This window comes from Ruegeria sp. AN11 (assembly GCF_056536005.1).
On the sequence record NZ_JBQFJD010000001.1, the window covers coordinates 620780 to 676813 of the forward strand.

53 protein-coding genes (2 of these 53 only partly in view) are annotated in these 56034 nt (G+C 58.7%); 25 read left to right on the forward strand and 28 right to left on the reverse strand.

Annotated features, from left to right (window positions below):
* Positions 1 to 453, reverse strand: partial view of an Lrp/AsnC family transcriptional regulator gene (locus ACR3EQ_RS03050; RefSeq protein WP_170616139.1) — the 5' portion only. The gene continues 3 nt to the left of window position 1, outside the view; 453 of the gene's 456 nt are visible here — the first part of the coding sequence; it begins with the start codon at positions 451 to 453; the stop codon falls past the left edge of the window.
* A 146-nt stretch (positions 454 to 599) separates the two neighbouring features.
* On the opposite strand from ACR3EQ_RS03050, the gene hppD reads away from it, so the two are divergent.
* Positions 600 to 1697 carry a 4-hydroxyphenylpyruvate dioxygenase gene (hppD, locus tag ACR3EQ_RS03055; protein WP_170616142.1) on the forward strand — a complete coding sequence of 366 codons (1098 nt, stop codon included), beginning with the start codon at positions 600 to 602 and terminating at the stop codon, positions 1695 to 1697.
* A gap of 66 nt (positions 1698 to 1763) precedes the next feature.
* Here the strand turns inward: hppD and ACR3EQ_RS03060 are convergent, their stop codons facing one another.
* Positions 1764 to 3737, reverse strand: a complete 1974-nt coding sequence (locus ACR3EQ_RS03060) for a hypothetical protein (RefSeq protein ID WP_480489691.1) — start codon at positions 3735 to 3737, stop codon at positions 1764 to 1766.
* Positions 3738 to 3900: 163 nt separating this feature from the next.
* Between ACR3EQ_RS03060 and ACR3EQ_RS03065 the strand changes: the two genes are divergently transcribed.
* Positions 3901 to 4596 carry an SIMPL domain-containing protein gene (locus ACR3EQ_RS03065; protein ID WP_170616146.1) on the forward strand — a complete coding sequence of 232 codons (696 nt, stop codon included), beginning with the start codon at positions 3901 to 3903 and terminating at the stop codon, positions 4594 to 4596.
* A gap of 2 nt (positions 4597 to 4598) precedes the next feature.
* Here ACR3EQ_RS03065 and ACR3EQ_RS03070 read toward each other — a convergent pair whose 3' ends face one another.
* The 3 genes from ACR3EQ_RS03070 to ACR3EQ_RS03080 all read right to left on the reverse strand — a co-directional run bounded on the left by ACR3EQ_RS03070 (position 4599) and on the right by ACR3EQ_RS03080 (position 7676).
* Complete coding sequence (locus ACR3EQ_RS03070; protein WP_480489692.1) at positions 4599 to 5312, reverse strand: GNAT family N-acetyltransferase; 714 nt, start codon at positions 5310 to 5312, stop codon at positions 4599 to 4601.
* 3 nt (positions 5313 to 5315) lie between these two features.
* Positions 5316 to 6608, reverse strand: coding sequence for an O-acetylhomoserine aminocarboxypropyltransferase/cysteine synthase family protein (locus tag ACR3EQ_RS03075; RefSeq protein WP_170616150.1), 1293 nt, complete (start codon positions 6606 to 6608; stop codon positions 5316 to 5318).
* A 72-nt stretch (positions 6609 to 6680) separates the two neighbouring features.
* Positions 6681 to 7676 (reverse strand): hypothetical protein, encoded by a 996-nt coding sequence (locus tag ACR3EQ_RS03080; protein ID WP_170616381.1) that lies wholly within the window; start codon positions 7674 to 7676, stop codon positions 6681 to 6683.
* A 474-nt stretch (positions 7677 to 8150) separates the two neighbouring features.
* On the opposite strand from ACR3EQ_RS03080, the gene ACR3EQ_RS03085 reads away from it, so the two are divergent.
* Genes ACR3EQ_RS03085 through preA form a run of 3 tightly spaced genes read left to right on the forward strand, consistent with a single transcriptional unit; the run spans position 8151 to position 11689 of the window.
* Complete coding sequence (locus tag ACR3EQ_RS03085; RefSeq protein ID WP_170616152.1) at positions 8151 to 9485, forward strand: NAD(P)-dependent oxidoreductase; 1335 nt, start codon at positions 8151 to 8153, stop codon at positions 9483 to 9485.
* 45 nt (positions 9486 to 9530) lie between these two features.
* The gene (locus ACR3EQ_RS03090; protein WP_480489693.1) at positions 9531 to 10367 is read left to right on the forward strand and encodes a class I SAM-dependent methyltransferase; all 837 of its coding nucleotides are present in this window, start codon (positions 9531 to 9533) and stop codon (positions 10365 to 10367) included.
* A gap of 17 nt (positions 10368 to 10384) precedes the next feature.
* Positions 10385 to 11689, forward strand: a complete 1305-nt coding sequence (gene preA / locus ACR3EQ_RS03095) for an NAD-dependent dihydropyrimidine dehydrogenase subunit PreA (RefSeq protein ID WP_170616156.1) — start codon at positions 10385 to 10387, stop codon at positions 11687 to 11689.
* 240 nt (positions 11690 to 11929) lie between these two features.
* Here the strand turns inward: preA and ACR3EQ_RS03100 are convergent, their stop codons facing one another.
* Complete coding sequence (locus tag ACR3EQ_RS03100) at positions 11930 to 12538, reverse strand: TetR family transcriptional regulator C-terminal domain-containing protein (RefSeq protein WP_170616158.1); 609 nt, start codon at positions 12536 to 12538, stop codon at positions 11930 to 11932.
* A gap of 170 nt (positions 12539 to 12708) precedes the next feature.
* Between ACR3EQ_RS03100 and ACR3EQ_RS03105 the strand changes: the two genes are divergently transcribed.
* From ACR3EQ_RS03105 to ACR3EQ_RS03155, 11 genes are all read left to right on the forward strand, one after another.
* The gene (locus ACR3EQ_RS03105; protein WP_170616160.1) at positions 12709 to 13959 is read left to right on the forward strand and encodes a Zn-dependent hydrolase; all 1251 of its coding nucleotides are present in this window, start codon (positions 12709 to 12711) and stop codon (positions 13957 to 13959) included.
* 92 nt (positions 13960 to 14051) lie between these two features.
* Positions 14052 to 15506 (forward strand): dihydropyrimidinase, encoded by a 1455-nt coding sequence (gene hydA / locus ACR3EQ_RS03110; protein ID WP_170616162.1) that lies wholly within the window; start codon positions 14052 to 14054, stop codon positions 15504 to 15506.
* A gap of 139 nt (positions 15507 to 15645) precedes the next feature.
* On the forward strand, positions 15646 to 15867 hold the full coding sequence (locus ACR3EQ_RS03115) for a hypothetical protein (RefSeq protein ID WP_170619039.1): 222 nt from the start codon (positions 15646 to 15648) through the stop codon (positions 15865 to 15867).
* Between the two features lie 10 nt (positions 15868 to 15877).
* On the forward strand, positions 15878 to 16669 hold the full coding sequence (locus ACR3EQ_RS03120; RefSeq protein WP_170616166.1) for an ABC transporter ATP-binding protein: 792 nt from the start codon (positions 15878 to 15880) through the stop codon (positions 16667 to 16669).
* Positions 16669 to 17100, forward strand: coding sequence for a GNAT family N-acetyltransferase (locus ACR3EQ_RS03125; protein ID WP_170616168.1), 432 nt, complete (start codon positions 16669 to 16671; stop codon positions 17098 to 17100). The genes ACR3EQ_RS03120 and ACR3EQ_RS03125 overlap by 1 nt, the downstream gene beginning before the upstream one ends.
* Positions 17097 to 18014: an ABC transporter permease gene (locus tag ACR3EQ_RS03130; RefSeq protein ID WP_480489694.1), complete on the forward strand. Its 918-nt coding sequence runs from the start codon at positions 17097 to 17099 to the stop codon at positions 18012 to 18014. The genes ACR3EQ_RS03125 and ACR3EQ_RS03130 overlap by 4 nt, the downstream gene beginning before the upstream one ends.
* Positions 18011 to 18856, forward strand: a complete 846-nt coding sequence (locus ACR3EQ_RS03135; protein WP_170616172.1) for an ABC transporter permease — start codon at positions 18011 to 18013, stop codon at positions 18854 to 18856. The genes ACR3EQ_RS03130 and ACR3EQ_RS03135 overlap by 4 nt, the downstream gene beginning before the upstream one ends.
* A 62-nt stretch (positions 18857 to 18918) precedes the next feature.
* Positions 18919 to 19914, forward strand: a complete 996-nt coding sequence (locus ACR3EQ_RS03140) for an ABC transporter substrate-binding protein (protein WP_170616174.1) — start codon at positions 18919 to 18921, stop codon at positions 19912 to 19914.
* Positions 19915 to 20070: 156 nt separating this feature from the next.
* Positions 20071 to 20784 (forward strand): ABC transporter permease, encoded by a 714-nt coding sequence (locus tag ACR3EQ_RS03145; protein WP_170616176.1) that lies wholly within the window; start codon positions 20071 to 20073, stop codon positions 20782 to 20784.
* Complete coding sequence (locus ACR3EQ_RS03150) at positions 20777 to 21511, forward strand: ATP-binding cassette domain-containing protein (RefSeq protein WP_480489695.1); 735 nt, start codon at positions 20777 to 20779, stop codon at positions 21509 to 21511. The genes ACR3EQ_RS03145 and ACR3EQ_RS03150 overlap by 8 nt, the downstream gene beginning before the upstream one ends.
* A 19-nt stretch (positions 21512 to 21530) precedes the next feature.
* Complete coding sequence (locus ACR3EQ_RS03155; RefSeq protein WP_480489696.1) at positions 21531 to 22346, forward strand: ABC transporter substrate-binding protein; 816 nt, start codon at positions 21531 to 21533, stop codon at positions 22344 to 22346.
* Between the two features lie 10 nt (positions 22347 to 22356).
* On the opposite strand, the gene ACR3EQ_RS03160 is transcribed toward ACR3EQ_RS03155, so the two are convergent.
* The 10 genes from ACR3EQ_RS03160 to ACR3EQ_RS03205 form a co-directional block, all read right to left on the reverse strand.
* Positions 22357 to 23229, reverse strand: coding sequence for a substrate-binding domain-containing protein (locus ACR3EQ_RS03160; RefSeq protein ID WP_480489697.1), 873 nt, complete (start codon positions 23227 to 23229; stop codon positions 22357 to 22359).
* A complete protein-coding gene (locus ACR3EQ_RS03165; protein WP_321253456.1) occupies positions 23230 to 23355 on the reverse strand; it encodes a hypothetical protein in 126 nt (41 codons plus the stop codon).
* Positions 23356 to 23368: 13 nt separating this feature from the next.
* Complete coding sequence (locus tag ACR3EQ_RS03170; RefSeq protein ID WP_170806185.1) at positions 23369 to 24628, reverse strand: c-type cytochrome; 1260 nt, start codon at positions 24626 to 24628, stop codon at positions 23369 to 23371.
* Positions 24629 to 25834, reverse strand: coding sequence for a formate dehydrogenase subunit gamma (locus ACR3EQ_RS03175; RefSeq protein ID WP_480489698.1), 1206 nt, complete (start codon positions 25832 to 25834; stop codon positions 24629 to 24631).
* A 73-nt stretch (positions 25835 to 25907) separates the two neighbouring features.
* Entirely contained in the window at positions 25908 to 26501 is a 594-nt protein-coding gene (gene fdh3B, locus ACR3EQ_RS03180; RefSeq protein ID WP_058273836.1) for a formate dehydrogenase FDH3 subunit beta, read from the reverse strand.
* Positions 26502 to 26512: 11 nt separating this feature from the next.
* On the reverse strand, positions 26513 to 29407 hold the full coding sequence (locus ACR3EQ_RS03185; RefSeq protein WP_170616188.1) for a formate dehydrogenase subunit alpha: 2895 nt from the start codon (positions 29405 to 29407) through the stop codon (positions 26513 to 26515).
* A 130-nt stretch (positions 29408 to 29537) separates the two neighbouring features.
* On the reverse strand, positions 29538 to 29726 hold the full coding sequence (locus ACR3EQ_RS03190; RefSeq protein WP_170616190.1) for a ubiquinol-cytochrome c reductase iron-sulfur subunit N-terminal domain-containing protein: 189 nt from the start codon (positions 29724 to 29726) through the stop codon (positions 29538 to 29540).
* Positions 29727 to 29786: 60 nt separating this feature from the next.
* On the reverse strand, positions 29787 to 30398 hold the full coding sequence (locus tag ACR3EQ_RS03195) for a TorD/DmsD family molecular chaperone (RefSeq protein WP_480489699.1): 612 nt from the start codon (positions 30396 to 30398) through the stop codon (positions 29787 to 29789).
* A gap of 4 nt (positions 30399 to 30402) precedes the next feature.
* Positions 30403 to 30984: a DUF3306 domain-containing protein gene (locus ACR3EQ_RS03200; protein WP_170616194.1), complete on the reverse strand. Its 582-nt coding sequence runs from the start codon at positions 30982 to 30984 to the stop codon at positions 30403 to 30405.
* The gene (locus tag ACR3EQ_RS03205; protein ID WP_170616196.1) at positions 30981 to 31535 is read right to left on the reverse strand and encodes a DUF3305 domain-containing protein; all 555 of its coding nucleotides are present in this window, start codon (positions 31533 to 31535) and stop codon (positions 30981 to 30983) included. Before ACR3EQ_RS03205 ends, ACR3EQ_RS03200 begins: the two co-directional genes overlap by 4 nt.
* 269 nt (positions 31536 to 31804) lie before the next feature.
* Between ACR3EQ_RS03205 and ACR3EQ_RS03210 the strand changes: the two genes are divergently transcribed.
* Positions 31805 to 33760, forward strand: coding sequence for a 4Fe-4S binding protein (locus ACR3EQ_RS03210; RefSeq protein WP_170616198.1), 1956 nt, complete (start codon positions 31805 to 31807; stop codon positions 33758 to 33760).
* Here the strand turns inward: ACR3EQ_RS03210 and ACR3EQ_RS03215 are convergent.
* The gene (locus tag ACR3EQ_RS03215) at positions 33754 to 34482 is read right to left on the reverse strand and encodes a hypothetical protein (RefSeq protein WP_480489700.1); all 729 of its coding nucleotides are present in this window, start codon (positions 34480 to 34482) and stop codon (positions 33754 to 33756) included. The two genes, ACR3EQ_RS03210 and ACR3EQ_RS03215, sit on opposite strands and share 7 nt — an antisense overlap.
* A gap of 112 nt (positions 34483 to 34594) precedes the next feature.
* Between ACR3EQ_RS03215 and ACR3EQ_RS03220 the strand changes: the two genes are divergently transcribed.
* Genes ACR3EQ_RS03220 through ACR3EQ_RS03230 form a run of 3 tightly spaced genes read left to right on the forward strand, consistent with a single transcriptional unit; the run spans position 34595 to position 36827 of the window.
* On the forward strand, positions 34595 to 35656 hold the full coding sequence (locus ACR3EQ_RS03220; protein ID WP_480489701.1) for an Mrp/NBP35 family ATP-binding protein: 1062 nt from the start codon (positions 34595 to 34597) through the stop codon (positions 35654 to 35656).
* Positions 35653 to 36348 (forward strand): biotin/lipoate--protein ligase family protein, encoded by a 696-nt coding sequence (locus tag ACR3EQ_RS03225; protein WP_480489702.1) that lies wholly within the window; start codon positions 35653 to 35655, stop codon positions 36346 to 36348. The genes ACR3EQ_RS03220 and ACR3EQ_RS03225 overlap by 4 nt, the downstream gene beginning before the upstream one ends.
* Positions 36348 to 36827, forward strand: coding sequence for a DUF6505 family protein (locus tag ACR3EQ_RS03230; protein ID WP_321253428.1), 480 nt, complete (start codon positions 36348 to 36350; stop codon positions 36825 to 36827). The genes ACR3EQ_RS03225 and ACR3EQ_RS03230 overlap by 1 nt, the downstream gene beginning before the upstream one ends.
* 3 nt (positions 36828 to 36830) lie before the next feature.
* On the opposite strand, the gene ACR3EQ_RS03235 is transcribed toward ACR3EQ_RS03230, so the two are convergent.
* The 8 genes from ACR3EQ_RS03235 to acs all read right to left on the reverse strand — a co-directional run bounded on the left by ACR3EQ_RS03235 (position 36831) and on the right by acs (position 46295).
* Positions 36831 to 37331: a flavin reductase family protein gene (locus tag ACR3EQ_RS03235; RefSeq protein WP_480489703.1), complete on the reverse strand. Its 501-nt coding sequence runs from the start codon at positions 37329 to 37331 to the stop codon at positions 36831 to 36833.
* Positions 37332 to 37419: 88 nt separating this feature from the next.
* Entirely contained in the window at positions 37420 to 38832 is a 1413-nt protein-coding gene (locus ACR3EQ_RS03240; RefSeq protein WP_170676717.1) for an exonuclease domain-containing protein, read from the reverse strand.
* A gap of 2 nt (positions 38833 to 38834) precedes the next feature.
* Positions 38835 to 39353 (reverse strand): hypothetical protein, encoded by a 519-nt coding sequence (locus ACR3EQ_RS03245; protein WP_170616212.1) that lies wholly within the window; start codon positions 39351 to 39353, stop codon positions 38835 to 38837.
* 93 nt (positions 39354 to 39446) lie between these two features.
* Complete coding sequence (locus ACR3EQ_RS03250; RefSeq protein WP_480489704.1) at positions 39447 to 41270, reverse strand: DUF294 nucleotidyltransferase-like domain-containing protein; 1824 nt, start codon at positions 41268 to 41270, stop codon at positions 39447 to 39449.
* A 108-nt stretch (positions 41271 to 41378) separates the two neighbouring features.
* Positions 41379 to 43163 carry a sodium:solute symporter family protein gene (locus tag ACR3EQ_RS03255; RefSeq protein ID WP_170616216.1) on the reverse strand — a complete coding sequence of 595 codons (1785 nt, stop codon included), beginning with the start codon at positions 43161 to 43163 and terminating at the stop codon, positions 41379 to 41381.
* A gap of 5 nt (positions 43164 to 43168) precedes the next feature.
* Positions 43169 to 43453 (reverse strand): DUF4212 domain-containing protein, encoded by a 285-nt coding sequence (locus ACR3EQ_RS03260; protein WP_170348424.1) that lies wholly within the window; start codon positions 43451 to 43453, stop codon positions 43169 to 43171.
* A 186-nt stretch (positions 43454 to 43639) separates the two neighbouring features.
* Entirely contained in the window at positions 43640 to 44323 is a 684-nt protein-coding gene (locus tag ACR3EQ_RS03265; protein WP_170616221.1) for an adenylate kinase, read from the reverse strand.
* 7 nt (positions 44324 to 44330) lie between these two features.
* Entirely contained in the window at positions 44331 to 46295 is a 1965-nt protein-coding gene (gene acs, locus ACR3EQ_RS03270) for an acetate--CoA ligase (protein ID WP_170616223.1), read from the reverse strand.
* Positions 46296 to 46722: 427 nt separating this feature from the next.
* Here acs and ACR3EQ_RS03275 point away from each other — a divergent pair, with 427 nt between their 5' ends.
* The 3 genes from ACR3EQ_RS03275 to ACR3EQ_RS03285 are packed head-to-tail and all read left to right on the forward strand — an operon-like array spanning position 46723 to position 49835.
* Positions 46723 to 47739: a C4-dicarboxylate TRAP transporter substrate-binding protein gene (locus ACR3EQ_RS03275; RefSeq protein ID WP_170616225.1), complete on the forward strand. Its 1017-nt coding sequence runs from the start codon at positions 46723 to 46725 to the stop codon at positions 47737 to 47739.
* 59 nt (positions 47740 to 47798) lie between these two features.
* Positions 47799 to 48428 (forward strand): TRAP transporter small permease, encoded by a 630-nt coding sequence (locus tag ACR3EQ_RS03280; protein ID WP_170616227.1) that lies wholly within the window; start codon positions 47799 to 47801, stop codon positions 48426 to 48428.
* A gap of 3 nt (positions 48429 to 48431) precedes the next feature.
* Complete coding sequence (locus ACR3EQ_RS03285; RefSeq protein WP_170616230.1) at positions 48432 to 49835, forward strand: TRAP transporter large permease; 1404 nt, start codon at positions 48432 to 48434, stop codon at positions 49833 to 49835.
* Positions 49836 to 50089: 254 nt separating this feature from the next.
* Here ACR3EQ_RS03285 and ACR3EQ_RS03290 read toward each other — a convergent pair whose 3' ends face one another.
* Genes ACR3EQ_RS03290 through rocF form a run of 3 tightly spaced genes read right to left on the reverse strand, consistent with a single transcriptional unit; the run spans position 50090 to position 52983 of the window.
* The gene (locus ACR3EQ_RS03290; protein ID WP_170616383.1) at positions 50090 to 51136 is read right to left on the reverse strand and encodes an ornithine cyclodeaminase; all 1047 of its coding nucleotides are present in this window, start codon (positions 51134 to 51136) and stop codon (positions 50090 to 50092) included.
* 6 nt (positions 51137 to 51142) lie between these two features.
* Positions 51143 to 52063: a citrulline utilization hydrolase CtlX gene (gene ctlX / locus ACR3EQ_RS03295; protein ID WP_170616232.1), complete on the reverse strand. Its 921-nt coding sequence runs from the start codon at positions 52061 to 52063 to the stop codon at positions 51143 to 51145.
* Positions 52063 to 52983, reverse strand: a complete 921-nt coding sequence (gene rocF / locus ACR3EQ_RS03300; protein ID WP_170616235.1) for an arginase — start codon at positions 52981 to 52983, stop codon at positions 52063 to 52065. The genes ctlX and rocF overlap by 1 nt, the downstream gene beginning before the upstream one ends.
* A gap of 86 nt (positions 52984 to 53069) precedes the next feature.
* Here rocF and ACR3EQ_RS03305 point away from each other — a divergent pair, with 86 nt between their 5' ends.
* Together ACR3EQ_RS03305 and mprF are read left to right on the forward strand one after the other, a co-directional pair.
* Positions 53070 to 53498, forward strand: a complete 429-nt coding sequence (locus ACR3EQ_RS03305) for an Lrp/AsnC family transcriptional regulator (RefSeq protein WP_170616238.1) — start codon at positions 53070 to 53072, stop codon at positions 53496 to 53498.
* Between the two features lie 133 nt (positions 53499 to 53631).
* Positions 53632 to 56034 carry the 5' portion of a bifunctional lysylphosphatidylglycerol flippase/synthetase MprF gene (gene mprF / locus ACR3EQ_RS03310; protein WP_480489705.1) on the forward strand. Its footprint extends 207 nt past the window's final position, so only the first 2403 of its 2610 coding nucleotides appear in the window; its start codon is at positions 53632 to 53634; the stop codon falls past the right edge of the window.

A 56034-nucleotide genomic window follows, 5' to 3' on the forward strand; every position in this document is an offset into this window, starting at 1 on the left:
GGTCGGAAGGGGTGCGTCGCGCTTGAGTTGATCCATTACAATTTGGCTTTGCACCCTCGCAACGGCAGGATGCGGCAGTATCACCTGATGAAGCAAGCGGTTGAGCGCGGAAAGGTCATCACAGAATATGTGCAACAGATAATCTGCCTCTCCTGTCATCGTCCAGGCGCTTGTTATCTCGGGGCGGGCGTCGATCATGCGGGCAAAGCTGGCAGATTGTTCGGGGCCGTGCGTGCCCAGATGGACCTGGACGAAACCCTGCACGTGCAGTCCCAGTTTCAACGGGTCCAGGCGAGCGGCGTAGCCGGTGATGTATCCTTCCGCCTCCAGCCTTTGTCGGCGGCGCCCTGCCTGACTGGCTGACAGGTTCAGCATTTCACCCAGCTGATGTGCCGTCAGGTGCGCGTTCTTTTGCAGCGCAGACAGCAGGCGTGTGTCCATGGCATCCAACATATGCGGATTCGCCCCGTTTTTCTTGTCTTTGGTGCGTAAATCGCGCACATACCGCTAGTTTACACGAAAATTATGCGCAGAAACAGCGTCAATTAAGACGTATTTTAGAATCAGCAAAGAAATTCCTGTTTTTTAGGAGACCCGCCATGGGACCTTTCCCGCACAACGCACCGAAATCCGTAATCAGCAAAGAAAACCCGGCAGGGACCGACGGCTTCGAGTTTGTCGAATTCGCGCATCGAGAACCGCAGGAGTTGCGCGACCTGTTTTCGAAGATGGGATTCGAAAGGGTGGGGCACCACAAAAAGAAGCCCGGCGTCGAACTGTGGCAGCAGGGCGATGTCACGTATATCCTGAACTCCGACCCCGACAGCTTTGCAGCCAAGTTTGTTGCCGAACATGGACCGTGCGCGCCAGCAATGGGGTGGCGCGTGGTTGATGCCCAAAAGGCCTATGAGCACGCCGTTGCAAAAGGTGCCGAGCCTTACGATGCCGACGACAAAACACTGAACGTGCCAGCCATTAAGGGGATTGGCGGCTCGCTGATTTACTTCGTCGATCAGTATTATGACACGTCGCCCTACAACCAGGAATTCGAGTGGACGCAGCAATCCAAACCCCGCGGTGACGGGTTCTATTACCTCGATCACCTGACGCACAATGTCTACAAGGGGAATATGGACAAGTGGTTCCGGTTTTACGAAAACCTGTTCAATTTCCGCGAAATCCGCTTCTTTGACATCCAGGGAAAATTCACCGGTCTTTACAGCCGTGCGCTGACCTCGCCCTGTGGCCGCATCCGCATTCCGATCAACGAGGACAGAGGCGAGACCGGCCAGATCGTTTCGTACCTGAAGAAATACAAGGGTGAGGGCATTCAACACATCGCAGTGGGAAGTGAGGACATCTACGATTCAACCGACGCGATTGCGAACAAGGGGCTGAAGTTCATGCCAGGCCCGAACGAGACCTACTACAACATGTCCACGGACCGGGTCGCGGGGCATTCCGAACCCCTGGACCGGATGATGAAGCACGGCATCCTGATTGATGGCGAAGGTGTCGTCGACGGAGGTGAGACACGGATCCTGCTGCAGATCTTCTCGAAGACTGTCATCGGACCGATCTTTTTCGAGTTCATCCAGCGCAAGGGTGACGACGGATTCGGCGAAGGAAACTTCCAGGCGCTGTTCGAATCCATCGAACGCGAACAGATAGAAAGTGGCGAGATTTCAGCCGCTTGACGCGGCTATATAAAGCGCGCGCTGGCGTGTCAGCGCGCGTGTTTTTTTCCCATTCGATTTTGGCTGTTAACTGCGGGGCATTTTCAAAGTCACGTTGCGCCCCTTCTTTTGGTACTGCAACTGACTGTCCCCGATCGCGATTACACGGCCACCATCCAGCCGATCCCCGACCTTAAGCTTTTTGTAGCGGCCGCTGGGCAGCCGGATCAGGGCGCGGCGGTTCGCTGGCGAACCGTAGACTCCGATCAGGTTGAGCTTTCGCAGGTTGATGGCATTGTCCAGAGTGGCCTGACGGGCGACAGAAGCCCGGCTCGGAATTTTGGGCGCAACGGATTTTGCCGCAAACGATCCGACATCGTCACTGCTTTGATCGATGGCGGCCGTTGATCCCAGATTGGCGGACGTGGTGTTTGCCGTCGGCGCGGAAGCCGCTGCCAGACCTGCCGGGCGGGATTTGGGGCGCGGAACCCGAACGACCGCCAACGCGGTCGGGGTTTCATCAATCTGAGGTTGCTCCTGCAGGGATTTTGGCCGCAGTTTCGGCCGCAGCCCGGACAACTCGTCCCGTGTCCGACCGCCCAGCTGCTGGCGCTCGAACCCTTCGATCAGATTACCTGGCCTGACTTTCGGACGCAGCCCAGCCAGCCTGTCATTGCCCTCTTCGACGATGGGTTCCTGTTCGAAGCGAACCGGGACTGCGGGCGGAACCGAAGACGGTCGTCCGAGGAAAACCATGACCCCATCCGGATTCAGTGTACCGTCGGCCGTGGGGGTAACCAAACCCCGCTCATCAAGTACAAACCGTGTTCCCGCGCCGCTGGGTGCAGCGGGCTGTTCGAATGGCTGATCAGTGTCAAACTGTTCGGCCGCAGGCAGCGCCACCGCGTCATGCGAAAGGTTCGATGGGTCAAGCGATGACAGATACAGGTCGTCCGATTGCACCGCGGTGGGTAGGATCAGCGCATCGGGTGCGGTCAGGACAACACCTGTCTGGGATTGCAGTTCCTGTTGCGCCTGAGGATCGCGGGCCACCTGCTCGACGGGTGTTGGGCTGACGTCCAACGCCTCGAGAATAGCAAGATCCGTCGCGGTCGGCTCAGCTTTTTCCTCAACCACAGGCGGAGAGATGGGGGTTTCAGAGAGCTCTGTGTCCGGTTCTGACGTTTCTTTTACCGGGGGCAGAGCGACAGCGACTTCGGCAATATCGCTTTCCGGTTCTGGTGCTTTTTCTGCCAGTACTTGCTCTGGCACACTTGGGGACGCAGTTTCGTCCGGAACGCTCTGCGCCAGAACGGGTTCCGGGCTGATTTCGTCTTCGGACCCGGTCAGGAACCATAGCCCGATGGCGACTGCAAGAATGCCTGCGACCAATGCCAGAGATTTGTAGAGTTTGGCTTCACCTGGGTGTGCCGCACCAGTGCCAATCTCGGCGCCTGGCGCGGTCTGCGCCCGGAATGCGATTGGGGCATCGGTCGCCGCGATAGCATGGACCGGAGTGTTCGATTCCGCTTCTTCTTCCGGCTCTTGCGCCGTATCGGCCGGTTCGGGTGCACCGGGCAGTTCTGTGGTTTCCCGAGGTAAGAATATGGGCTCGGTCGGAAAAGGGTTTGGGCCGGTTTCTGCACTGAATACGACAGGAATGAACCCGTGTTGGGTCGCGAACTCCCGGGCCTCGTCCAAAGTTTGCGTTGCCACTGCCGCGACGTGAGTTTGCTGTCCGTCCGTCGCTGTATCATAAGCCAGTTCGTCCAGTGTATACGGGATGGCCCCGGTCAGTGCATCGCGTACTTTCTGCCCAGTATCGTCTGCGTCCGGTCCTTCGGCTTCGACTGTCAAAAACCGGATTTGGTCTTCCGGAATCACGACCTTGCAGCTTAGGTCGTTTTCCAGCGCAAAACCCGCGTCGCGCAACGCCTGCATGCGATCCGGGAAATCCGGCGCATCCAGCGGAACCGTGCCAATGCAGAACCAGTCGTCATCCGAATGGTGATGCAGGGAAATTCCGTCGGCAGAAAATGATAACGCAAAAGCGGGTTTCATAACTCCGAAGAACCATAATTGTCATCGTCAATGCAAACGACATTGCGTTCGCAGCACGACAGTAAAGCAGGATATCGCCGAGGGAAAGAAAAAGCCAAGTCACCTCTTGTACGAGAGCGCCCGGTCACCCCATCTTAAGACAGCAAGAATTGGAGGGATCACCTTGAAGACATTTGCTTTTCTGGCCGCCATGCTGGCAATGACGGCGGCAAGCGCGGCCCATGCGGAAGAACGTCGCATCACCGTCAGCGCGGCAGGGACCGTTCAGGCCACACCCGACATGGCGACCATTACATTGGGTGTCACAAACCAGGATACGCAGGCTTCGGTGGCGATGCAGGCAACATCCGACGCGGTTTCCAGAATTATGTCGCGACTGGACGAAAAAGGGATCGAGGCACGCGACGTGCAAACCCGCGATCTGTCCCTTTCGCCGGTTTGGTCCAACCGAAACAATGTGCCGGGGCAGAACCCGGAAATCACAGGTTTTGCTGCGTCGAACCGGGTTTTTGTTCGGGTGCGTGACCTGACCAAGCTGGGTGAGATCATGGATGCGGTCATTCAGGACGGTGCCAATGACTTTGGCGGCCTGAGTTTCGATGTTCAGGACCCCAAGCCGCTTGAAGCAAAAGCTCGAGCGCAAGCTGTCGCCGAGGCAACCGCCAAGGCCGAGCAACTGGCCCAGGCCGCGGGCGTGACACTTGGCCCGGTTCAGTCAATTGACGAACAGGGCGGGGGTGTGCAGCCCATGCCACATATGCGCCAGATGAGCATGGCCGAAGCAGGCAATGTTCCGGTTGCCGGCGGTGAGGTTTCAATCTCGGTCAATGTCTTGATGGAATTCGAAATTTCCGAATAAAGTCAGACCTCTGCGCGGGCTTGCAGCGGTTGTCGTTGCTTGCCCGCAGCGTCGAAATTCTCGGGCAGCAACCAGGCTTCAAAGGCTTTTCGGATGCGTGGCCATTCGCTGTCGATTATCGAATACCATGCCGTGTCACGATTACGTCCCTTATAGTGGGTCGCCTGCCGGAACACGCCTTCAAAAGTGAATCCAAGGCGTTCGGCCGCGCGTCGAGACGGTGCATTCAACGCATCGCATTTCCATTCGTAGCGGCGATAGCCAAGCCCATCGAAAACGCGGCGCATCATCAGGTACATCACCTCGGTCGATTGCGGCCTGCGCTGCAAAAGGGGCGAGAAGTGGATGTGACCGACCTCAATCGATCCGGCAGCGGGCGTGATTCTCAGGTACGAGGCCATGCCGACCGGGACGTCATTGGCATCCAGAACCGAGTGAAACATCGGATCAGCATCGGAACAATTGTTCTGGGCCCATTCGACAAAGGCGGCTTCGGACTCAAAGGGTCCGTAGGGCAGGTAGGTCCAGTTGTGGCCGTCCGCGTCGTTTGCAAACGCCCGGTACAAACCGGGCGCGTGCCTGTTGATATCCAGCGGTACAACGGAACAGAACCCTCCTTGCATCGGCGTGTAAGGCGGTGTCGGACGCGGGAAGTCATCCGAAACGGGCCAGCCAATCGGCTGGCCAAGGTCGTTCGTTTCGCTGCCGGTTGCCATGGATCAGGCGCTTGCCTTGCTGAGCGCCTGGTCAAGATCGGCAATCAGGTCGTCGGCATCCTCGATCCCGATCGACAGACGTACCACGTTCGGGCTGGCACCGGCGGCTTCCTGTTGTTCGGGCGTCAGCTGCCGGTGTGTGGTCGAGGCCGAATGAATGATAAGCGAGCGTGCGTCACCCAGATTGGCCACATGGCTGAATATCTCCAGCGCATTGACCAGTTTGATGCACGCGTCATAGCCGCCCTTGACCGCGAAGGTGAACAGGGCACCGGCCCCGCGCGGATAGCACTTCTGGACCCGATCATAATAGGGCGACGACGGCAGGCCAGCATAGGTGACATATTCCACGCGATCATCTGCTTCGAGCCACGCGGCGATTTTCTGGGCGTTCTCTACGTGGCGCTCCATTCTCAGGCTCAGGGTTTCGATCCCCATCAGCGTGTAATGCGCAGCCTGCGGGTTCATCGTCATGCCCAGATCACGCAGCCCGATGGCAATTCCGTGGAAAGTATAGGCCAGCGGGCCAAAGGTCTCGTGAAATTTCAACCCGTGATAAGCGGATTCCGGTTCGCTGAGCGACGGGAACTTGTCATTTGCGGACCAGTCGAACTTGCCTGAATCCACGATGCAGCCGCCAGTGACGGTGCCGTTGCCGGTCAGGTATTTGGTGGTCGAATGTACGACCAGCGTGGCACCCTGTTCAATCGGGCGGCACAGGTAGGGCGTGGCCGACGTGTTGTCGACGATCAGCGGGATTCCTGCGGCGTCCGCAACATCCGCCAGCGCGCGTATATCTGTGACATAGCCGCCCGGATTGGCGATGGATTCGCAGAACACCGCCCGTGTGTTTTCGTCGATGGCATCCTTGACGGCGTCCAGATCGTCGGTGTCGACGAACTTGGCGGACCAGCCGAAGCGTTTGATGGTCTGGCTGAACTGCGTGACGGTGCCGCCATAAAGGCGGGTTGATGCAACCACATTGCAACCCGGCCCCATCAGCGGAAACAGCGCCATAATCTGCGCGGCGTGACCCGAGGAACAACAAACCGCACCCACACCGCCTTCAAGGGTCGCGACACGCTCTTGCAAAACAGCCACGGTAGGGTTGGTCAGGCGGGAATAGATGTAGCCGACCTCTTGCAGATTAAACAGCGCGGCAGCGTGGTCCGCGTCGCGGAATACGTAAGCGGTTGTCTGGTAGATCGGCGTCTGGCGCGCTCCGGTCGCCGGGTCGGGCCGGGCACCGGCATGAATTTGCAGCGTGTCGAAACCATAAGTGGGTCCATCAGACATCTGGAAAATCTCCTGTTGGTATTTGTCTTGCAGAATCTCTAGGGCATTGGTCGCGTGCGCACAACGATCCAGTCAGCGCATCCACAGTCCTTTGCTCTTGATCTGGTTGCGGATGACCTGCTCGCGCTGGGGCAGGTTCTTGCGGTCGAACATATTGCGGATCTTCTCGCCCTTGCGTTGGATCACCAGCTTTTTCAGCGGGTCGTAGTTCTTCAGAACCTTCTTGATCCGGTTCGGCGCGGCCACTGTTTCCAGAACTTCGATGACATGATCCGACTCGCGTGCATAAAGCAGCGGGAACAGCCGGTAGTGGCAACTTACGGTGCCATCCAGCAATCCGTCCGGCAGGGCGTCGCGCCCGCCGCCAAGCGCGTGGATCACCAGCGGCAACGCGGCCTGATCCAGCCAGGGGTCAAGGTTCTGGCCAACAAGCTCTGGGATATCCTCGTCGCGGATAGCGAGCGCGTATTCCAGAAACCGTTTTCCGAAAGCGTGTGGGCAGGAATAGAAAAAATACCCTGCATTGAAGTACAGATAGCGCCGCCAGTGATCCAGCGGTTGGTCTGTGTCGATCGAGCTTTCGAAGTCCAGCCCGAACCGTTGATAGAGCGCGCGCCAGATGCCGTCGAAACCGGGGCCATACAGCGTGGGTTTTGGCCATGTCCCTTCGACCTTCAATGACGCGCCGGGGCGGTCGAAATCGAACGGAACTGTGTTCAGATCGCCCGTGATTAGGGTGTCGCTGTCAAAAAACACAAATGGCTCACCCTCGGGCATGGCCAGCAATGCTTCGATCTTGTTGCCATAAGGATAGCTTTCGCCGAAGGCATGGTTGTCAAAGGGCAGAATCTCGGCGTCCAGTTGTCGCAGGACTTTGAGAACATCCTCGTTCTGAATGCTGGGGTTTTGTTGCCAGCGCGGGCCGGGTTGGGGAACCGCAACAAACAGTTGGCCTGTGAATCCCGGTGAACAATGTCGAAGCGAGGCGGCAAACAGCACAGCCTCGAATTGCAGGCGGTTGTTCTGTCCGATGATGACAATATTGAACTTGGTGGCCTTGGCCTGCATCGATAAACTCACGGATTTTCGCCGTTCTCCGGCGCTGCTCTGGTTCTGGTGACGCACTGTAAGCGGCAGACGACGCCAAAACCAGATGCGAGATTGGAAAACCGCTGCGGCGCGCCCAATTCTGAACGCGACGCAGGAACTCAAACAGGCCTGGACATGTTTGTCATCAATGGCGGCAGGTAGGAGGCAGACGAGTCATTTGGCGCCTGGGACTGGCTGCGCTGTCCGTCGAATACCCGCTGTCCCACCGCTGCAGGTGATTATTGGACCATGTACGGAGTTTAACTCGAAGATTTTTCTCGAATAGTTAAATTTGACCAAAAGCAAATAAAAACAAAAAACTATACGGTGAAGTTGAGGTCGTTCTCTCAGCTTTTTCGACTTTTTGGTGATTTTATAAATTTTACCAATTGATAAAAAATTAGTTTGTGGCAAGCTGAGGTCACAATAAACATATCTACAGGGAGTAGAGTGATGGCACAGGGCCAGATGGTCCCCGGTATTGTCGCCGGGCGGCTTTCCAGCGATGAGCTGACCTCGAATTTCACGGATCTGCATCCGCCGCTGGCCGCGCATGAGGCGGCTGTGGCGGCGGATCGGTGCTATTTCTGCTATGACGCGCCATGCGTTACCGCTTGTCCCACGGACATCGATATTCCGTTGTTCATGCGCCAGATTCAGGCCGGTCAGCCGGAAGCGGCAGGCCAGACCATTCTGGAACAGAACATTCTGGGTGGCATGTGCGCCCGGGTCTGTCCGACCGAAACATTGTGCGAGGAGGCCTGCGTACGCGAAACCGCCGAAGGGTCGCCGGTTGAGATTGGTCGACTGCAGCGTTACGCCACGGACAGCGTCATGGCGACCGGGGTGCATCCATTCGAAAGGGCGCCATCGACCGGCAAGACAATTGCCGTGGTTGGCGCGGGCCCTGCGGGACTGGCTTGTGCCCATCGTCTGGCCATGCATGGCCACGACGTGGTGATCCACGACGCCAGGCCCAAGCCGGGCGGGCTGAACGAATATGGTATCGCGGCCTACAAATCGACCAACAATTTTGCTCAGGCCGAGGTGGACTGGCTGCTGAAAATCGGCGGTATCGTAATCGAGACGGGTTCCGCACTGGGTGACACCATCTCGCTGGACGGGCTGCGCCAGAATTATGACGCGGTTTTCCTGTCGATCGGTCTGGCCGGGGTGAACGCACTTCGCGCACAAGGGCATGATCTGGACGGAGTGCGCAATGCGGTCGACTTCATCTCGGACGTGCGGCAGGCAGATTACCTTGCGCATCTGCCGGTAGGGCGCAACGTCGTGGTGATCGGTGGCGGCATGACTGCCGTGGATGCGGCAGTGAAATCCCGCCTTCTTGGCGCCGAACATGTGACCATCGCATATCGTCGCGGTCGCGAAGCGATGGGAGCCAGCCGGTATGAACAGGATCTGGCGGCCTCTCATGGTGTTCGAATTCTGTGCAACGTTCAGCCTGTGGCCATTCATGGAAATGGCTCCACCGCCGAGATCGAGCTTGAATATACCGAATCCCGCGAAGGCAAGCTGAGCGGAACCGGCGAAACCATTCGTGTTCCGGCGGATCAAGTCCTCAAGGCAATTGGTCAGACACTGGAGGGGGCACCTGAAGGTTTGGATCTGGACGGCAACAAGATCGTCGTTACGGACGCGGGCCGCACATCCATCGAAGGTGTCTGGGCCGGTGGCGACTGTGCAACCGGTGGCGAAGACCTGACCGTGACCGCGGTGGCCGAGGGCAGGGATGCCGCAATGGACATCCATGCAACGCTTGTTTCGTGATATAGTGAGGCATTGATCTTTCAATCGCATTGCTGAGGTGTTGCCATGTCCCGGATCGAAGAAGCCGTTGCCCGCCACTATACGACAGGTGAACTGACAGAACGCGTTCGCGATGCGCTACGGCAGAGCGGTATCGACCCGGACGCGGCCACGGTTGCCGATCTGAAAGCGGGCGACGAATTCCACACAGGCGGAGTTGCTGCGACGGATCATCTGTTTGCGCAACTTTCGCCGACCCACGCAACGCGGGTGCTGGATATCGGTTGCGGTATCGGTGGAACGTCGCGCTACATTGCGGACCGCTACACCTCGACCGTTACGGGCATCGATCTGACCCCTGAGTTCGTCGAGACGGCAACCGCCCTCAGTGCGATTGTCGGTCTTGAAAGCAAGGTGCGCTTTCTGACCGGAAGCGCTTTGGACATGCCGGTGCCGAACGCCAGCTTTGACCTTGCCGTCATGCTGCATGTCGGCATGAACATTCAGGACAAACAACGCCTGTTCGCCGAAGTGGCCAGGGTGCTGGCAAAAGGCGGCACCTTTGCGCTGTTTGACGTGATGGGCGGTGCGGTGGATGAACCGATGGTCTTCCCATTGCCCTGGTCGACGACGCCCGACACCTCGTTCGTGGACACGCCTGGTGCGTACAGGGACGCGGCCTCGGCTGTTGGATTTGAACTGATCACGGAAAACGACCGCTCGGAATTCGCGAAAGCGTTCTTTGAAGAGGTCTTTGCCCGCACGGCCGAAAGCGGCCCCGCACCGCTGGGGATCCATCTGATGATGGGTGATACTGCCCCTGAGAAGTTCAAAAACTATGTCGCAAACCTTAACGCCGGGCGCATCCGCCCGACCGAGATGATTTTCAAGAAAACCGGTTAACCCGGTAAGGAGAACCCATGGCCAATCTGACAACTGACTTTCTGGGAATTTCCAGCCCCAACCCTTACTGGCTGGCATCCGCGCCGCCGACGGACAAGGAATATAACGTACGACGCGCATTCGAGGCTGGATGGGGTGGTGTCGTGTGGAAAACGCTTGGTGCCGAAGGGCCGCCGGTCGTGAATGTGAATGGTCCGCGCTACGGGGCCATCTACGGCGCAGATCGTCGCCTGCTGGGCCTGAACAATATCGAACTGATCACCGACCGCCCGCTTGAAGTAAACCTCGAGGAGATGGCGCGGGTCAAAGCAGACTATCCTGACCGGGCGCTGATCGCCTCGATCATGGTACCGTGCGAGGAAGAGGCATGGAAAGCCATCCTGCCGCGCGTCGCAGAAACCGGAGCGGACGGGATCGAGCTGAACTTCGGTTGTCCACACGGGATGAGCGAGCGTGGAATGGGGTCGGCCGTCGGGCAGGTTCCGGAATATATCGAGATGGTTACCCGGTGGTGCAAAAAATACTATGACCGCCCGGTCATCGTGAAGCTGACACCGAATATCACCGATGTCCGCAAACCCGCTGCTGCGGCCAAGAACGGTGGTGCGGATGCCGTATCGCTGATCAATACGATCAACTCGATCACCAGCGTCAATCTGGACACGTTCAGCCCCGAACCCTCGATTGACGGTAAGGGCAGCCACGGTGGTTATTGCGGGCCGGCGGTCAAGCCGATTGCCTTGTCGATGGTGTCCGAGATTGCGCGCGCGGAGGCAACGCATGGCCTGCCGATTTCAGGCATCGGTGGCGTGACCACCTGGCGCGATGCTGCGGAATTCATGGCGCTGGGGTGCGGCACTGTTCAGGTCTGCACGGCGGCGATGACCTATGGGTTCAAGATCATCGATGAACTGACGGCCGGTCTGTCCAAATGGATGGATGAAAAGGGCTATTCCGACGTGTCTGAAATCGTTGGTCTGGCGGTGCCGAATGTCACGGACTGGCAATACCTGAACCTGAACTACGTGGCCAAGGCCAAGATCGATCAGGACCAGTGCATCAAGTGCGGCAGATGCTATGCCGCCTGCGAGGACACCAGCCATCAGGCGATTTCGATGTCCGCCGATCGCGTTTTTGAAGTGATGGATGATGAATGCGTGGCCTGTAACCTGTGCGTCGATGTCTGTCCGGTCGAAGGATGTATCTCGATGGAGCCGATGGCAGCAGGGGAGATCGACCCACGCACACAAAAGGTCGTTGAGCCCGGCTATGCGAACTGGACCACGCATCCGAACAACCCAATGGCGAAAGCGGCTGAATAATCCAGTATCTTTTGGACGAAAACCTGATCCGAGAAAACGCATCGAGTTTCTTCGGATCAGAAAATCGATCGGCCCTTTGTGACAGCTGAAGGTTCATTGGTTGGCGGTGCGGATAAGATGATATCCGCGCCGCTTTGTTTCATTTGGAAACCACACGCGGCCAGCTTTGCGTTTAATCCAGGGTTCCGGGTTGGGTCTGGTGCAAGAAGAAGACTCTTCCTTAAGTTTGTTAACTGCTTCTCAAGGGGTTAACAGTTTGCGGTACAAGGTTTCCATGAAGGGCGCTGCGCCTTCGAACGGGTCTTCCTCACCTAGAATTGCCCGGACCTGCACTTCAAAATCGGCGTAGTGCTGGGTCAGGGACCAGATGGAAAATATCAGATGATAGGGGTGAAGACGGGCAATTTTGCCCTGATCCATCCAGGTGGTCAAAACAGCAGTTTTTTGGTCGACCAGAGACTTCAGGTCATTGGACAGATTATCCCGGATACGAGGCGCGCCCTGAACCAGTTCATTGGCAAACAGGCGGCTTTCACGGGGTAACTCCTGGCTCATCTGGAGCTTGCGGTTGATGTAAGACAGGATCTCTTCCAGCGGATCGCCGTTTTCGTCCAGATCGTGAAGCGGAGCCAGCCACACGTCCAGAAGCCCGGACAGAAGGGCGGTGTGAATCGCCTCCTTCGAAGGGAAGTAATACAGAAGGTTCGGTTTGCTCAATCCGGCTTCGGCTGCGATTTGGTCCACCGTCGCACCGCGGAAACCGTGGGCTGAAAAAACGTTCAGCGCCGCCTCGAGAATCGCTGCGCGGTTCTTTTTCTGAATTCGGGTAGGCGCACGGTCTTTTGGCATTGATCCCAGTTACCCCAATTTTTGTCCGACGGGTGCTGATTATGCTTAAATTTCCGTCGACGCGATGCAATTTCTTGACTGATGTCGAACCCGTGATAGCGTGAGTTTGACCAGATGGTCAAATCAAGACACCAAAAGCGAGCCAAATCGCAAGCAACAGGGGAAAACAGATGGCAGCTCCGGCGCAGAATCTCAGAATTAATGGAGACAGGCTGTGGGATAGTCTGATGGAGATGGCAAAGATCGGCCCCGGCGTTGCGGGCGGCAATAACCGCCAGACATTGACGGACGAAGATGCCGAAGGGCGCGCGCTGTTCCAGAAATGGTGTAAGGAAGCCGGTTGCACCATGGGACTGGATCAGATGGGCAACATGTTCGCCCATCGCGAAGGCTCTGACCCTGATGCTCTGCCGGTCTATGTTGGGTCGCACCTGGATACGCAGCCGACCGGCGGGAAATACGACGGTGTGCTGGGTGTGCTGGGCGGGTTGGAGATCATCCGGACACTCAATGACCTGGGGATCAAGACGAAGCACCCGATCGTTGCGACCAACTGGACCAACGAGGAAGGCACCAGATATGCGCCGGCCATGTTGTCCTCGGGCGTGTTTGCGGGAATGCACACGCAGGACTGGGCCTATGACCGGGAAGACGCGGAAGGCAAGAAGTTTGGCGATGAGCTGAAACGCATTGGCTGGCGAGGAGACGAGGAAGTCGGTGCGCGAAAAATGCACGCCTTTTTTGAACTGCATATCGAACAGGGCCCCATCCTGGAGGCCGAGGAAAAGGACATCGGCGTTGTCACGCATGGCCAGGGCCTGAGCTGGACCCAGATCACGGTTACCGGCAAAGACGCCCATACCGGGTCGACCCCGATGCCGATGCGCAAGAATGCGGGTCTGGCCATGGCGCGCATCCTTGAGAAAGTGGACGAAATTGCGTGGTCCCACGCGCCCCACGCGGTTGGGGCGGCAGGGCATATCGACGTCTACCCCAATTCCCGAAATGTGATCCCGGGCAAGGTGGTGTTCACGGTCGATTTCCGGTCGCCCGAACTGGACGTGATCACCGACATGGAAAACCGGTTGCGTGTTGCTGCCGAGGATATCGTGGATGAAATGGGGCTTCAGATCGAATTTGAGAAAGTCGGCGGTTTTGACCCGGTGAAGTTCGACGAGACCTGCGTTGCAGCGGTTCGAAGCGCGGCTGATCGTTTGGGGTATTCCCATACAGATATCATATCCGGCGCCGGGCACGACGCCTGCTGGATTAATCGCGTTGCCCCGACGGCGATGGTGATGTGTCCGTGTGTAGATGGCCTGAGCCACAACGAGGCCGAAGAGATCAGCAAGGAATGGGCTGCTGCCGGGGCGGATGTTCTGTTTCACGCGGTCGTCGAAACTGCGGAGATTGTGGAGTAGGGGGCTCTGCCCCCGTCGCCCGCTGGGCGTCTCCCCCGGGATACTTTTGGCCAGATGAAGCAAGCGGCGCAGACCGCAACAGGGAGTTTGACATGAGCACTGTTATCAGGAACGGAACAATCGTCACCGCCGATTTGACGTACAAGGCTGACGTAAAGATCGAAGCCGGTGTAATCACGGAAATTGGCCCAGATTTGAAAGGCGACAAGGAACTGGATGCAACCGGGTGTTATGTCATGCCCGGTGGAATTGACCCGCATACGCATCTGGAAATGCCGTTTATGGGAACCTATTCCAGTGACGACTTCGAAAGCGGCACGCGGGCGGCGCTGGCCGGCGGGACCACCATGGTCGTCGATTTCGCATTGCCGAATCCAGGGGAAAGCCTGCTGGATGCCCTGAAACGCTGGGACAATAAATCGACGCGTGCAAACTGCGACTATTCCTTCCACATGGCAGTAACATGGTGGGGCGAGCAGGTCTTTGACGACATCAAGACCGTGATCGAGACGCGGGGTATCAACACGTTCAAGCACTTCATGGCCTACAAGGGCGCGCTGATGGTGAATGATGACGAGTTGTTTGCATCCTTCAGGCGTCTGGCCGAACTGGGCGGGACTGCGTTGGTGCATGCCGAAAACGGTGATGTAGTCGCGGAACTCAGCGCCAAACTGCTGGCTGAAGGAAATACCGGCCCCGAGGCGCACGCCTATTCCCGACCGCCTCAGGTCGAAGGCGAGGCGACCAACCGTGCCATCATGATCGCCGACATGGCGGGCGTGCCGCTCTATGTCGTGCACACCTCGTGTGAAGAGGCGCATGAGGCCATCCGCCGGGCCAGAATGCAGGGCAAGCGCGTCTGGGGCGAGCCGCTGATTCAGCATCTGACGCTGGATGAAAGCGAGTATTTCAACCAGGACTGGGATCATGCGGCGCGCAGAGTGATGAGCCCGCCGTTCCGCAACAAGCAGCATCAGGACAGTCTGTGGGCAGGCCTGCAATCAGGATCGCTAAGCGTGGTGGCAACTGACCATTGCGCCTTTACGACCGAGCAGAAGCGGTTCGGTGTCGGCGATTTCACCAAGATCCCTAATGGGACCGGCGGGTTGGAAGACCGGATGCCAATGCTTTGGACCCATGGTGTCGAAACAGGGCGGCTGACGCCGAACGAGTTTGTGGCGGTTACATCGACAAACATCGCCAAGATATTGAATTGCTATCCGAAAAAGGGCGCAGTTTTGGTGGGGGCGGATGCCGATCTGGTCGTCTGGGACCCCCAAAAGACCAAAACCATCAGCGCGGGCACGCAACAATCCTCGATCGACTACAACGTCTTTGAGGGCAAGAAGGTCAAGGGTCTGCCACGTTTCACGCTCAGCCGTGGGCAAGTCGCGGTGCATGATGGCGAGATCAAAACGCAGGAGGGGCACGGTCAGTTTGTTGCGCGTGAGGCCAATACCCATGTGAACAAGGCGCTGAGCACCTGGAAAGACCTGACTGCCCCACGACCGGTGGAACGCACGGGTATTCCGGCGACAGGTGTGTGATTTGCGCGGACTACTTTGTTCCATGGCTTCGTTGCTATGTAGCGGAACTGTCGCGTATGCGCAGTCAGGTTTTCCGGTATATGGCAACAACTCGGGATGCGACGTTCACTTTAAACGCAGCACCGCCGAGGCAACAGACATGGCCTTGTTGAAAGAAGGGCGGTTGCTGTTTTACGAAACCGCCTGCGATGTCTTGGTTGTTGGAAATCAAGATGGACAGATATCGACACTGACGGCGAAATGTATCGGTTATGAAGAAACCTATGACTTTACATGGGATTTCTACAGCGATGGGCACGAGGGGTTTGTCCTTGCAAACCCTGACCAGACCTACGCGACGGTTTTGAGCGTTTGTCGGTGAAAGGACAAATATGACAAGTAATGAACAGCCCGTCATTCAGGCAAAACAGCTGGACCTCACCTTCCAGACCAATGACGGGCCGATCCACGCATTGAAAGATGTAAACCTGTCGATCGACAAGGGCGATTTTGTCAGTTTCATCGGCCCCTCGGGCTGTGGCAAGACCACCTTCCTGCGCTGTATCGCGGCACTTGAAACCCCGACCGGGGGAACCCTGACAGTAAACGGCATGACCCCGGATGAAGCGCGGCGGAACCGGGCCTATGGCTATGTGTTTCAGGCGGCGGGGCTGTATCCCTGGCGGACCATCGCCAAGAACATCAAGCTGCCGCTTGAGATCATGGGGTACTCGGCGGCCGAGCAGGATGAGCGTGTGAAGAACGTTCTGGAACTTGTTGATCTTGAAGGGTTTGGTGGCAAGTTTCCTTGGCAGCTATCCGGTGGGATGCAGCAACGTGCCAGTATTGCCAGGGCGCTGGCTTTTGATGCCGATATCCTGCTGATGGACGAACCTTTCGGCGCTTTGGACGAAATCGTGCGCGACCACCTGAATGAACAGCTTCTTGCGCTGTGGGCGCGGACGGAAAAGACAATCGGGTTTGTGACCCACTCGATCCCCGAGGCGGTGTATCTGAGCACCAAGATCGTAGTGATGAGCCCGCGTCCGGGACGGATCACGGATGTGATTGACAGCCCGCTGCCCAAGGAACGGCCTTTGGACATCCGGGATTCTCCGGAATTCATTGAGGTGGCCCACCGCGTGCGCGAGGGGCTGCGTGCCGGTCACGGGGATGACGTCTGATGCCGGGTGAATCTATCAGACGGGCAGAGCGGGACGATGTCCCGGCCTGCGCACAAGTTATCTCGACTTGGATGAAGGCAACATGCTGGATGCCCGAAGAACTGCCCGTGGAAAAGCTTGCCGGATTGATCAATGAGGCCTTTCCGCAACGCGAAATCTGGGTCGTGGGCGACCCGGTAGACTGCTACATGTCCGTTGATCCCGTGGCGTGCAAGGTCGGCGCATTATACTGCCTGCGAACCGGCAAGGGGATTGGTAAGCGGTTGTTGGACAAGGCCAAGGAAAATCGCGATTTTCTGTGGCTGACAACACATGAGCCGAACAAGGCAGCGCAAAGGTTCTATCGCCGGGAAGGGTTTGTCGAGGCCGGAACGGAGCCGCCCGTGCCGCCCGAAACCCTGCCAGTGATCCGGATGGAGTGGCGTGCATGAAGCAGATTGTTGCCGTGTTGACAGTCGTGGCTGCTATCGTTGCCATTTGGTACGCCGCCTGTGTTCCGATGAACATCAAGGGTGTGCTGTCCGAGCTTGAGCGCGGCGGGGCCGAGGTTCAGCCGCCGACCGCCAGCGCGCGCCGCGACATGGGAGAGGCCAGGCTGGTTTTGAGCAACAGCTTTGCGATCCCCGCCACGTGGGAGCAGAAAAAACCGCGCCTGCCATCCCCGCACCAGGTCGCGATCGAGCTGTGGGAGACCACGATAGGCAAGAATATCACCTCCAAGCGGTCGCTGGTGTATCATGGTTGGGTAACCTTAAGCGCCACGATTCTGGGTTTTGTCATTGGTACCGGGCTTGGCATTTTGCTGGCCGTTGGGATTGTCCATAGCCGGGTCATGGACCTGTCTGTTATGCCCTGGGCCATTGTCAGCCAAACGATCCCGATCATTGCGTTGGCACCGATGATCATCGTCGTTCTGTATTCGGTGGGTGTTCAGGGGATTATTCCCAAGGCGATCATCTCGGCCTACCTGAGCTTTTTCCCGGTTGTTGTCGGCATGGTCAAAGGCTTGCGCAGCCCGGATGCCATGCAACTTGACCTGCTGCGGACCTACAATGCCAACACGTCGCAGGGGTTCTGGAAACTGCGCCTGCCCGCATCGATGCCGTACCTGTTCGCTTCGCTAAAAATCGGCATCGCAGCGTCGCTGGTCGGCGCAATTGTCGGAGAACTGCCGACAGGTGCGGTTGCCGGTCTGGGCGCGCGGCTGCTGGCAGGCAGCTACTACGGTCAGACCGTTCAGATCTGGTCAGCCCTGTTCGCGGCGGCCATTCTGGCGGCTTGCCTGGTGGGTCTGTTGGGTCTGATAGAACGGGCGGTACTGAAACGCATGGGGATGGCGCAATGATACTGGTTTTTGGTGCAGTCCTGTTGTGGGTGTTCGGCTGGTGGCTGAACAGCCGGCTGGCCAGTGGTCCCTGGGCGGACACGCGCATGGTCAGGTTTCTGGCCCCTCTGGTTTTCGGGCTGACGGTTGTTGGCATCTGGGAAATGCTGGTGCGTGGGCTGGATGTTCCTCTGGTCATTCTGCCCGCACCGTCGGTTATCGCGCTGCGGTTTGCGGACAGTTTGCCGATCCTCTGGGCCGATTTCGTGCAGACGATCATCAAAGGCGCCTTCAGCGGATATGTGATTGGTTGCGGCGCGGCGTTTCTGATGGCGATTGCCGTGGACCGGTGGGATTTCCTGCGCCTGGGTCTGCTGCCGGTTGGTAACTTCGTTGCTGCGCTGCCGATCGTGGGCACCGCACCCATTCTGGTGATGTGGTACGGGTTCGACTGGCATTCCAAGGCCGCCGTCGTGGTTGTGATGGTGTTCTTTCCCATGCTGGTCAACACCGTGGCTGGCCTGCGCGAAGCGACAACCATGCAGCGCGACCTGATGGAGACCTATGCGGCGACCTATTGGCAGAGCTTTGTGAAACTCCGCCTTCCTGCGGCGATGCCATTCATTTTCAACGGACTAAAGATTTCTACCACCTTGGCCCTGATCGGCGCTATCGTGGCCGAGTTCTTTGGTTCGCCCATAGTCGGGATGGGCTTTCGAATTTCGACCAGCGTCGGACAATTGTCGCTGGATATGGTCTGGGCCGAGATTGTTGTGGCCGCGCTGGCCGGAACGGCTTTTTACGGGCTGGTGGCTATGATCGAAAAGGCGGTGACATTCTGGCATCCGTCACAACGAGGATAACGCAGGAAAGAATTCAACAGACCCCGAAAACGGGGCACCAATAGCAACTAGGAGAAATGAAGATGAATAAGCTACTCAGCGGGGCGGTTACAGCCTTCAGCCTGGCAGCCACTACGGCGCTGGCGGCGGACGAGGTAACGCTACAGTTGAAATGGGTCGGTCAGGCGCAGTTCGCGGGCTATTTCGTGGCCGAAGCAAAAGGCTATTATGACGAAGAAGGGCTGGATGTCACGATTAAGCCCGGCGGCCCTGATATCGCGCCGGAACAGGTCATCGCAGGGGGCGGGGCTGACGTCATCACCACATGGATGGCAGCCGGACTTGCGGCGCGTGAGCGGGGCGTACCCTTGGTCAACATCGCGCAGCCCTTCAAGACCGGCGGATTGCAGGTCAACTGTTTGAAGTCCACCGGCGTTGAATCTCCGGAAGATTTCCCGGGGCGGACGATGGGTGTCTGGTTCTTCGGGAACGAATACCCGTTCTATGCATGGATGGCATCTCTGGGAATCGAGACGGATGGTGCGGATGAAAACGGTGTTACGGTTCTGAAGCAGGCGTTTTCGGCAGATCCTCTGATTCAGGGGCAGGCTGATTGCATTTCGACCATGACTTACAACGAGTACCGCCAGATCCTGCAGGCCGGTATCACCCCGGAAGAACTGGTGACCTTCAACTACCTGCAGATGGGCTTTGGTATGCTCGAAGATGGTCTGTACGTCATGGAAGAAAACCTGGATGACCCGGCCTTTGTCGACAAGATGGAGCGCTTTGTTCGGGCTTCGATGAAAGGGTGGAAATACGCTGCCGAGAACCAGGAAGAAGCAGCCGAGATCGTGCTGGAGTTTGACGAAACCGGCGCACAGGAACTGGATCATCAGGTCTATATGATGGGTGAAATCGCAAAGCTGATCGAAGGATCGGATGGCGCGCTTGACCCCAGCGACTATGAGCAGACCGTGAAGACGCTTCTGTCGGCCGTGTCCGCGGAAAACCCTGCCATCACGAAGGAACCGGAAGGGGCATGGACTCATAAGATCACGGATGCAGCATTGAACTGACAACCGGATTACTTGAAACAACGAAACGCGGCTTGGAAACGGGCCGCGTTTTTGGTTTGAGGTGCCGCAAAAGTGTCTGTACTTACAATCATTTCCGATTAGTATTTCGTTGTGAATTGATGCAATTCGTACGAGTTGGCGTTCAAGTGGGATGAAATGCAGGATTTTGCATCAGAATTCAGCAAGGCGATGGCTCTGATCCTGAACGGGGATACAGAGCTTTGGTCGATTGTCCTGCTATCCCTGCGCGTTTCGATCTTTGCCGTGTTGATTTCAGCCGCCATCGGCATGCCCTTGGGTGCTGCTCTTGCCGTGGCTCGGTTTCCGGGACGCCGAGTGCTGATTGTTCTGATGAACGCCCTGATGGGTTTGCCGCCCGTGGTGGTCGGGTTGCTTGTCTATCTGATGTTGTCACGGTCAGGGCCATTGGGCGTCTTGCAGCTGCTTTACACACCAACCGCGATGATCATCGCGCAGGTGGTTCTGGTCACGCCCATCGTCGCAGCATTGACACGACAGGTGGTCGAGATGCTGGCCGAAGAGTATTCGGAGCAGTTGCGCTCGCTTGGCGTGTCGCGACTGGCCTCGGTTCCGGTCTTGTTGTGGGATGCCCGGCTGGCACTTGTCACGGCGTTGCTTGCGGGCTTCGGGCGGGCCATTGCCGAGGTTGGCGCAGTGATCATCGTCGGCGGCAATATCAATCACGTGACGCGGGTCATGACGACCACCATCGCGCTTGAGACATCCAAGGGCAATCTGGCGCTTGCGCTGGCCCTTGGGGCGATCCTGATCGGAATTGCGGTGGCGGTAAATGCCATGGTCAGCGCGCTGAGCCTCAGGGCTGAACGGGAAGGATTACGCCATGCGTGATCTGGCCGGTGAAATGTATAGAAAACTGAAGGTGAAGGATCTCAGGATCGCGCGTGATGGCAAGGACCTGCTGAACGTGCGGGAACTGACTTTGGACGGGCCTGGTCCGACGTTGATCCTCGGGCCGAACGGGGCGGGCAAAAGCCTTCTTCTCAGGTGCCTGCATGGGTTGATCGCGCCGGACGGCGGTCGGGTGTTTCAGGACAACGTGCCGCTGAATGCCGAACACAAGGCGCGTCAGGCGATGGTCTTTCAACGGCCGGTTCTGTTGCGCCGCTCTGTTGCGGGCAATTTGGGCTTTGTGCTGAAACGACAGGGGCTGAACCATGCTCAGCGCAGGGACCGAATTGCAGAGCTGCTGACCGAGGGCGGGCTGGAAGCCAAGGCGCGTCAAGCGGCACGATCCCTTTCCGGAGGTGAGGCGCAGCGATTGGCCATTCTTCGGGCACTGGCTACATTGCCCGATACCTTGTTTCTGGACGAACCGACCAGCGCACTTGACCCAGGCGCGACGCAGAAAATCGAACAGATGATCTTACGGGCTTCCATGCGGGGCGTCCGCATCGTGATGGTGACGCACGACATCGGTCAGGCCCGGCGATTGGCGGCAGATGTGGTCATGATGCAGGCCGGTCATGTGGTTGAACATGGCGCCGCCAATCAGGTACTTGAAGCGCCGACAAGCGAAGCCTCGCGACGTTACCTTGATGGCGGACTGGTCACTTGAAAACTCGACGGAGAACTGAATGATCCGAAACTTCATTCGGGCAGCGGTTGTAGCGTTTGGCCTGCAGCTTGCCCCCGCGCAGGCGGAAGCGCCGTTTATCATCGTTCAATCGACCACATCGACGCAGAACTCGGGCCTGTTGGATTACATCCTGCCGGGTTTTGAAGCGGAAACCGGAATTGATGTTCGGGTCGTGGCGGTCGGCACAGGGCAGGCGATCAGGAATGCGATCAATGGGGACGGCGATGTCCTTCTGGTGCACTCAAAGCCCGCCGAAGAGCAATTCGTTGCTGACGGCTGGGGCGTCGAACGCTTTGACGTCATGTACAATGACTTTGTGCTTGTAGGCCCCAAGTCGGATCCGGCCGGTATTCGCGGCGGCTCCGATGTTCTGGCCGCCCTGTCTGCGGTGGCCGAGGCCGAGGCCCCTTTCGCCTCGCGCGGGGATGACAGCGGAACCCACAAGGCCGAAATGCGTCATTGGGCCAGTGCAGGGATTGATCCGACCAAAGCGTCGGGTAGGTGGTACAGTGAAACGGGATCGGGAATGGGGGCCACGCTTAATGTGGCAAGCGGGTTGCAGGCCTATGCGCTGACGGATCGGGCCACTTGGCAGTCATTCGGAAACAAGGGCGATCTTGAAATTCTTGTCGAAGGTGATCCGCGCCTTTTCAACCAATACGGCATCATTCTGGTTAACCCGGAAAAGTACCCGGGTGTCAGGGCCGCTGCCGGGCAACGTTTTATCGATTGGCTGACAGGGCCTGACGGACAGGCCGCCATCGAGTCCTACCAGTTGGACGGACAACAGCTGTTCTTCCCAAACGCCAGATGAAAGCAGGCACTCAGCCACTGGCCCCGTTATGATGGACTGTTCCCATACGGGACAGATCGTATCCGCCGAATTCGGTTGCTCGAGTGGAAAATCGTTCTGATCGCAGGAATCCCAGCAGCTTTTGCAAGGGAGCGTCAAAATAAGCGCGGCGCCAGATTGCAAGGTCCAGCCTCTCGGTATGCGTCGGGACAAAACCAAGATTATACAGTCCGGCCAAGGCCCCCAATCCGAATCCGACCTCGGCTTTGGCATCGTGCAGGGCCACAGCCAGTTCTTCCTCGGTTCGGGCGCAGGATGGCAGCGCGTCCAGATCATCCCGAGTGAGGCCGCAGGCGGACAGTTGACCGTCGAACAGATGTTGGCTTGCCGCACTATCCTGACGGAGTATGACCCGCCGCGCTTTCAGGTCCCCAAATTCCCTGATGCCCGACACGCCTGGGGCCAGCAACAGACCGCGCTGTCTTTGCGCAATCTCGATAAGGACAACCGGTGCTTCGCCGAAGGTGTTGCGCATCGCCTGGGTGTTGAACCCGTTTTCTTCGTGGATATGCAACACGGCAGCCTGCGCGCTGCGATCTTTCAGGCGGTTCAGGCCGTCGAAAGACCCGTCGTAATATGTTGCCAGACCCGATCCGCTTTCCCGTAACGCCCAGTCCAGCAGTGGATCGTGACTTCCTGCCACAATCGGCGGAAGCGGCGGTTCCGCAACCTGCGGCCCGGATCGCGACGCGTTCAGCCAGGCGATGACCTCGGCCCGGGGGAACAGCAGCTTGCCCATTGCGCGCACACAAGGCACCTCGCCCGAGGAGGCCAGATCATAGGCCTTCCGCTCACCAATGCGCAGCAGGTCGGCCAGTTCTTTTGTGGTCAGGTAGTGGGACATTCAGTCGAGGCGCACCGCAGAACCAGACCCTGCATCCGCAGCACTGAACCCGGCCTGTTTCAGAGCATAAGGCGCGCTGACAGTGATAACGACCATCGCCGCAACGGCGGCAAGAAAGGCTTTCATGGTTCCCTCCGGCTCAGTTTTCCGGTGCGGTGGCGTGGCGCAGAAAGTCGATCAGATCCACTCTGTCCTGTGACCCGGCGATCCGCTGCATCGGCATCTTCGATCCCGGAATGTAATGGTCCGGACCCTGATCGAACAAGGCATTAATTGTGTCCTCATTCCAAACGATATCAGAGTCTTGCAGCGTGTCCGAGTAGAAATATCCGGGCAGGGTGCCTGCCTGCCGGCCAAAAACGCCGTGCAAAGTCGGTCCGGCCCGTCGTTCACTGTCGGGGGTCAAGCTGTGGCAGATCGAGCATTTTCGGGCAAACTGGCGTTCGCCATTGCTCATCTCATCCGGGTTTTTAAGGAAGCTGGGTTCGGCTGCCGCCATTTGTTCCTGATCCCCAAGGGCGGCGACGGGCCAGCTATACATCGCCTCGTCAATGCCGCCGGCATGGATGTTCTGACCGTCCGGCGAGAAGGCCAATGCCCAAACCGGCCCGCGCAAGGTTGCACGGAAATCCTGCGCGATGCGCCATTCGACCGTGTCGATCACCATGATGTAGCCTTCGCCATCGCCGACCGCCAAAAGGGTGCGATCGGGGCTAAGCGCCAGCGCAAGGATTGGACGGCGGTCGAGCGTAAAGTCGCGTTCTTCGTCGGTTGTCAGGTCCAGGATGCGCGTCACACCGTCCACGGCGCCATAGGCGATCCAGTTGTCAGTGGAGTTCAGAACCAGTTCGTTAATACCGAACCCGTGTTCGACCATCCGGTCAGTTTCCTGTCCACTGGCAACGTCCCAAACGCGCAATGTACCGTCCATGCCCGCCGAGTATAACGTGGCCCCATCCGGGGAAAAGGTAACGGCATTCACGCCGCTGCCCGCCTGAAGTGTCAGCGAGGCCGAACCATCTTCTGGCCAAATCCCGATGGTTCCGTCCCAACTGGCCGTGGCCACATGCGTCTTCGAGGCGGCAAGCCCAACGATCTTGCCTTTGTGTTGGCCAACGATCTCTCCGTCCGGCCAGCGACGCAGCGTGAAATCGTCTCCGGCGGAGTAGACAGCTCGGCCGTTGAAGGCGACGGAATTGACGGCGGCCTCGTGCCCTTCAAGCCATTCCGGCTTGCGGTCCGACCACAGCCCGACCGAGTTGTCGAAACTGGCAGTCGCAATCCGTCCGTCCGGCGCAGCGGCGATCCCCATGATCGGCCCGCCGTGACCCTTGAGCGTGAAAAACTCGGCCAAAGCCGGGAAGGGGATCAGGGCCAGTGCTATGACCAGCTTGCGCATCTATTCCGCGGGCGAGGCCGCTGCCTTGCCAGCCTCTTTTTCCTGGACGTCTTCCAGCCACAGCGAATGATGCTCGCGCGCCCATTGTTCCTCGACCTCTCCCGTGCCCATGGCGTCAAATGCGCCCTCCATGCCGACCGAGCCCAAGTAGATATGGGCGATGATGATGGCGATGAACACATACGCGACCATCACGTGCCAGACTTGGGCATACTGCATCTCTTCCTGCGGGGACATCTGCTCGGGCAGGGTCAGGCCCAGCATTTGCGGAAGCCCGGTCGCGTTGGCGACCGAGAAGGTCTTTGCGAACATCGGCAGTTCAAAGGGGAACAGAAGCGACAGACCGGACAAGCTGATCGAGACGCCGAGCAGGATACAGGCCCAGAAGATGATTTTTTGGCCCGCGTTGAACTTCCAGGCGGGCGGGTGACTGCCTTTGGAAAACAGGCCTCCTCCGGCAGCTAGCCATTTCAGGTCGGTCCGGTTGGGGATATTGTGGGCGATCCAGTTCACCGTGACGATGATCAGGCCAAGCATGAAAGCCCAGGCGAGGTTGTTGTGCAGCCATTTGCAACCTTGAGCAATCGTTGCAAACCCTTCCTTGCCGACAAGCGGGATCAGGAAGTCGCGGCCATATAGAGTCAGCAGACCCGTGACGCCGAGGATCAGAAATGACCCAGCGAACAGCCAATGGCCGAACCTTTCAAAGCCACCAAAGCGGGTGACCGTGCGGCCGGTCTTTTCGCCGTCGATCCTGATCTTTCCACGGATCAGGAAGAATAGCAGAAGGACAACAAGCATTCCGCCGATGATGTAGCTGCCATATTCGCGCAGCGGACCGGTGCGGAAGTTCAGCCACCACATGCCGCCGTCCTGAATCAGCACCCCGGCTGCTGGACCTTTGGACGACACCGTCACGTCCGCTGACCTATAGCGCAAAGCGCGATAAACATCGCTGTCCGAGGCAACCCCGCGTGTACCCAACTGGCCCAGCAGGCCCTCGGCGTTGCTTTGCCCGGTGTTGTCCGAGCGATAGCTGTCGTCCACCTTTTCGCCGCGCTGACGCGCCAGGATATCTTCAAGTGTCGAAGCCCCCCCGGTCGCCGACCTGTCAGCAGGGGCGGGGGCATCGGCTTCACTTGATTGGGCGATGGCGGTCTGGGCCACCGAAAATGTCAGCAGCAATACGGTGAGTAAGCGGAACATCTGAACCTCGGTCAAAATCCCTGTTCAGGCGACCCACAATTGCGGGTCGCCTGCTTGGTTCACGAAAACGGGTTTATCCGTCTTTCTGGTCGTAAGCCGTGCCCCAGCCCCATGCGCCCGAGCCAAACCCGCGCGCCACGACGCGCTCGCGGTAGATGGCTGAGACCACATCGCCGTCACCGGCGAGCAGGGCTTTAGTGGAACACATCTCGGCGCAGATGGGCAGTTTGCCCTCGGCGATCCGGTTGCGACCATATTTTGCGAACTCTGCGGTCGAGTTGTTCTCTTCGGGACCGCCGGCGCAGAAGGTACATTTGTCCATCTTGCCGCGCGATCCGAAGTTGCCAGCCTGCGGGTATTGCGGCGCGCCGAACGGGCACGCGTAGAAGCAATAGCCGCAGCCGATGCACAGGTCCTTGGAGTGCAAGACGACGCCTTCCTCGTTCTGATAGAAGCAGTCGACCGGGCACACCGCCATACACGGTGCATCCGAACAATGCATGCAGGCAACCGAGATCGAGCGTTCACCCGGATTACCGTCATTGATCGTCACCACCCTTCGGCGGTTGATGCCCCACGGCACCTCGTGTTCGTTCTTGCACGCGGTCACGCAGGCGTTGCACTCGATGCAGCGTTCAGCGTCGCAGAGAAACTTTGCTCTAGCCATTATCGTCCTCCTTACGCTGCCCAGATCTTGCAGAGAGTACACTTGGTCTCCTGCATCTGGGTCACTGAATCATAGCCATAGGTCTGGGCGGTGTTGGAACTTTCACCCAAGACATAGGGATCGGCACCAGCAGGGTATTTCGCCCTGAGGTCTTCGCCCTGGAAATGGCCGCCGAAGTGGAACGGCATGAAGGCCACGCCGGCACCGACCCTGTTGGTCAGCATCGCCATTACCTTGACCTTGCCACCTTCGGGACCTTCGACCCAGACCTGCGACCCGTCACGAATACCAAGGTTGTTGGCATCGCGCGGATTGATCTCGACGAACATGTCCTGCTGCAGTTCAGCCAGCCACGGGTTCGACCGCGTCTCATCACCGCCGCCTTCATATTCGACAAGACGACCTGACGTCAGGATTATCGGGTAATCCTTTGAAAAGTCGTTCTTCTGGATCGAAGCATAAAGGGTGGGCAGGCGATAGGCATGCCGGTCCTCGTAGGTCGGATAGTCCTCCACCAGATCGCGCCGGTTCGTATAGAGCGGTTCGCGATGCAGTGGGATCGGATCCGGGAAGGTCCAGACGACTGCGCGGGCCTTGGCGTTCCCGAAGGGCGCACAGCCATGAGCGATCGCGACCCGCTGGATACCGCCGGACAGGTCGGTTTTCCAGTTGGTCTCTGGCCCCGCAACGGCGTCGATGGCCGCGCGTTCCTCGGCCGTCAGATCGCCATCCCAGCCGAGGTCCATCAGCATCTGCATCGTGAATTCGGGATAACCATCCTGAATTTCCGATCCAACGCTATAGACCCCTTCAGCCAGCAGGTTGTCGCCATCACGTTCCACGCCAAAACGGGCACGGAAGGTCAGGCCGCCTTCGGCCACCGGTTTGGACATATCATACAGGTTCGGTGTCCCCGTATGACCCATTTCCGGCGTTCCCCAGCAGGGCCAGGGCAGACCATAATATTCGCCGTCGTTGGGGCCACCAATGGCCTGCAGCGTGGTTCTGTCGAACGTGTGCTGGTTGGCCATATGGCTTTTCAGACGTTCCGGCGACTGACCGGTGTAGCCGATGGTCCAGAGGCCCGAGTTGAACTCACGCGTGATGCTTTCAACATTCGGGGTTTCGGGGTCTTCCATCTCGATATTGCGGAAGAACCGATCCGCCCAGCCGAACTTGTTGGCGAACTTGGCCATGATGACCTCGTCCGGAAGGCTTTCGAACAGCGGATCAACCACCTTGTCGCGCCACTGCAGCGAACGGTTCGACGCCGTGACCGAGCCACGGGTTTCGAACTGCGTGCAGGCGGGCAACAGGTAGACCCCATCGGTGCGGTCATGTAGAACGGCCGAGACGGTGGGATACGGGTCGATCACGACCAGCATGTCCAGCTTCTCCATCGCCGTTTTCATCTCCGGCCCTCGCGTTTGCGAGTTAGGAGCGTGACCCCACAGAACCATGGCACGGACGTTGTTGTCCTGATCCATGTTCGCCGGGTCTTCCAGGACACCGTCGATCCAGCGGGAGACCGGGATGCCACGTTCGTTCTGAAGTGGTTTGTCCTTGCCTTCCTTGTCCTTGATCGTGGCGAACTGACCAGCCAGCCATTCCGGTTCTTCACCCCAGACACGGGCCCAATGGCCCCAGGCACCTGCCGAAAGGCCATAGTAGCCGGGCAGGGTGTGTGACAGAACGCCCAGGTCCGTCGCGCCCTGCACGTTGTCATGGCCGCGGAAGATGTTGGTCCCACCACCCGAGGTGCCCATGTTGCCCAAGGCAAGCTGCAACACGCAGTATGCGCGTGTGTTGTTGTTGCCGTTGGTGTGCTGCGTACCGCCCATGCACCAGATCACGGTGCCGGGACGGTTGTTGGCCATGGTGCGCGCAACGCGCTTCAACTGCGAGCCCGGAGTACCGGTGACGCGCTCGACCTCATCCGGGCTCCACTTGGCAACCTCTTCACGGATCTGGTCCATGCCCCAGACACGGGTGCGGATGAACTCTTTGTCCTCCCAGCCGTTGTCGAAGATGTGCCACAGGATGCCCCAGATCAGCGCAACGTCTGTGCCGGGGCGGAAGCGGACATATTCATCCGCATGCGCCGCGGTGCGCGTAAAGCGCGGGTCGCAGACAATCAGCGGCGCGTTGTTCTGCTCTTTCGCGCGCAGAACGTGCAGCAGCGAGACGGGGTGCGCCTCGGCCGGGTTGCCGCCGATGATGAAGATGGCCCGGGAATTATGGATGTCGTTATACGAATTGGTCATGGCGCCGTAGCCCCATGTATTCGCAACACCCGCAACAGTGGTTGAGTGGCAGATACGGGCCTGATGGTCCACGTTGTTCGTGCCCCAGTAGGCGGCGAACTTGCGGAACAGATAGGCCTGTTCGTTGTTATGCTTCGCGGACCCCAGCCAGTACACGCTGTCCGGTCCGGATTCTTCGCGGATGCTCATCATGCCGTCGCCGATCTCGTTGATCGCCTCTTCCCAGCTGATGCGCTTCCACTCGCCGCCTTCCTTTTTCATCGGATATTTGAGGCGGCGTTCGCCATGGGCATGCTCGCGGACCGAGGCCCCCTTGGCGCAGTGCGCACCCAAGTTGAACGGGCTGTCCCAACCGGGTTCTTGCCCGATCCAGACACCGTTCTGCACTTCGGCGACGACTGTACAGCCGACCGAACAGTGGGTGCATACGGATTTGATATTCTCAACGGCCTGGTTTGCCGCTGTCTGGGCGCTGGCTGGCGTCACGGTTCCACCCGTGGCGCTGATCGCGGCAAGGCCGCCGATCGTCAGGCCCGAGCCACGCAGGAATGCGCGGCGATCGACGGTTTTTTCGCCGACCTGGGACAGGATACTTGTCCGCTGGGGGCGTCTCGCAACCCCGTTGGTCTTTTTCCTAAGCATTGTTTTCCTCCCTTGCTGGCCATGTGAGCCATGGCTGGCTTGGTACTGCTGAAGCCGACGTCAGGGCCAATCGCAACCGTCAGTCGGGTGTGACGTCGTCCGGATCAGACCCGGGCGCTGTCGTCGCGGCTCAGAAGCGCGCGCTTTTCAAGTATGCGCGTGTATGCGCTGTGTTCTGAATCCGGGTCTCGTCCGTCGGCAGCTCGGCTGCCTCGGCTTTCCCGGTCAGGCTGGCGGCGGCAACGGCAGCGGGTGCTGCGGTTCCAGCCAGTTTCAGGAAATCGCGGCGTGTGGCGCCGTCTTCCTTGGTCTTGCTCATGGGCTCCTCCTTCCCAATTGCGATTTAGCGCCGTTTAGGGCGCTGGCGAATGGCAGCAAGTTACGCTGCCGTCATCCGGAAAGCCTCCCGCTCGATCTCCATGAAAACCCGACCGGCTGTCCCGACCGAGGCATAGAGAACCGAAGCTTCGGCGGCTTCGAGATCCGAATAGAAATGCATGGCCCATGGGCCGATGTGCTTGTTCCAGAACACCTTCTGGTCCTCCAGCGTGGCAGGCGCGCCAAAGCGCCCGACGATCATGCCCGCCATCATCTCCATCAGCGACGCGATGTTGTCTTCGGGTTCAAACACGTTTTGCGCCCGGGTAATCCCACGCGCTGCCATGTCGTTGCGCAAATGGGCCAGTGGTTTCTCGTTCAGGAAACCTGTCAGATAGAAGCTGGCATAAGGCAGCAACTCGCCCCGACCCAGCCCTATGAACAGCGCATTGAACTCCCGTTCCGCCGCTGCACGTTTGGTGACTTTGGCAACCCTTGCCATGGCCTGAACGGCCTTGCCCAGTTCAGTGTCGTCGCCACCCAATCCGGCCATCTGATCCAGCAGCAACTGATCCGGCGGGCCCGCCAACAGCAAACCAAGGAAGTTGTAGAAATCCGCGCGCAGTCGGTCTTCGGCCGAGACATCCAGGTTTTGCGCGTTGCTTGCGGTCATTGGGTTATCCTTCGAATTCAAACGTCATACGGCGCGGGGCAGGGGTTAGTTCGGTATCGTCAGGCGTATCGCTTTCTGCGACCTGTACAGGTTCCGGTCGCGTGTCCTCAACGAGTGCCGGTTCGTCCCGGACTTCGGTGATCACCTCGTCCTCGCCTTCGGGTGGACGTTCTTCTTCATCATCTTCGGCGGCCAGCGCCTCGACATGGGCCAGCATACCTTTGCCGACCTGATAGGCCGTCTGAATGTTCTCGATGACGCATGCGGCGTCCGTATAGTCCTCACCGTAGTCGACCAGCCCGTCCACATTGGCCAGAACCGGATTCAATCGCCACAGGCGTCGCAATGCACGTCGGCGGAGGCGGTCGGGGACGGCCTGGGCCATGAACCCTGAAATGTCGTCACCGGGTTTCAGATCATCCGGGTCCGGCAGATCGAATGCGGCAAGAATCTCCGCATCTGACTTCTCTTCCAGCTCTGCCTGCTGTTCTGCCACTTTCTGCGCTTCGGAGGAGGTGCGTTCAGCCTCGGCTTCAGCCTGAACGGCAGCCTTGCGGCGGGACCAGAAATCGCGCACTTCCGTCATTGCACGATCCTCCGCGGCGCGCGATACACGTCCGAGGCCTGCCGAATGCGCGCATCCCCTTTTCCATCTTCCACCAGATCGGTCCGTTTCTTGTCACGGCGGCGTTTGACGAACACCTCATCCCGGTGATGTTGCAGGGTAAAGTCGCGCACCCACGCAATCAGACCTTCGCTCATGGGGATTTTTTCGACGATCTCTTCTCCGGTATCTGCATAGTCCTGACCTTCAAAAGGAGAAGCCGTGATTAGAACCGCATTCAACGGATGATCTCCGTCAAGCTCGTCCCGCAAGACCAGATAGACGGACGGCTGAATGTCAGCGAGGTTCACCATGTAGGCTTCGGTTTCGTCTGCCCAGAGTGTCAGCGGAAGGGTGGCTGCGTGGTACTCCACGGCTTCCCCCTCGCGGCGCAATTCCTTCCAATCTGCAGGTCCTGCTCCGGGCAAAGCCGCCACTGCACGCCAGCTCCACCGCGCCCAACGGGTCACACCCGGTGTTTTGCGCACAACAACGCCAACCGGCATTTCGATCTGATTTGCGGCCCTGGCCACCTAATCCTCCCCGAAAGGCTCTCCCCTGCCTTCCTTGGTGTCCACTATGGTACACAATACGGCTTTTCGCCAAGCATCTTATTAGAGCGAAACATGACAATTGATCACCACAAGTTTATTTTTTAACCAATTGGTAATGAATTTTGGTGCCCGGGCGAGGGTTATGCGGGGTCGATCCGGCGAATAAACCCTTCTTTGGTGCCGTGGACATTGCCTCACTGCGCATACGGCTTAATGTGCTGAGGGTGGGGAAAGCGATGGGGATGGATATGGCCATAAAGATGCTGCTTTGCGATTGCGCAGGAACCCAATCGCTGGATGCGGACAAGGTGGCCTCGGCCTGCGACGTGGCGTGTTCCAAAATTCACAGCGCGCTGTGCACGCGGGAACTGGAAGCCGCCGCCGCTGCGCTGAAAGGCGAGGATACGACAATCATAGCCTGCGGGCAGGAGCAGGACGTGTTTCGTGACCTTGCCGACGATCTGGGTGTTGAAACGCCCGGCTTTGTCGATCTGCGCGACCGCGCAGGTTGGTCCGAACAGGGGCAGGATGCGGCACCCAAGATGGCTGCGCTGGCCGCCGAAGCACTGCTGCCGCAACCGATCACTCCCAGCGTCGATGTCGTTAGCGAAGGGACCTGCTTTATCATTGGGCCGGGCGAGGCCGCTTTTGCGCTGGCCGGGCGCTTGTCAGATACTTTGGCGATCACGGTTTTGGCCACGGATGACGCTGTACCGGTCTCCAGATCGTTTGACGTCGTGCATGGGGAACTGCGCACGCTGAATGGGGCGCTTGGTGCGTTCTCGCTGAAGCTGGACAGGTTGAGGCAGTTGAAACCCGGCGGGCGGGGCGCGTTCGGTTGGACCGACGCAAAGGATGGCGCGCGATCGGTCTGCGACATTGTGATCGACCTGACCGGCGGCACCCCATTTGTTCAGGCCCCGGCCAAGCGCGAAGGCTACCTGCGCACCGATCCGCGCGATGCGCTGGCCGTCGAAAGGGTGGCGTTTGATGCGGCGCAATTGGTTGGAACGTTCGAAAAGCCGCTCTATGTTCGTCTCGATGAAACCCTTTGCGCCCATTCCCGGGCGGAACAGGTGGCTTGCACGAATTGTCTGGACATTTGTCCGACGGGTGCAATTACTCCGGCCGGAGAACACGTCGCAATAGATCCGATGATCTGCGCCGGATGCGGCGAATGTTCATCGGTTTGCCCGTCGACGGCGATCACCTACGAGGATCCGCCCCTGGCCGCTTTGCTGTCCCGGATGCATGTCCTGGCGCGCACCTACCGAAGGGCCGGAGGCATCGCTCCGCGTTTGCTGGTTCACGATGCCCATGGGGCCGAGATGATCCGGCTTGCTGCCCGGTTCGGTCGGGGCTTGCCTGCGGATGTGATCCCGCTGGAACTGAGCGTGATCTCGGGTTTTGGTCATGCGGAAATGCTGGCCGGTCTGGCCCACGGATTTGCACGAGTCGATGTCCTGCTTTCGCCAACGACCGAAAAGGACGCGCTGGACAAGGAACTGATGCTGGCGCAGGCAATTGCCGATCCCGAGTGTCTTGGTGTGATTGATGAAACTGACCCGGATGCACTGTCTGACCGTCTTTACGATCAGCATGTCCCGCAGGCTTTGACCGATCCGGTCCTCCCCTTGGGAAATCGTCGGCAGGTCGCGCGACTGGCAGCGCAGGCGCTGAACCCTGGCGCCCATGAGCCGATCACTTTGCCACAGGGCGCGCCATATGGGGCCATTGCTGTTGATACGGATGCCTGCACGCTGTGTTTGAGCTGCGTGTCGCTGTGCCCGTCCGGCGCATTGGTCGACAACCCGGATATGCCGCAACTGAATTTCCAGCAGGACGCGTGTTTGCAATGTGGCCTGTGTCGGACGATCTGCCCCGAAAAAGCGATTGCTCTGGTCCCGCAGCTGGACCTGAGTGACAAAGCCCTGTCTCAGCAGGTGTTGAACGAGGAAGAACCCTTTGCCTGCGTCGAGTGTGGAGCGTTGTTCGGTGTGAAGTCCACGGTCGAGCGCATTATGGACAAACTGTCGGGAAGCCATCCGATGTTTGCCTCATCCGAACAGGCGCGGATGATCCAGATGTGCGACAATTGCCGTGTAAATGCGCAGTTTCAGCACCAGGACAATCCTTTTCAATCCAGCCCAAGGCCGCGTGTTGTCACCACCGAGGACTACTTCTCGAAGCGAAAGGATCACTGATGCTGCAGTGGCGCGCCCAGATTGGCCGCGCGGATGTTCGATACGAAGGCGAGGATGGCCTCCAAGTCCTCCAGCGTGATTTCGACCGGGTGAATAGGCGAGGGCCGGGTCGGATCGAACGGCGGTGTCAGCCCCGCGATTTGCGTGAACGAAGGGTGCGGGTTCAGCGCAAAGAAGGCTTCGAACCGCTCCGACCAGTCGGGCATGGCGCGCAGAACCGCAAAGGAAGGGGTCGAGCCCAGACCGTTCATGCGGTTGCGCGGACCAATAACATGACACCTTCCGCAATGGGTAAACGACAGCTCGCGCCCGATCTCAGTGTTCGCGTTCGTTGCCGTTTCTTCTGCAGTTTCAACGGTGTCAAACTGCGTATCGAAAGGAGGGCCCTGATCCGGCACAAAGCTTTCGATCGTGCGCTTTCCAATGTCCGACAGCATCCAGTCCTCAAACCGGACCTGGCGGGGGTCATCCTGAATACGAAGATGGTAGGTGACGCCATCCCGGGCAAAGACGGGCTTACCCGGCGGGGAGGCCGCCACAGACATTATCCCGTTTTCATCGGCGATAACCCGGATTCCGGTCTTGAGGGAAAAGCGCGGAAGAATATGTTGCAGTAGACCCGAGTCCCTCACCTGATCCGGAGCCGCAAGCCCAAGCGCCTCCTGCGATAACGAAGGGGTGGCAGACAGCGACAGGCTCAGGCACAAAAGGATGGCACGCATTCCCCAAGCCTAGCGGCGATAGGCGGATAGCGTCAAATAAACTGAAAAAGACGGAGACACATGCAATGACAGGCGATACCCACACTATGGGGCGGAACAAGGAAACAGATGCATGAGTGTTCGTGACGCGGTTCTGGCGAACTTGAAAAAGATCACCGACCCGGTTTCGGGTCAGGACATCGTCAGTGCAGGTGTGGTGCGTGCCCTGAATGTCGAAGGTGAAACCGTTCGTTTCGTGCTGGAGATCGACCCGAAACAAGCCGAGCGGATGGAGCCGGTGCGTGCCGCCGCCGAACAGGCCGCGAAAATGGTCGAGGGCGTAGAAAAGGTATCCGCGATGATGACCGCGCATTCCGAAAAGGCGCCGCCGGATCTGAAGCCGAAACCCAAGCCTTCGCAGACAGGGCCACAGCCGGTTGCGGGTGTTGACCGGATCATCGCCGTGGCATCGGGCAAGGGCGGGGTCGGTAAATCGACGGTTTCCGCCAATCTGGCCTGCGCACTGGTCGCCGAAGGTCGCCGTGTTGGACTGTTGGATGCGGATGTTTACGGGCCATCGCAGCCGCGTATGCTGGGGGTTTCCGGACGACCGGCAAGCCCTGACGGAAAAACGATCCTACCGTTGCGCAATCACGGTGTCACAATGATGTCGATGGGCCTGATGACCAACGAAGGGCAGGCGGTTGTGTGGCGTGGCCCAATGCTGATGGGCGCGCTGCAGCAGATGATGAACCAGGTGCAATGGGGTGCACTGGATGTGCTGATCGTCGATCTGCCGCCCGGCACAGGCGACGTGCAACTGACGCTGAGCCAGAAGTTCCGGGTGGACGGTGCCATCGTCGTGTCAACTCCGCAGGACGTGGCACTGATCGACGCCCGCAAAGGCATCGACATGTTCAATCAGCTCAAAACGCCCATCGTGGGGATGATCGAGAACATGTCGACCCATATCTGTTCGAATTGCGGACATGAGGAGCATGTATTCGGACACGGCGGAGTGGCCTCCGAAGCCGCTGCGCTGGGCGTTCCGCTGCTGGGGGAAATTCCGCTGCATCTGGACATTCGCGTCGCAGCCGATGGTGGTGCGCCGATCGTGGTCAGCAAGCCAGACAGTCCGCAGGCCGAGGCGTTCCGCAAGATCGCCCGCGACATGATCGCCAAAGGCCAGGCATGACCGAGCCGGTCTTCCCCCCATTGCTGACCGGACATCCGGTTCAGGGCGGGGAAGACCCGTTTGACCGTGCGCAGGCCATGGCTGCGCTGGGCTGTGACGCGGGCGCGGTCGTTTACAATATTCAGGCAGACCGTCTGCGGGTTGCGATTGTCTTCGCGCCCGAGGTGCCGCTGCAGGACGCAATGGCCATGCTGCCGTTGTGCGCCGTGGGCTTCCAGAACGCTTTGGGCGCGCTGGCCCCGCCCGAGGTTGCCGTACATCTGGGCTGGGACGGTTTGATCTGCGTGAACGGGGCCCGGTGTGGGCAGTTTCGGGCCGCTGCTTCCGCCACTAGTTTGGAAGAAATCCCTGACTGGTTGGTGATCGGGTGGGAACTGGCCTTGTTGCAGACAAGCGATGCACCCGGGGAAAACCCTGATGTAACAGCGCTTTATGACGAAGGCTGTGCCGAAGTCGGCCCGGTGCCGTTGGTCGAAAGCTGGTCGCGTCACATGCTGACCTGGCTCAATCGCTGGCAAGAGGACGGCAACGGCCCGTTGCACGCAGAATGGATGGGACTTCTGCGCGGCGTGGGTGAGCCGATTGAGGAACAGGGCATGTTCCTTGGCACGGATGAAAGGTTCGGTATGCTGATCCGCAAGGGTTCGGACACTCAACTGCGCCCACTGACTGAATTGCTGGAGGCATCCTGATGAAATTGGCCCGTGCCATTCACTTTGACGAAAGTGACATGAATGTCTTTCAGTCGCCTGCGCGCACCGGTGAATGGTGTATTTCGGGCGGGTTCGAGTTTTCGAACTGGGGGTCGGCTGATCTGGCAGGCAAGGCGCGGCAGGCCTTTGCCAACGGCTGGCTGGGGCTTGAGACATTCGGACGGGTGACATTCGTCGCCGTTACCAAGGTCGAACCATCCGAACTTGAACAGATCGCGCAGAGCCTCGCGGATCATTTCGTTCGTTTCTACGGAGCCCCGTCAATCGATGCAGCCCTGGGCGTTGCACAGGCCGAAATTGACCATATGTCCGGCCTGTGTGAAGAACACGCGCCCAACACGCTGCTGACCGTTGCTCGCGAGTTGACCGATTCAGGTGTTCATGAAGCGTTTCGCGTCATCGTTCCCCAAGATGCTGAACTTGAGGCGCTTGCCGTCCATGGGTCACTGGACGAATAGCGTTCAGATCGTATCGACAAAACCACCGAACTGACCGCGTTTGAAAATCAGGCCCTGACCAGTCCGGTACATCGCGGTTTCGACGCGGCCCACCAAGATCAGGTGATCGCCCGCTTCGTGCAGGTCATGCAGATGGCAATCAAACCGCGCCAGGCAGCCGTCCAGTTGAGGGCGACCGGCAGGATCCGCGCGCCAGTCTGCATGCGAGAAATCAAAGCCGTTTCGGGCAAACTTCAAAGCCTGATCCTGCTGCTCCTGCGCCATGACGTGGATCGAATAGTCCGTGCATGCGCTGAAGGCGTCAAAGCGGTTGGAATCCTTGGCAAGGCACCACAGAACCAGCGGGGGATCCAGCGACACCGAGGAAAAGGAATTCACGGTAATCGCGCGCGGCCCTTCGGCCGTGTTGGTCGTGATGACCGTCACACCTGTGCCGAAACAGCCCAACGCCTGTCGAAAGGCGTTGCTGTGATCCGGGCCAGGGGTGAAGGTTCTATCCGTCATTGCGCGCTCGTGTTTCAGACGCGCATCAGGTGCCATGAGCGGTCGGGTTTGTCCATGGAAAGGTGAAAATGGCGTGAATATTTACGCGTCAGTTCAGATCTTCCAGCAATCGCCCATGTTTGCGTGTTTCGACCAGAACATCGCCAAATGTCACCATCCCGCGTGCCCGGAGCATGGGCAGCATCTTGACCAGAGCCTCGGCCGTCGCGACGGCGTCGCCCAATGCCGTATGGCGCAGCGCCTCCGGGATTGTGATGTCCAGTCGCTCGCATAGTGCATCCAGGGTGTGTGTGTCGCTGGCACCGAACAGCACAGCCGACAGCAGGACCGTGTCCAAAATCAGGTGGTTCCATTCCACACCCATGCGTTTCTCATGCCGGCGCATAAACGCCATATCGAACGGAGCGTTGTGGGCCACAATGACCGCATCATGAGCGAACTGATGAAAAACGCGCCCAGCCTGGGCAATGTCCGGAGCCCCCTGGACCATGTGGTCGCTGACCTTGTGCACCTTGGTCGAAGCCGGAGGGATCGGAATTCCGGGGTTGACCAGCAAATCCAGATGCTCACCTTCGACGATCCGGCCCTTGACCACCCGGACTGCGCCGATCTGCACAACTTCATCCTTGTGCGGCAGCAGGCCCGTCGTCTCGGTATCGAACACCACGAAACACAGGTCGGTCAGGGCGCGATGTTCGAATTCTACATCGGTGGCTCCGTCCAACAGATCGAAATTGTAAACCAGCGGGCGGGCGGCCTCGGGCGGGATATTGGCGGCGCTGTCGTCGAAGATCAGCATGTAGCCGGGCGCATGGCCCAGGGGTTTCATACGCGCGGCATAGCTTTGGTTGCCATCAATGCTGGTCAGCGTACATGCGACCTCGAGCCCGGTCTTGCACATCTTCTCATACGCCGCTGTCAGCGGGTTCGGCTGCAGATACTCGAAAAGAGAGGCGTTCAGCCTAGGATGGGAAATCTGGGCCAAAACCTCGGCGGCCTGCGCGTCGTAGAGAACGATTTTATGGGTCGGACCAGCCAGCAACATTGCCACCGGAATTTCCGTCAACAGCGCCGTAAGCTTCCGCTTTTCAGCCGCGAGATGAGCAGTTTCCGCAGCGACGGCTTCGGCGATATCAAGGGTCTTGTCAGTGAGCCGATCCGCAAGCCCTGCCGCTGCCGGGGCCAGATCCCCCAAATACCGAGCGGCCTGAAGGTCAAGGTCGCTGCTAACACCGGCATGCGCACGGGCGCGCAGTTCAGCCGACAAGCGCTCGATCGGTTTCGCGACATTGTCGTCAAACAACAGCCAGACTCCGACACTTAGCGCCAAAAGGCCAAAGGCGATAAGAATACCGGCAAAAACAAACGCATTGGCCAGGTCCGGGTTGCCCGTTCGTGCGTATCCGACCCACAGGGCTGCAATGCAGACGGTCAATCCGCCAAGTGCCAGCAGACAGAAGAACAGGAATACTCTCAGGCGCAGGCTCAGCCGGGTCAGCATGATCAGACCTCGCAGGTGGCTTCTATGACCGGGTCTCCGGAACCCGCCGCGATCCAGGTGGCATTCAGCAGCCGTCCGTCATCGGCGAATTCTGCACCATCTGCCAGGTTAGCGCGGCTGTTTTCGGCGCAATTGACTGCAACGGGCAGTTTCGAAACCGGGGCCCAGCGACCGAAGAAGTATAAATCCACCAGGCGTTGCTCGGGAACCTGCGCGTTGGTGCGTACCGATACGGTATCGATCGCGGCAAAACGATCCACGAAGGGCACGGCATAGGTCCAAGGTCGATAGAAGGCGCGGCTTTCGACCTCCTGCACGATCTCCATTCCTTCAGGCAAGGTTTCAAGCTGGCGCCCATACCACGAATATTCGCTGGCGATGGTCACTCCGATCATCCCGGCACCGGCGGCAACCGGCGCGGTCCAGCGGGGCAGACGGCCACCGGAAAGCTTGTTCAACAGCATTGCGATGCCTGCAAAAGCAAAACCTGCAAAAACCGTACCGATCAATTCAAGAAACATGGCTAACCTTTCTGACCCAGGCGCGTCTCGCCTCTACTTCTTGTTCCAAATACGGTCGCCGAAAGCGATCCCATGGCGTTCGTCAAACTACACTTAACCCAACATGCCCTTGCCGTGGCCTACCGCCGACTGCATCGTTTTTACCACGACAAAGGCATCGCGCAGATGACTTCGCTCAAAGTCGGACAAATCCGACGGGGGCAGGTAATTGTCGGGTTCTTTCGCAGCCTTGATCTGCCGAACCTGATGTTCAAGCCGGGTTTCGGCAATCAGATCGTAGGCGTCCAGAAGATCCCGCGCGCCAGCGGGGCTCAGCACGCCGCCGGCCTCGGCGGCTTTCAGGCGTGCACGTGTGTTGGCTTCGGTGAATTGCCCCTGCAGACTGTAAATCCGCGCCAGATCCACCACAGGCACGACTCCGTTGTGTTTCAGATCCAGCGTGTTTCGATGCTCGCCCGAACGGATCGTCGCAAAGCCGCGGAGCAGGCCCAATGGCGGCGTGTGCTTGAGCGAGTTGGAAATCATGTGGGCGACAAAGATTGAATTTGCGCTGGCCGCGCCGAGCGTATCTGCCTGAAGATTCGAGAACAGCTCGAACGCGCCGCCGATGGGGCGCAGGTCGAACATAACCGAGGCCAACATCTGTGCCTCGGGGTTGGGTTTGGCGATCCAGCCCTTGAAATAGTCGCGCCAGACGCGGACCGGCTGACACCAGCGCGGGTTGGTGGCCATCATGTCGCCGGGGCAATAGAAATACCCGCAGGTGTCCAGCCCGTCCGAAACAAATTTGGCCAGATCAGCAAAATAGGGCATCTGGGCGTCCGTCACCTTATCGTCCAGCATCAGGCAGTTGTCCTGATCTGAAACACCTGTCTGTTCCTGCCGCCCTTGCGAACCGCACGCCAGCCACAGATAGGGAACTGGCGGTGGTCCAAATTTGTCTTCGGCCAATACCAGCAAGCGCCGGGTGGCAGTATCGGCAATGTCGGTGATCAGACGGGTCACGATCTCGTGCCGGTTCCCTCCGGCCACCAACTGCACCAGCAACTGAGGGATTTCGGCTGTCACCAGCGCCATCTCCTCGGCGGATTGGGCGCGGGCGATCCGACGCACGAGTTCGGCGGAATTGACGGCCTGATAGTGGGTCAGGTCCGTTTGCGTGACGATGCCGACAAGACGTCCGCCTTCAGAAATGGGAATGTGGCCGATGCCGCGCTCCATCATCACATGCAGAACGTCCGAGCCGATATCCGAGGGCGAAAGTGTGACCGGATTTACTGTCATGATCGACGATACCGGCGTTGTTGCGGACATTCCGTCTGCCACGAACTTGCTTGCGATGTCCCTCAGCGTAGCAATGCCCAGAAGGGTCCCGCCTTCGGTTACGCAAAGCGACGAGATATGCCTTTCTCGCATCAACTGCGCCGCCTTCTGAACCGGGGTGGAAGGTGGGCAAGTCGCAGGATCGCGTGCCATCAACACGTCAATAGCGGTGGTTGCCAGACTTTGCGGAGTGGAGCGGTTGCCCCGGGTTCGGTTGAAGAATCTCGAGACCACATCATGATCGTCGATCAGTTGGCGCACCAGAGCGGGCGGCAGCAGAATCAGAACAGACGGCGTGTCCGCGCGCGCATGCGTTGCTGCCTTGCCGTCTTTCAGTAGCCCCCGCTCGCCAAAGGAGTTGCGTAGACCAAGGTGGGATACGACCGCTCCGTTTTCATCCGTGATTTCGACCTGTCCTTCGTAGATCACGAAAACACCAGGCAGGGGGGCGCCCAACGCGTAAACCGGGCTATTCGCTTCGACCTCGTGAACCTCAATCTGCCGGGCAACGGCGTTCAGCGTATCCGAGGGCAGGGCGTCATAGGGGTGGACGGATTTCAGAAACCGGGTGATCTCATCATGGGACAGGGGCATAGGGTCGTCCTTGGCTTCTGAATGAAAAGCCCCGCCCGGTGGGATGCCGGGCGGGTACAGTGGATCGAAAGATGTGGTCAGCCATGGAGGGTACCGACCACATCAGGCTCATTTGTTCTGAGCTGCGCCCGCACCACGGGGAATGCGCACGCTTTCGACCAATTCGACGATCTCCGGCGGAGTCTCTTTGGTCATACCGGCGACGACGTAGGCAACGCCGAAGTTGATCATTGCACCAATAGCACCGAACGAAGTCGACTTGATCGGACCCAGAAGCGGGTCAGCATCGGTAAACGAGTTGGTGTCCGGAATGAACAGCCAGCCCTTGTGCAGGAAGATGTAGACCAAGGTCACGGTCAGACCTGCCAGCATACCAGCAACTGCGCCAGTGTTGTTGATGCGGGTCGAGAAGATCCCCATCATCAGTGCCGGGAAGATCGAGGCCGCCGCCAGACCGAAGGCAAGTGCCACGGTTTGCGCCGCAAAGCCCGGCGGGTTCAGACCCAGATAGGTTGCAACGACGATGGCCACGGCCATGGCGATACGCGCGGCCAACAGTTCTCCTTTTTCAGAGATCTGCGGGTTGATCGCACCTTTGACAAGGTCGTGGGACACCGCCGACGAGATCGCCAGCAACAGACCCGCAGCGGTCGACAGGGCAGCCGCAAGACCACCGGCCGCGACCAGACCGATCACCCAACCCGGCAGGTTGGCGATTTCGGGGTTGGCCAGAACCAGGATGTCGCGGTTGAACTTGGTCAGTTCGTTACCAACCCAGCCTTTTTCTTCCGCAATGGCCTGCATGTCGGCATTCGCGTCATTGTAGTACTGGATCTTGCCGTCGCCGTTCTTGTCTTCCCAGTCCAGCAGACCGGTTTTCTGCCATGTCTGCATCCAGTCGTAACGTGGATCGGTGTCGATGTCTTCAACCGAAACAGCGCCACCTTCGATGCCACCGTTGGGCCACATCATGTCGGTGATGTTCAGTCGCGCCATTGCGCCAACCGCAGGGGCAGTCAGGTACAGCAGAGCGATGAAGACCAGCGTCCAGCCAGCCGACCAGCGGGCGTCAGACACTTTCGGCACGGTGAAGAAGCGCATGATCACGTGCGGCAGACCGGCGGTGCCGATCATCAGCGACAGTGTAAACAGTACCATGTTCAGCGTGTTCGAGTGGTGGGCGGTATATTCGTTGAAGCCCAACTCGGTCACGATCGCGTCCAGCTTGCTCAGCAGAGGCTCTCCGCCTGCGGTGTCGCCAAACAGACCCAGCGCCGGGATTGGAGTGCCGGTCAACTGCAGCGAGATAAAGATCGCCGGGATCGTGTAGGCGGTGATCAGCACGCAGTACTGAGCGACCTGAGTGTAGGTCACACCTTTCATCCCACCGAAAACCGCGTAGGCAAACACGACACAGGCACCGATCAGCAGACCGGATGTGTTCGACACTTCAAGGAAGCGGCCGAAGGCCACGCCAACGCCGGTCATCTGGCCGATAACATAGGTCACCGAAGCCACGATCAGACAGATCACCGCAACGATACGGGCGGTCTGGCTGTAGAAGCGGTCACCGATGAATTCCGATACGGTGAACTTGCCGAACTTGCGCAGGTAAGGTGCAAGCAGCAGTGCCAACAGCACGTAGCCACCGGTCCAACCCATCAGGAAGGTCGAGTTGTCATAGCCGGTAAAGGCAATCAGGCCCGCCATCGAGATGAACGAGGCCGCGGACATCCAGTCTGCCGCTGTCGCCATACCGTTGGTGACCGGGTGAACGCCGCGACCGGCGGCGTAGAATTCGGATGTGGATCCCGCACGGGCCCAGATCGCGATGCCGATGTACAGCGCGAACGACGCGCCGACAAACAGCAGGTTGATGGTAAACTGGTCCATGGGGGTTACTCCTCATCCACGCCGTATTCGGCGTCCAGCTTGTTCATGCGCCAGGCGTAGTTGAAGATCAGCACCAGAAAGACCAGAATTGATCCCTGCTGAGCGAACCAAAAGCCCAAATCGGTGCCGCCAACAGCGATACCCGACAGCAGCGGACGCAGCAGAATGCCGAATCCGAAAGACACCAGCGCCCAGATCACGAGGCTGATGTAGATGAGGCGCAGGTTGGCCTGCCAATAGCCCTTATCGGCCTCGGCAGCCTGCGCGGAGTTTGTAGATTGATCCGCCATCGCGGGTTCCTCCTTCGCTTCGTCGTTGAGCGGCCCCTTGCCCAACTCCTCCAGTGCGTTGGGCCGCCTCTCGAATGCGCCGAACGCCGGGTGGCGTTTGGCAAAACTCCTCCGGTCCGCCAAGGCGGGTCCATTGAAGTATTCTTTTGTTGGATCAGAGCCCCAAATTGGGCTTAACTTATCCCCTTAACTCATCGCGTCGCCGACGATCTGTTCCAGATCACTGGCGATGTCTTCGATCCGGCCCATAGCGTTGGTCCGTTTCAAAACCTCATGACTGTCGTAGTAGTCGATCAGCGGAGCGGTCTGCGCATGGTAGGCTTCCAGCCGGGACGCAACGGTTACCGCATTATCATCTGCGCGGCGCTTGAACTCCGTGTGACCGCATTTGTCACATTTTCCTTCGACCGCCGGTTTCTTGAACTGATCGTGGTACCCCTCACCGCAGCCAGCACAGGTATAGCGGCCCGAGATGCGGGTGATCATCTCGGCATCCTCCACCTCAAGGCTGATCGCGGCGCTGATCTTCTGACCGTTTTCGGCCAACAGTCCATCCAACGCTTCGGCCTGAACAGTAGTCCGCGGGAATCCGTCCAGAATGACACCCTTGGCGCAATCCGGTTCCGCCATCCGGTCGCGCAGGATGGCTATGACGATCTCGTCACTGACAAGATCGCCGGCTTCCATCACGGCCTTCGCGGCCTTGCCCGCTTCGGTTCCGGCAGCAACGGCGGCCCGAAGCAGATCGCCGGTGCTCAGTTGAACCAGCCCGAACTTTTCTTCAAGCATGCGGGCCTGTGTGCCCTTCCCGGCGCCCGGAGGGCCAAGAAGGATCAGAACGGCGGGTGTGGTGATCGTGGCAGCGTCCATCACATCCTCACTTGTTCGCACGGTTTTCGATCAGGTCTTCGACGACCGACGGATCAGCCAGTGTCGAAGTATCACCCAAGCTGCCAAAGTCGTTTTCGGCAATCTTGCGCAGGATACGGCGCATGATCTTGCCCGAGCGTGTCTTGGGCAGGCCAGGCGCCCACTGGATCACATCCGGGCTGGCGATCGGGCCGATTTCGGTCCGCACCCAGGTGCGCAGTTCTTTCAGCAGTTCGTCGCTGGGCTCACGATCATTCATCAGGGTGACGTAGCAATAGATGCCTTGCCCCTTGATTTCATGGGGGTAGCCAACGACAGCGGCTTCGGCGACGGCGGCATGCGCGACCAGTGCGCTTTCCACCTCGGCCGTGCCCATACGGTGCCCGGATACGTTGATCACATCGTCAACGCGACCAGTGATCCAGTAATCGCCATCTTCATCACGGCGGCAGCCGTCACCAGTGAAGTAATAGCCCTTGTAGTCCGAGAAATAGGTCTTTTCGAACCGCTCGTGATCGCCCCAGACGGTGCGCATCTGGCCCGGCCAGCTGTCCTTGATGCACAGAACGCCTTCGACCCCATTGCCCTCAATCTCAACACCGGATTGCGGGTCCAGAACCACCGGCACAATGCCGAAGAACGGTTTCATGGCCGAGCCGGGTTTCATCGCGTGTGCGCCGGGCAGGGGGGTCATCAAGTGACCGCCGGTTTCGGTTTGCCACCAGGTATCAACGATGGGGCATTTCCCTTTGCCGACAACTTCGTTGTACCAGTTCCAGGCTTCGGGGTTGATGGGCTCGCCCACTGTGCCCAGAACGCGCAGGTCGCTCAGGTCGCATTTGTCGACGAATTCATTGCCTTGTCCCATCAGGGCACGGATTGCGGTCGGCGCGGTGTAGAACTGGTTCACCTTGTGCTTTTCGCAGACCTGCCAGAACCGCGAGGCGTCCGGAAATGTCGGCACACCCTCGAACATCAGCGTGGTCGCGCCGTTGGCCAGTGGGCCGTAGACGATATAGCTGTGGCCCGTGACCCAACCCACATCTGCGGTGCACCAGTACACGTCACCATCGTGATAATCGAAAGTGATCTCATGCGTCATGGCTGCATAGACCAGATAGCCGCCGGTGGTATGCACCACGCCTTTGGGCTGACCGGTTGAGCCAGAGGTATAAAGGATGAACAGCGGGTCTTCCGCGCTCATCTCGGCGGGCGCGCAGTAGTCATCCGCCTCAAGCGCCATTTCGTTGTAGTCGTGGTCACGCCCATCCACCCATGTGGTTTGGCCACCGGTCCGCTTGACCACCAGACATTTCACGGTGTCCTTGCAGTGCAGCAAAGCCGCATCGGCATTCGATTTCAGTGGCGTCTTGCGGCCACCGCGCGGGGCTTCGTCGGCAGTGATCAGGACCTTGGCGTCGCAGCCATTGACCCGCGCTGCCAGGGCGTCCGGGGAAAAACCTGCGAAAACAATCGAATGGATCGCCCCAATCCGGGCGCAGGCCAGCATGGCATAGGCGGCTTCGGGGATCATCGGCAGATAGATCACGACCCGGTCGCCCTTGCGCACGCCCATTGATTCCAGAATGTTGGCCATCCGGCAGGTGCGGCGGTGCAACTCGGCATAGGTGATGTGCTGCGCTGCGTCGTTTGGATCATCCGGCTCCCAAATGATCGCGGTTTGATCGCCGCGTGTCGCCAGGTGACGGTCCAGACAGTTTGCCGAAACATTCAGCGTGCCATCGGCATACCAGTTGATCTTCACCGAGCCAAAGCTGTAGTCCACATCCTTGACCTGAGTATAAGGCTTGATCCAGTCGACGCGCTTGCCCTGTTCATCCCAGAAGACATCAGGATCACTGACAGAGGCTGCATACATTGCCGCGTATTTGTCAGCATCGATATGCGCACGGGACACGATTTCTGCGGATGGCGGATATGTTTTGGCATCTGCCTGGGCAGCGGTTGTCATACTGAGGCTCCTCCCTCTAGGACTGGATATTTATGAACCGATCTTGCCCGTCAAACAGGCAATGTCGACCCGTTTCCTCCCGATTGCGAATATACGGGGTTCTGAAAACAAATAAATAAATTGCCGTAGTTCCACGATTTGTTTGTAAACAAATTTCGTTATCTGGTTAAAAAGTGTAAAGAAATACGAAAAGTATAAAAAAAATGTAAAAATAACAATGCCTACCGTGTAACTGTTTTCGAACTGCAGTTTTCCGGAATTTCCCGGATGCCTTTTGGATTCCCAATTCTTCTTTCGATTGTACCGGCAGGTCGCGCCCTGAAGGCGGCAACTCATAAGCGTCTGCGGGGTTGGCACATCCGGATGTTGGCGCTAGCTTTATGTCCAAGCGCTCTGACCAAGGGGCGCATCACAGGGAGAGATCACTATGAACAGGATGTTAAGCGCCGCCGCCGTCGCGGCCATTGGCGTGGCCTTTGCAGGCGAAGCCGTTGCGACCGAATGGAACGCCTCGGTCTGGGGCAAGCGCCGCGCATTTACAGAGCATGTTGAAAAGCTGTCCGAACTGGTTGCCGAAAAGACCGGCGGCGAGTTCACGATCAACGTCAGCTATGGCGGTTTGTCAAAACCCAGGGAAAACCTGGACGGGATCGAGATCGGCGCATTTGAAATGGCGCAGTTCTGTGCGGGCTATCATCGGGACAAGAACCGGGCGATCACCGTTCTCGAACTTCCGTTTCTGGGCGTGAACAATCTGGACGAGGAAGTGGCGGTCAGCCACGCGGTTTATGACCACCCGGCCGTCAAAGAAGAAATGGCGCAGTGGAACGCCCGGATCATCATGACGTCGCCCATGCCGCAGTATAACCTTGTCGGCACGGGCGAGCCGCGCGACACCCTTGCCGCTTTTGATGGAATGCGCGTGCGCGCGACCGGTGGGTTGGGCAAAGCGTTTGAAGCCGTAGGGGGCGTGCCAACATCAGTGCCCGCCACCGAAGCGTTCAACGCGATGGAATCCGGCGTTGTCGATACTGTGGCATTTGCCCAGCACGCACACCTGTCCTTCGGCACCATCAACGAAGCCGACTGGTGGACGGCCAACCTGAACCCTGGCACCGTAAACTGCCCGGTCGTGGTGAACATCGACGCCTATGAGGCGCTTCCGGCAGAGCATCGCGAGGCACTGGACAGTTCGATTGACGAGGCGATCGATCATTATCTGGCCAATTACGGGGCCCTGCTTGAAAAGTGGGACGGTGTTCTTGAGGAAAAAGGCGTTCAGAAAGTCATGATTGACGACGCCGTCCTTCAGGAGTTCCGCGCCAAGGCGGCCGATCCGATCCGCGAACAGTGGATTGCCGACATGACCGATCAGGGTCTGCCTGCGCAGGACCTGTACGATCTTGTTCAGTCGACACTGCAGCAGCAACGCGGCGGAAACTGATGTTATGAACCGGATGCCATCGGGCGTCCGGTTCTCTTCAACGACAAGGAAAAAGCAGGATGGCGGGACAGGCCACCGTGCTGGAGGATGGCAGTCGTCTCAGCCGTCTGGACCAGCATCTTCTTCGGGCAGAAAGACTGCTGGCCCTGATCAGCGGTCTGGCGGTTTTCTCACTGATGGTTCTTGCCGTTGTATCGGTGAGCGGCCGGAATGCGCTTAACGCACCATTGCCGGGCTATGTCGACTGGATTGAACAGGCGATGCCGCTGATCGCATTCCTGGGCGTTTCCTACGTGCAGCGAGATGGCGGGCATATTCGCATGGACATCGTCATCGCGCGTCTTCGCGGCCGGGCGCTTTGGTTCTTCGAGACGATTTCCGTCGTCTTGATCCTTGTCTTGATGATGGCCCTTGTCTGGGGCAGCTGGTCCCATTTCGAGCGGTCGTTTGATTTTGCCGCGCCGATGTGGAGCAGGGACAGTTCCATCGACATTGGTATCCCTCTGTGGCCGGCCAAACTGTTGGCTCCGGTGGCGTTCTCCGTTCTGTGCCTGCGTCTTGTTCTGCAGATCTGGGGCTATGGGCGCGCGTTTGTTCTGGGGCTGGATCACCCGGTCGCTGTGCCTCTTATCCAGGACGCGGCCGCGCAGGCCGCCGCCGAGGCCGATCAGTTCGAAGGACAAGGCTGACTCATGGACACGATTGATATCGGATTGTGGGTCACAGGCGGCCTGTTGTTTTTGGTGGTCACAGGAATGCGCGTCGCCTTTGCGGCGGGGCTGGCAGGTCTTGTTGGGCTGGTATGGATTTTCTGGGCCAAGTTCGGATATGACCCCGATCGCTTTGGCAAGGCGCTGACGGTGGCAGTGAAAACGGCCGGACAGGTGCCGCATTCCAAGGTGGCCTCGCACACGCTCAGCCTGATCCCGACATTCATACTCATCGGCTATCTGGCCTACTATGCCGGGCTGACCCGCGCCTTGTTCGAGGCGGCAAAACGCTGGATTGCCTGGGTTCCGGGTGGTTTGGCGGTGTCGACCGTATTCGCCACCGCAGGCTTTGCCGCCGTTTCGGGCGCGTCCGTCGCCACGTCTGCCGTTTTCGCCCGTGTTGCAATCCCCGAGATGCTGGAGGTCGGGTACAACAAGCGATTTGCAGCAGGCGTTGTCGCCGCCGGCGGGACATTGGCTTCCTTGATCCCACCGTCCGCCATCCTTGTGATCTATGCGATCATCGTCGAGCAGGATGTTGGCAAGCTTTTGCTGGCCGGGTTTATTCCCGGCGCGTTCTCGGCGGTCATTTATGGGGGCCTGATTGTCGGTATCGCCGTTGTGTTCAAATCAGTCGGCCCGCCGGTAACAGGCTTTACCTGGAAGCAGCGTTTCGCATCGCTGCCCGGGGCAATGCCAATCGTCGCGGTGATCCTGATCATTATCTGTTTTGTCTACAACCCATTTGGCGAAAAAGCCTGGGGCACGCCGACCGAGGGTGGGGCAATCGGAGCCTTTATCGTGTTCTGCTTTGCCCTTTATCACGGCATGCGCTGGGGTGAATTGAAGTCGGCGCTGCTGGAAACCGCCAAGCTGACGGCGATGATTTTTTCGATCATCTGGGGCGTTCTGATCTACGTCCGTTTTCTGGGTTTCGCCGATCTACCCGGAGCGTTCTCCGACTGGATCACGTCGCTTGAAATGTCGCCCATGCTGATCCTGATCTGCATCCTGTTGGCCTATGCCGTGCTTGGCATGTTCATGGACGCGATCGGCATGCTGTTGTTGACATTGCCTGTTGTATACCCTGCGGTAATGGCACTGAACGGCGGCGAAGCTGTCAGCGCTGCCGAGAGTGCTTTTGGAATGTCCGGCCCGATGTGTGCGATCTGGTTTGGAATTCTGGTGGTCAAAATGGCCGAATTTTGCCTGATCACGCCGCCAATCGGGCTGAATTGCTTTGTTGTGGCTGGAGTGCGTCCGGATCTTAGTGTTCAGGATGTCTTCAAAGGCGTGACACCGTTCTTTGTGGCCGACGCCGTTACCATCGCCCTGCTCGTGGCCTTTCCGGGTATCGTACTCTATCTGCCGTCCCTGGCTGGTTGACCTGGGTTTTTGCGAGGCTCTGCCTCGCGCTCCGGGATATTTTTGGCCAGATGAAGTAACGGATCTTTAATCAAATTGTCGGATACGGGATTGGCGGTACAGGCAGGGATGCCGATGACCGCGCCAGGTGAAGCTCTCCGGACCAATGGTCGGAGAGCGGATCCCTTGTTCATCTGGCCAACAATATCCCGGGGGAGTCGCTCGAAGGGCGGCGGGGGCAGCGCCCCCTTGACCATTGAAACCCCCAGCTGGTTTCAGGTTTCGGCGCGCATCAACATGCCATAGAGGTCACGTGGATCGTCGGGGTCCGCCAGCATGTCCAACGGCTCGAAGAAGTCTGTCTCTTCGATGGCGCGTTTGATGTAACGAAGGGCAGAAAAATCCTCGATCGCAAAACCGACACTGTCGAATAGTGTAATCGCCCGTTCATCCGTGCGCCCCTTGGCCTGGCCTGTCATCACCTGCCAGATTTCAGTCACGGGGTGGTCTGAGTCCAGGGCCTGAATTTCGCCTTCGATCCGCGTTTGCTCGGGGTATTCAACAAATATTTCCGAACGCAGCAGGATATCCTTGTGCAACTCGGTCTTGCCCGGGCAATCACCGCCGATTGCGTTTATGTGAACGCCGGGACCGACCATGTTGTCCGTCAGAATGGTGGCGTATTTCTTGTCAGCTGTACAAGTGGTGATGATCTGGGCGCCTTCGATGGCGTCTTCTGCCGTTTTGCAGGAAACAACAGTCAGACCCTTGCCTTGCAGGTTTGCCGCGCATTTGGCCGTTGCATTCGTGTCGGTGTCATACAGCCGTACAGTGTCGATGCCGCACATTGCCTTAAACGCCAGGCACTGGAACTCGGATTGAGCGCCATTGCCGATCATGGCCATCGTCGTTGCGGATTTCGGTGCCAGATAGCTGCCGACCAAGGCAGAGGTTGCTGCTGTTCTCAGGGCCGTCAGCATGGTCATTTCAGTCAAGAGGGTGGGATAGCCCGTGTAAACATCCGCCAGCAACCCGAACGCGGTCACGGTCTGCAGACCCTCGGACGTGTTTTTTGGATGCCCGTTCACATACTTGAAACCGTATGCCTCACCATCCGAAGTTGGCATCAATTCAATCACGCCATGGGGGGAATGGGCGGGGATTCGGGGCGTTTTGTCGAAGCTTTCCCATCGCTTGAAGTCAGATTCGATCTGCGCGGCAATCTGCGTGATCATCTTTTCAAGGCCGACATGATGGACGAGGCGCATCATGTTGTCGACAGAAACAAAGGGCACAAGCGCCTTGTCAGAAGGTTGCATCAGGATCTCCTATCGGCGGGACAGGTGAATGCCTGCGATCATGCAGCGCACGGATCCACCCGCTGTTTCAATTGTGGGAACCGAAAGCGGCAGTGGTTTTGCACTGGCTTCGATTATGGAAATCTGTTCGGGCGTCAGCGCTTCCAGCGCCCGGCTGGACAAAGCCAGGACCAGACCGTCTTGGCCAGCCAGCTCAATGGCGTTGCCCGCGAATTCCGCGATCTGATCGTGGGTCAGGTCGATGACTGCACGACCGGTTTCCTCCAGCCTGGCTTTGACTGTCGCGCGTCGCTCGGGGTCGGTGATCATGTCCAGGCAGATCAGTGCGTATTCGGTGCCGATACCCATCAGAACGTTGGTGTGATAGACATCGCGCCCCAGGGCATCTTTCGCTTCGAAAACAATAGGCTCATAGTTGAAGTGAGTACAGAACCGTTCCAGCAGAACGGGGTCGGCGCGGTTTGATTTTACCGTGTAAGCCACCCGACCAATGTGATCCAGGACCATCGCGCCGGTGCCTTCCAGCGCCAGCTTGTCCTGTTCCAGTCCGGAATAGTCGATCACGTCCTGAACCCGGTATTCCTGTTTCAGCATCTCGATGACGTCGGAACGACGTTCGCGCCGCCTGGAAGGAACGTACATCGGATAGATCGCGACATGCCCACCGGGATGGGTCGAAAACCAGTTGTTCGGGAACACACTGTCGGGTGTGTCCAGTTCTCCGTGATCGTCAAAGACGTGAACCCTGACACCTGCGGCCCGCAGTTGCGCGACTGCCTGATCATGTTCATCGCGCGCCGTAGATGAGGTTGCGGTCGCCGAACGGCTGGCAAGTGTCTGGAACGCATTGTCCCCGTGCGTTTCCGGGTTCGAGGCAAATGCATGCGGCCGGATCATCACGACGGCCGAAGGGGCTTGCAGCGACTGCATCAGAAACTCCGGGTGGGGCGGTCGAATATGCGGCGACCGAGTAACGAGGCGGCCAGATCGACCATCAGTTTTGCGGTTCGGCCGCGTTCATCCAGAAACGGGTTCAACTCTACCAGATCCAGCGAGCGTACGAGGCCGCTTTCATGCAGTAGTTCCATCACCAGATGCGCTTCCCGTTCGGTCGCGCCGCCGGGAACGGTGGTGCCCACGGCAGGTGCGATGGCGGGGTCAAGAAAGTCGACGTCCAGCGAGACGTGCAGGATACCGTTTTCTGCGCGGACGCGGTCCAGAAAGGCCATCAGCGGTGCTTTGATGCCATTTTCGTCAATGCTGCGCATATCGGCCAGCATGGCGCGGTCCTGTTCCAGCGCGGCCCGTTCCGCGGGATCGACCGAGCGCAGGCCGATCATGCCGACGCGGTTGGTGGGCACAGGTGCCGTGAGCGGCGGAAAAGCGTCAAACCCGTGGCGACCGGTGAAATAGGCGACCGGGGTGCCGTGCAAATTGCCGCTGCCGGTGCTGTCGGGCGTGTGAAAGTCGCTATGCGCATCCAGCCACAGAACAAAGAGGGGCCGTCCGATGCTGTGAGCGTGGGTTGCCATTCCTGCGACCGTACCCATCGACAGCGCGTGATCACCCCCCATGAAGATGGGCAAGCCTTGGCGGGCGCTTTCTTGCGCCGCACGGCTCAGCGCCTGGGTCCAACCGACACATTCGGGCAAGGCGAACAGGTGAGGATGCTCGGCGGATTGGACGTCGTCAGGGCGGACATCACCGAGGTCCGATACGCTGTGGCCCAGATCCATCAGGGCCTTCTGCAAACCCGCGACGCGATAGGCATCAGGACCCATGCGGCATCCCTGCCGACGTTTTCCGGCGTCCATTGGGGCGCCGACAAGTATTATGTTTTCATTAGCCATGTGTTTGTCTAACCTTTCAACACGGCATCCCGGAAGATAGCAAAGTGCTCAAAAAGAAACCCGGATAAACATACTGGTAAGCGACGATGGACGATTTGGATAGCAGGCTGCTGAACGCATTGCACCGGGATGCGCGCGCCTCGCTGTCGGAGCTGGCGCAGATTCTGGGCGTGACGCGAACAACCGTCCGCAGTCGACTGCATCGTTTGAAACAGTCCGGAGAGATCGTCGGCTTTACCGTTCTGACGCGGCGCGATGTTGCGCAAAGCCCGGTTCGAGGACTAATGATGTTGGAAATCGAAGGCCGGGGAACCGAGCGGACCATGGCAAGGATCGCCGCCATGCGGCAGGTTAGAGCGGTTCATACGACCAATGGCAGCTGGGACCTGATTGCCGAGATCGGGGCCGAAACGCTGGCGGAACTGGACGAGGTTCTGTTTCAGATCCGGCGGATGGAAGGGATCACGCGGTCCGAAACCAACCTGCTGCTTTCAACGCGGAAGGGGCGCGTCTGACAGGGTGGAGGACTTGCTGCCTGTAGCGCTTTGAATGGTAAGGAAATTGTGCCAAACTCCGCCTGGGCGGTCGGGCAGGCTTTAGCGGCTTTAGTTCCGTATACGCGATTGGTTTGAAGCAGGGAATGTCGTGATGACCGTACAGGAAACAAGTGACGATTCCCGGGTTTTGCGGATGGCCGAGAAGGCTGCGGCCATGCTGGAAAGACCCTGGGTTCGTATCGCGGTTCCGATCCTTATCACGCTCATTGCGTTGACCGTCCTGCACGAGTTGTCTTCGCATGTGAAATGGTCCGACGTTCAGACCGATATTGCGGGTACGTCCTGGAAGCTCATGTTTTTCGCGCTGTGCTGGACCGCATTCAGTTTTCTGTCGCTGTCCTTTTACGATGTGTTTGCGGTTAAAAGCTTGGCGGAAGACAAGGTTCCGCTGCCGGTCGCCGGAATGGCCGGGGCCAGTGGCTATGCTGTGTCAAACTGTCTGGGGTTTTCCTACATCACGGGAACCGCGATCCGGTATCGGATCTATGCGTCGCTTGGGCTGGATCTGGCCCGTGTGGCCGGGGTTATCGCGACCTCGTGGGTGGCCTTCTGGATGGGTATGGTCCTGATCCTTGGCATCTTGCTGACGTTGCATCCGGACGGGATATCTCAGGTTCTTCCGATCAGTGAAACGACCGAAACCGTAATCGGCCTGTGCCTGCTGGCCGGGTTGGCGGCTCTGTTTGTCTGGCTTGCCAGCGGCGGGCGCCGTCTGGCGTATGGTGGGTTTGGATTCAACCTGCCCGGAGGAAAGCTGGCCAGCCTTTTGACGCTGGCGGCAGTAGGGGATCTTTTTGGCGCATCAATGACACTGTATGTTTTGATGCCGAACGATCTGGGCGTCGGGTTTCCCTATTTCTTTGCCATCTACGTGGCGGCAATTGCCGTCGGTATCCTCAGCCACGCACCCGGCGGGATCGGTGTGTTCGAGGCTACACTGATCGCGGGTCTCGGCGCCTCTGGCCGATCGGATGTGATCGCAGCCTTGTTGCTGTATCGCGTGGTTTACACGTTTCTGCCCTTCGTCATCGCCAGCCTGTCCATTGCAGTGGCCTATGCGCTGACACAGCGCGACAGGATTGGCGGAGCAGCCAGCTGGGTCTATCGCGCTTTTCGCCCGATTGTTCCAATGGTTGCAGCTGGCGTTTCTGCAGTGGCGGGCGTTGTATTGCTGGTGTCCGGCGCGCTGCCGTCCAATTCCCAAAGCCTTGGCGCGTTACGCGAGGTATTGCCGCTTTCGTTCGTCGAAGCCTCGCATCTGGCGGGCAGTGTGGTTGGGGTTCTGCTGATCCTCGTATCACGCGGCTTGTTCCGTAAGCTCTATCGCGCCTGGGTCGTCGCGATGGTTCTTATGGTGGCCGGGTTCATCGCTTCGCTCACCCGCGGCCTGGATATCCATGAAGCGCTGAGTATGGTGGTGACCATTGCCGTTCTTGCCGTGTTTCGCGGCGCGTTTTATCGGGTCAGCGGCGCGTCGGTCTTCCGTCTGAATATTCCATGGCTGGTCAGTGTGCTGGCACTGATGGCGGTGATTTTTTGGATCGGTTTGTTCGCGTATTCGCACGTTGAGTATCAAAACGCCCTGTGGTGGGAGTTCGCCTGGAACGGCGATGCCTCGCGTTTTCTCAGGTCCAGTCTGGTGGTTGCGGTTATCCTTGGGGTGGTGGCTGTAAATTCCCTGTTCGGGCGCGAAATCCCGGTTCCTGTGCGAACCGAAATACCGGAGGCGGTGGAACGGCTTGCGTTGCAAAGCGAAGACACCGAAGCCCAGATTTCATTGACTGGCGACAAGCAGTTCCTGATTTCGCCGGATGAAACCGCGTTTCTTGCCTATGCCGACACCGGAAACGCGCTGATCACCAAGGGAGAGCCTGTGGGCGATGAGACCGCGGGTCAGCAGCTGATCTGGCAACTGCGCGAACGGGCGGACCGCGAGGGCAAGCTGTGTGCTTTCTACAGTGTTTCGACCAAATACCTGCCAACCTTTCTGGATCTGGGCCTTTCGATCCTGAAAATCGGCGAAGTCGCGCGGGTTCCGCTGCAAGGGTTTTCGCTGGACGGCAAGTCACGCAAACGGTTTCGGCAGGCCAAGAACAGGGCCATACGTGATGGCTATGTGTTCGAGATCATTCCGAAGGAAGACCTGAAACCGGTCTTGCCGGAATTGCGTGAAATCTCGGATCACTGGCTGGCCGGTAAGGCAGGCGAAGAGAAGGGCTTTGCCTTGGGAGGTTTCGACGACGATTACCTTTCGTATTTCGATCACGCCGTTTTGCGCAATGTCGAGACGGGCAGGATCGTGGCCTTCGCCAATCTGTTTCAGGGCGGGAACAAGTCTGAACTGTCGTTGGACCTGATGCGTTACGAGCCTGACAGCGCCAGTTTTGTCATGGATGCGCTGTTTGCCGAGATGATGGTGTGGGGGTCCGAGCAGGGGTTCCACTGGTTTTCGCTCGGGGCTGCGCCGTTCTCAGGGATCGAGAACCGGCAACTG

What these genes read in the sequence shown, in the direction of transcription:
- hppD (WP_170616142.1), top strand. Translation starts at nt 600, where the DNA reads ATGGGACCTTTCCCGCACAACGCACCGAAATCCGTAATCAGCAAAGAA.
- ACR3EQ_RS03060 (WP_480489691.1), bottom strand. Translation starts at nt 3,737, where the DNA reads ATGAAACCCGCTTTTGCGTTATCATTTTCTGCCGACGGAATTTCCCTG.
- ACR3EQ_RS03070 (WP_480489692.1), bottom strand. Translation starts at nt 5,312, where the DNA reads ATGGCAACCGGCAGCGAAACGAACGACCTTGGCCAGCCGATTGGCTGG.
- ACR3EQ_RS03075 (WP_170616150.1), bottom strand. Translation starts at nt 6,608, where the DNA reads ATGTCTGATGGACCCACTTATGGTTTCGACACGCTGCAAATTCATGCC.
- ACR3EQ_RS03080 (WP_170616381.1), bottom strand. Translation starts at nt 7,676, where the DNA reads ATGCAGGCCAAGGCCACCAAGTTCAATATTGTCATCATCGGACAGAAC.
- ACR3EQ_RS03085 (WP_170616152.1), top strand. Translation starts at nt 8,151, where the DNA reads ATGGCACAGGGCCAGATGGTCCCCGGTATTGTCGCCGGGCGGCTTTCC.
- ACR3EQ_RS03090 (WP_480489693.1), top strand. Translation starts at nt 9,531, where the DNA reads ATGTCCCGGATCGAAGAAGCCGTTGCCCGCCACTATACGACAGGTGAA.
- preA (WP_170616156.1), top strand. Translation starts at nt 10,385, where the DNA reads ATGGCCAATCTGACAACTGACTTTCTGGGAATTTCCAGCCCCAACCCT.
- ACR3EQ_RS03100 (WP_170616158.1), bottom strand. Translation starts at nt 12,538, where the DNA reads ATGCCAAAAGACCGTGCGCCTACCCGAATTCAGAAAAAGAACCGCGCA.
- ACR3EQ_RS03105 (WP_170616160.1), top strand. Translation starts at nt 12,709, where the DNA reads ATGGCAGCTCCGGCGCAGAATCTCAGAATTAATGGAGACAGGCTGTGG.
- hydA (WP_170616162.1), top strand. Translation starts at nt 14,052, where the DNA reads ATGAGCACTGTTATCAGGAACGGAACAATCGTCACCGCCGATTTGACG.
- ACR3EQ_RS03115 (WP_170619039.1), top strand. Translation starts at nt 15,646, where the DNA reads ATGGCCTTGTTGAAAGAAGGGCGGTTGCTGTTTTACGAAACCGCCTGC.
- ACR3EQ_RS03120 (WP_170616166.1), top strand. Translation starts at nt 15,878, where the DNA reads ATGACAAGTAATGAACAGCCCGTCATTCAGGCAAAACAGCTGGACCTC.
- ACR3EQ_RS03125 (WP_170616168.1), top strand. Translation starts at nt 16,669, where the DNA reads ATGCCGGGTGAATCTATCAGACGGGCAGAGCGGGACGATGTCCCGGCC.
- ACR3EQ_RS03130 (WP_480489694.1), top strand. Translation starts at nt 17,097, where the DNA reads ATGAAGCAGATTGTTGCCGTGTTGACAGTCGTGGCTGCTATCGTTGCC.
- ACR3EQ_RS03135 (WP_170616172.1), top strand. Translation starts at nt 18,011, where the DNA reads ATGATACTGGTTTTTGGTGCAGTCCTGTTGTGGGTGTTCGGCTGGTGG.
- ACR3EQ_RS03140 (WP_170616174.1), top strand. Translation starts at nt 18,919, where the DNA reads ATGAATAAGCTACTCAGCGGGGCGGTTACAGCCTTCAGCCTGGCAGCC.
- ACR3EQ_RS03145 (WP_170616176.1), top strand. Translation starts at nt 20,071, where the DNA reads ATGCAGGATTTTGCATCAGAATTCAGCAAGGCGATGGCTCTGATCCTG.
- ACR3EQ_RS03150 (WP_480489695.1), top strand. Translation starts at nt 20,777, where the DNA reads ATGCGTGATCTGGCCGGTGAAATGTATAGAAAACTGAAGGTGAAGGAT.
- ACR3EQ_RS03155 (WP_480489696.1), top strand. Translation starts at nt 21,531, where the DNA reads ATGATCCGAAACTTCATTCGGGCAGCGGTTGTAGCGTTTGGCCTGCAG.
- ACR3EQ_RS03160 (WP_480489697.1), bottom strand. Translation starts at nt 23,229, where the DNA reads ATGTCCCACTACCTGACCACAAAAGAACTGGCCGACCTGCTGCGCATT.
- ACR3EQ_RS03165 (WP_321253456.1), bottom strand. Translation starts at nt 23,355, where the DNA reads ATGAAAGCCTTTCTTGCCGCCGTTGCGGCGATGGTCGTTATCACTGTC.
- ACR3EQ_RS03170 (WP_170806185.1), bottom strand. Translation starts at nt 24,628, where the DNA reads ATGCGCAAGCTGGTCATAGCACTGGCCCTGATCCCCTTCCCGGCTTTG.
- ACR3EQ_RS03175 (WP_480489698.1), bottom strand. Translation starts at nt 25,834, where the DNA reads ATGTTCCGCTTACTCACCGTATTGCTGCTGACATTTTCGGTGGCCCAG.
- fdh3B (WP_058273836.1), bottom strand. Translation starts at nt 26,501, where the DNA reads ATGGCTAGAGCAAAGTTTCTCTGCGACGCTGAACGCTGCATCGAGTGC.
- ACR3EQ_RS03185 (WP_170616188.1), bottom strand. Translation starts at nt 29,407, where the DNA reads ATGCTTAGGAAAAAGACCAACGGGGTTGCGAGACGCCCCCAGCGGACA.
- ACR3EQ_RS03190 (WP_170616190.1), bottom strand. Translation starts at nt 29,726, where the DNA reads ATGAGCAAGACCAAGGAAGACGGCGCCACACGCCGCGATTTCCTGAAA.
- ACR3EQ_RS03195 (WP_480489699.1), bottom strand. Translation starts at nt 30,398, where the DNA reads ATGACCGCAAGCAACGCGCAAAACCTGGATGTCTCGGCCGAAGACCGA.
- ACR3EQ_RS03200 (WP_170616194.1), bottom strand. Translation starts at nt 30,984, where the DNA reads ATGACGGAAGTGCGCGATTTCTGGTCCCGCCGCAAGGCTGCCGTTCAG.
- ACR3EQ_RS03210 (WP_170616198.1), top strand. Translation starts at nt 31,805, where the DNA reads ATGGCCATAAAGATGCTGCTTTGCGATTGCGCAGGAACCCAATCGCTG.
- ACR3EQ_RS03215 (WP_480489700.1), bottom strand. Translation starts at nt 34,482, where the DNA reads ATGCGTGCCATCCTTTTGTGCCTGAGCCTGTCGCTGTCTGCCACCCCT.
- ACR3EQ_RS03220 (WP_480489701.1), top strand. Translation starts at nt 34,595, where the DNA reads ATGAGTGTTCGTGACGCGGTTCTGGCGAACTTGAAAAAGATCACCGAC.
- ACR3EQ_RS03225 (WP_480489702.1), top strand. Translation starts at nt 35,653, where the DNA reads ATGACCGAGCCGGTCTTCCCCCCATTGCTGACCGGACATCCGGTTCAG.
- ACR3EQ_RS03230 (WP_321253428.1), top strand. Translation starts at nt 36,348, where the DNA reads ATGAAATTGGCCCGTGCCATTCACTTTGACGAAAGTGACATGAATGTC.
- ACR3EQ_RS03235 (WP_480489703.1), bottom strand. Translation starts at nt 37,331, where the DNA reads ATGACGGATAGAACCTTCACCCCTGGCCCGGATCACAGCAACGCCTTT.
- ACR3EQ_RS03240 (WP_170676717.1), bottom strand. Translation starts at nt 38,832, where the DNA reads ATGCTGACCCGGCTGAGCCTGCGCCTGAGAGTATTCCTGTTCTTCTGT.
- ACR3EQ_RS03245 (WP_170616212.1), bottom strand. Translation starts at nt 39,353, where the DNA reads ATGTTTCTTGAATTGATCGGTACGGTTTTTGCAGGTTTTGCTTTTGCA.
- ACR3EQ_RS03250 (WP_480489704.1), bottom strand. Translation starts at nt 41,270, where the DNA reads ATGCCCCTGTCCCATGATGAGATCACCCGGTTTCTGAAATCCGTCCAC.
- ACR3EQ_RS03255 (WP_170616216.1), bottom strand. Translation starts at nt 43,163, where the DNA reads ATGGACCAGTTTACCATCAACCTGCTGTTTGTCGGCGCGTCGTTCGCG.
- ACR3EQ_RS03260 (WP_170348424.1), bottom strand. Translation starts at nt 43,453, where the DNA reads ATGGCGGATCAATCTACAAACTCCGCGCAGGCTGCCGAGGCCGATAAG.
- ACR3EQ_RS03265 (WP_170616221.1), bottom strand. Translation starts at nt 44,323, where the DNA reads ATGGACGCTGCCACGATCACCACACCCGCCGTTCTGATCCTTCTTGGC.
- acs (WP_170616223.1), bottom strand. Translation starts at nt 46,295, where the DNA reads ATGACAACCGCTGCCCAGGCAGATGCCAAAACATATCCGCCATCCGCA.
- ACR3EQ_RS03275 (WP_170616225.1), top strand. Translation starts at nt 46,723, where the DNA reads ATGAACAGGATGTTAAGCGCCGCCGCCGTCGCGGCCATTGGCGTGGCC.
- ACR3EQ_RS03280 (WP_170616227.1), top strand. Translation starts at nt 47,799, where the DNA reads ATGGCGGGACAGGCCACCGTGCTGGAGGATGGCAGTCGTCTCAGCCGT.
- ACR3EQ_RS03285 (WP_170616230.1), top strand. Translation starts at nt 48,432, where the DNA reads ATGGACACGATTGATATCGGATTGTGGGTCACAGGCGGCCTGTTGTTT.
- ctlX (WP_170616232.1), bottom strand. Translation starts at nt 52,063, where the DNA reads ATGCAGTCGCTGCAAGCCCCTTCGGCCGTCGTGATGATCCGGCCGCAT.
- rocF (WP_170616235.1), bottom strand. Translation starts at nt 52,983, where the DNA reads ATGGCTAATGAAAACATAATACTTGTCGGCGCCCCAATGGACGCCGGA.
- ACR3EQ_RS03305 (WP_170616238.1), top strand. Translation starts at nt 53,070, where the DNA reads ATGGACGATTTGGATAGCAGGCTGCTGAACGCATTGCACCGGGATGCG.